Origin of the sequence: Bradyrhizobium sp. Rc2d, assembly GCF_900099855.1 — a bacterium.
Lineage (GTDB): Bacteria > Pseudomonadota > Alphaproteobacteria > Rhizobiales > Xanthobacteraceae > Bradyrhizobium.
In genome coordinates this window covers 1-57671 of the sequence record NZ_FNCU01000036.1, presented here as the reverse complement: position 1 = coordinate 57671, position 57671 = coordinate 1, and the positions used below count along the sequence as shown (strand labels likewise).

Genomic DNA, 57671 nt, shown 5'->3' with positions numbered 1-57671 from the left:
GGAGAACCGTGAGACGTGGAAGCGGGAATGGAGTGCAGCATTGCACAAGTGGGACATTGATACGCGTCGCATAGCCGAGCATGCGAGGCCACCGTCGTCTCGGTGATGGATGGCCGGATAGTTGCCACTATAAAGCATCATCACACGCGGCCTGCCAACTGGTCACATGCAGTCGATTTGCCGGACTCGCCCTCAGTTCCGTGACCGGCTAAACTATCGAGCATAGCAGTACTGCGACAAGTAACGGAGAGCCGTCGCCAGTCCAGCCATCGGCACCGCGCCGCGGATCGCGCTCGGTGTGGTCCCAATTTCAACCGCAAGCTCGTTTGCGGTCTGCCAGTCGCTGGCAGCAAGCTTCGAGGCGTCGGCGGGTAGTAGGAGCGCCACGCCGCCCTGGATCACAGATGCCTGGAACTCTGCGCGTTTCTCTCCTGCTATGAGGGCTACGTTCGGTCGCGCCGAGCGGGACAGTGGCTCGAGTACAATGAGTACAATTTCGATGCCACTCTTCCCGCATTGCAGGCTCAGACCAGCAAGGCGCGTATCCGACTTGGTACTATCGACGACATGCATCACTGAAATGGCATCGGCGCCGCCGTCTGGATTTTTGCTCTTAACTAGTCGCCATCCGCTCTCAAGCTGTGTCGATTGGCTGCCGGACTCGATCTGCTTGAACGCCTCTTCGTCGCAACGTCGACGCTGCTCGGCGCTGATGCCAGACCCGCAGTTCAGAATGCCCGGACGCACCGGCTCGGCTCGACCAGGAGCCGTCGTCATCAAGAGACCAGCACCGAGCAGAACTGAGCGCACCATCAGAAGCGCCGACCTAACATGCGCTAGCGCCAAATCATTCATGTTGTATCCAAGGGCCCTGTAGTGCTGCCCACCGCTCCGGATCAAGCATCTGACGTCAATCGACGTAACCATACCTCTTGTAGTATCGATTGCGATAGTAGGCTGCGCCGTACGTATCGTAGCGGCTCATCACCGACACATTCACCTTGTTAAGAACCGCACCGAGCATCCGCTCGCGCACAACCGGCGTTTCGCCTAGCACGCGCTCGACGATATCGATTTTCGACTTCGCCCATTCGATGACAAGGATATAGGAATCAGCCAGCCCCCTGGTCGCCCGAACGTCGACGACCGGCGCCAGCGGGCTAAGATCGAGAACGATGCGATCAAAGTGCTGCCGTAGTTGCTGGAACAGATCGTCCATCTGTTGCGAGGCCAGCAGGTCGCTCGAATTCGAGAAGCGGGATGTGATAGCACAAGGAAGAAAATGTAGATTCGTCTGCGGGTCGATCCAGACCACGTCCCTCCAGTCGGCTTGGCCGATGACGACATGGATCAAGCCGTCCTGCGCAGCCGGAGTAAGCCTTGCGGTGAGGCTGGGGTTGCGGATGTCGCCATCGATCAGCAGCGTACGGCAGCCGCTTTGCGCCAAGGTCTGCGCCAGCGCTTCGCTGACGGTTGACTTTCCCTCGTTCGGAAGAGCGGAGGTAATCCCCAGGACCTTGTTGGACCCTGCACCGAAATTTGCGAAATCGCTGGCGAGCTTGATCGAGCGAAATCCCTCCGCGAAGCGTGAAAACGGGGCATTGATCACGTGCCGCCCGACGCTCTCCTCGGTTGAAAGCAGACGGTCGCGATGCGACTGTTGGTGGCTGAACGCGGGCGCGGACCCGTGGAGTGGCAACGTCGTGCCGGATGCCCCGTGACTCGGTGATGCCTGCTGCGGTTTGGGCTTGTCGCGTTTGCCGAATCGCCAGGCCGCTTTGCCCGATTGAGCGGAATTCGCTTTGATGGCACCCTGCTCTATGACCGGGATCGAAGCGAGACAGCGGGTATCCACGAACTGCTCGACCTGCGAAACGGTACGGAAGACGCGATCCATCATATCAAGCAGGATTGCGACGAGAGCTGCGAGAATCGACCCACCCACAATCGCCGCAAGCAGGATGAGTGTCGTTCTTGGCGACGTCTTGTTGGGAAGAGTCGACGCGGCCTGACTGATCACCCTCGCTTCGGTAACGGGAAACGACTGCTGCTGAACCGAGACCATGTACAGTTGCAGGAAGTTGTCCGATAATGCGCGAGCGCTCTGAGCGTTGCTTTCCAGATCTCTCAGGATGATTTGGGCCTGGCTGGTATTATTCGAGACCGCGATCGTATCGTTCAAGCTCTTCTGGCTGGACTCCTCGCGCGCCTTGGCAATTTCAAGGTCACTCTTGTAGACCTCGGCCGTGCGTCGCAGTTCGTCAATGATCGAGCGTCGGATTTCTCGCATCTGGTTGCGTAAATTGACAACCGCGAGATGTGTCGATCCATACCGGTTCGACCAATCGGCCTGCTTGGCCGCGTACTCGAGATAGGTCTGGCGCAATTTGGTGATGACCGGGTTGGCCATCGTCTCGCTCACAGTCGCCAGTTCATTCAGAATGACCTTGGAATCGTCGGTGTCCGCATTCAATATCGCGGTGATGCGTTCGAGCTTAGCTTGTGCCTCCGCACGCTGGCTACGCGCAGCCGTCAGCGAAGTATTGATTTCAGCGAGTTGCTGCTCGGTGAGCAGTCGCCCGCCGGCGTCGACGATGTTGTTCTTGGCCTTGAAATCCGCAACGGTGCGTTCAGCGGAAGACGCCTGCGACCGCAATTCCTTCAATCGGTCCTGCAGCCAGACCGCCGCCCGTCTCGAGGCCTGATATTTCGATTCCAACGAGTCCACGATATAGCCGTCGGCGACCGCGTTGGCGATCCGTGCTGCCAGGTCCTGCGACAATGCCTGAAAGGAGATCTCGATAACATAGCTCACGCCGACGCGCTTGATGCTGAGGCCGCTCGCAAAGCGAGCGAGTGCCGCGCGCAGTATTTGCTCTTCCGTGGGCGGGGTCGACTCGGAGAATATTCCGGTAATCGCGCTACTGATGCTGCTGAGCAATCCGCCACCGTCGCTCATGAAGTCTGCCGACTCCGCAAGTTTCAGGTCCTTGATGACTTTGGAGGCGATCGCTTCGGACTTGAGAAGTTCGACCTGACTGTCGACCATCGCCGAGTCGATCGGGTTGTCTGCGCCGCTCGCAGGCGCTTGCGTCTGCAGGCCCTGCATCTTGCGGCTGTCGATCATCAGGATGGCCGTTCCGGTATATCGCTTCGGCGCCGTGAACACGTAAACGCCGGCAAGACAGATGCACAGGAGCAGCGTGAAAATCATCACTGGATACTGGCGGCTCACCAGCGCAAGCGCAGAGGAGATGGTCTGCTCCAGCGATGGAGCCTCCGGTGCGGTGGTTTCAATCTCGCGAGATGTGATCTTTTGAAGCATCCGGCCCGCCTACCTAAATCTCTGTGAATGCGGCATCAGGCTGGCCGTGCCGCGGCTGAACTCGTGAACGTTAAAGTGTAACGTAGAAGTTCCTGCTGGTAAGAATTCGACACGTCGGATGTGGTGGTCGACGTCGCAGCGCTCGAGAGTTGACCAGTGCCATCGAGGCTCTCGGCGAAACACCTAGCCAGATCGTTCGACACGTTGTTGGTCAGAGAAGTTTCGGCAACGCTGCCGGCCCTTTGTCGGTGCTGCTCGCCGCAAAATCGTCACAATGCCCATCTCCGTCAACTCTGCCAAAAAAGCGACTTTCAAGATCGAGACGAATTACGCCGCCTGAGAAGATCATGGGTCGCCCACGAATTGGGCAGGGTTCCACGAATCTCACGTGCCGAGCCGGTGGACAGGGTCCGACCGGCCTCGAATTCTGCAATGCAATATCGACCTGAGTGTGACGGACAAGCATGAGGATCTTGCAACTGCCACAGGCAAGGCGAATCCGGTCTCGCGGTTGCGACTGAGCACGTGACGGCGGAATGCGAACGAGTCCGGTTTCGGAGCATCCACTATGGTGGCGAGGGTCGGCTTCGCAGTTCCACGGTGAATCCCCGATCGATCGGGCACTCGAAAGATCAAGCAACGGGACCTCAATCAAAATCCTTGATGGAGGATTCCCGATTCCAATCCACAAGCGAGCTTGCCAGATCGTAGTCGAATTTGAACCCGCTTGCGATCAGATGCTTCGGCAGAATGTTCGTAGAAAACCACAACTTCTTGATCCGGTCACGATTGATGCCGGTCTTGATGCCGACAGCCTGCAGCACCTCGAATGGAAGCACGGCGAGATTCATTAGCCATACCGGAATCGTTATCGTCGGCTTGGGGTATTCGGCAGCTTGAGAGAAGGCGGAGCAAATCTCGCTGATGGTGTAACGGTGCTCATAGCAGAAATTGTAGATCGACAGACTGTCGTTGCGAGACGCCATGAAGAGCATCGACGAGACCAGGTCCTTCACGTAGCCGCACGACTTGATGGTGTCGGTGCGGCCGGGATAGATGAAGGCCCGCCTTTCGAGAAGCCTCGACAATCGCGTGAAATTGCCTCGCTCGTAGCGCCCATAGATGACGGCGGGGCGCACGATGGTAAGCCGCCTGTCCGGGTCCTCCGACTGCCATAGACGATGGATTGCTTCGGCCGAGAGTTTGGAACGTCCATAAGCACTGACCGGGACTGGCGTCGCATCTTCGGTAAGTGGGGTTTCCGTCGGACCGTAGACCGATATCGAACTGGTAAAGATGACATTCCGGCTGCCAGTGTCTCTCGCAAATCGGCAGACGTGCACCGCACCTAGCACGTTTGTATAATAATAGTCGCCGTCCGGATGGCCCGGGGTGACATGGACCGCAGCCAGGTTGAAGATGTCGGCAGGCACCCCGCCACCGAGCTTCGGGTCGATTGGCTCACGGACATCATGATGGACATACTCGACGCCTTCGACGTACGCCCTGGGCTTCCCGATATCCACTGAGACGATACGGTCGTAGCGGCCGGAAGCGAGCATTCGCGTCATCAGATGTGTACCGATGAAGCCTGCGCCTCCGAATACAATAGCCTGGGTGGGATGGGACATGTGCGCGAGGGTCAACGTGAGTGAAGGTGCTGAATCAACTGCGACGAAGTTCGGTCAAGGCTTGCTGACGATCGAGCACGCGCATTGAAGAACTGCACGCCCCGCCGCTGCAAGAGTTGTGCCCGCACAGACCAAGATCGCTTGACGCGCAGTACGCCCGCTCGCGACCGCGAGCGTTTTGGCTGCTGGATATCAATGAAGCGAGCAAATCGGGGCAGCAATTGGTTAGTCGTGCGTTTTTGATGCGGCGATAACAAGATCGTTACAGGCAGCGCGTGTGAACGCGGAAACATCAGTTCCATCTTGGCGATCCCGAATGCAATGGCGTTGGTTCAAGCGGCAACGCGCACATTTCTTGTGAGCGTTCAACCAGGGGTGTTCGTCTGAATCAACGACTCAATAGAGCTCGCGATACTCAAATTGAAAGTTCGTTGATCCGGCCGCAATCCCCAGTAGTCTCTGCAGCTTCTGGTAGCCTGCGAGCGGAACGACAATGCAGTCGGAACTTCCCGCGTAGCAAACCCGAACCCTGATCGATTGACCGCAAATGTTTTGAACCAGCACGATCTGCTCGATGATCTTGGGATTGTTGGCTTGGGGGTGCGTCAACGGATTGACCGATATGCAAAGCTTTCCGTCCGGTGTCGTGTGATTTGGAGCGAAAGTACCTTCCATCGGTCGAATCGAACTCGAAGGCCGAGTGGAAATGCCGGAGCCGCCATACATCGGAGGAGATGTGCGACCGAAGCCGGAAATTTGAGCATCGGCCGTCGTTGCGAGGAGCGATGAAGCGATAGCTACACACATCGCCGCATAACCGTCTGAGCGCCTAGATCGGTTATCATGTATCTTCACTGCTCTGCACATCCATGATGGTTGGGGCCAGCTCTCGAAAGAAGCCGCGATTGTCGGCGGCAGGATAGATTTGCAGTTGCGGCAACAGAATGACAGGCAAAATGGTTCCCGGGATTGCAGGAGGAATCTTGCCTCTTCCTTGCGCTTGAAAACACGTGCTAGAGGCTGCACCTTCCTGGACTGGATGTCTGACGTCCGTCGACTGTGATGTTCTGTCGGCGGTCGCGCGACGTACTTACAACGCGAGTATTCTGGGCGGCGAATGTTGAAGGAGATACCAGGGCACGCTGTGTTGCCAGAAGTCGAACTGGCGACCCTGCCGCGCCTCTCGGTCGTCATTCCGAACCACAATTACGCAGCTTACGTGGGATCCGCGATCCGCAGCGCGCTGGACATACGATGGTCAAACGTCGAAGTGATCGTCGTCGATGACGGGTCGACGGACCATTCACTCGACGTCATCAACGAATTTGCAGACGAAGTCACAATCATCAGCCAGGCGAACGCCGGGCAGATGATGTCCTGTGTGAACGGCTTTCGCAGGTCGTCCGGCGATATCATCATATTTCTCGACTCGGACGATGCCTTGCATCCTGATGTGATGACGGAGATCGTATCCGTATGGTCCAAAGCCGCGAGCAAATATCAGTTTCAGATGCGCGTGATCGATGCCGACGGGCAGCCGACCGGAAATGTCCTGCCGCAGTACTTCTCCTGTCCGTCCTCGGAGGACGTCCGCAAGTGGATGGCAACCACCGGCGCTTATCCGACGCCGCCCGGGTCGGGAAATGCCTACCCGAAATGGTTTGTCGAGCGTGTCTTCGGCTTTGAGTCCGAATTCGTTGATCGGGCTCCGGACAGTTATCTTTTGGCGGCCGCTCCTGCATGTGGCGAGATCGTAACGATCACCAAGCCGTTGGCAGACTATCGCGTGCACGGCCTCAATCACGGGGCTTTCCTTCAACTCGACGATACCCGCTTTGCGAGAGAGATCGACCTCACGCGGAGGCGGTACAAGTTCTTTTCCGAGATCGCGCGCACGGAGAAGCTGCCGGTTGCGCCCGATGCACTCAAGCGCAATTTGATATTTCTTTGTTTGCGGATAGCGTCGTTCAAGCTGCGGCCGGACCTTCATCCAATCGCAGCGGATAGCTCGTTGAGCATCGCTGTCGATGCGCTTGGAGCGGCTGCGTCGCCGCAAGGTTTCTCAAGATCGCAGCGCATATCGCTGCTGGCTTGGATCTTCTGCATCCTGATAAGTCCGCAGTACTTCCGTCGCGCCCTGGTGAGTTTGCGCTACGTGCCCGCCCAGCGGCCGAAATGGTTGCGCGCTTTGCTCGGTCGATTCCACATCATTCGATGATCAAGGCAGGGCTGGGACGCTTCGGTCAGACGGCAGCTTTGGGACGGATCGACCTCAGGCCGGCGCCTGGCGGCTGCGACCATACGCACAGCATTGCCATCATGATCAGGAATGGAGCCATGGCGAGGTTGCCGCCGCCGAGCTGATAGCAGGCCAGCATTGTCAATGCGAGCATCGAGTTGTCTTTCCTGAATATCGAGAGGATGAGATAGAACAGGAAAATCAGTAGACCGATAATTCCGTAATCCGCGACGAGCTTGAGAACGGGATTTCCGCTGCCGCCAAAGTAGGCGGGCGACCGTTCCAACCCGCCGGGCCCGGAGCCGATAAGCACTCTGTCGGTCTGAAAGAGATAGTCCCAGGTCTGTAGTTGTGCGACGTAGCGAGCATAGCCGCTCGACTTGGTTGAACTGAATTCATCAAGCCTACTAACGATGGGATCAAAAGGTTCCGGTGCAACGAGGTACGTTGTGCCAATCACCAAGGCAACGGCCGCCCCGATGGCGATAACCCGCAGTGATTTGAGCGGAGCAATCAGGGGATAGGCACCGAGGGACACGACGAGCACCAGGAGGCCCGATCCGGACCGGGTGAGCACGTACGAGATGGCGTACAACGGAAGATAGGCAAGTCGCCGCAAAATGAACACATCGACGATCACACCTATGGCGAGCAATTGGGATAGCGCTCCCGGCTCCATCGGGAAAAACCCGTTCGCGCGCCGATTCAAAGACCCATAAAATTCCACCGCATTTTGATTGTAGGCGGACTCGACGAGGACCGGATCGAGCGCCGGGATTGCATCCTTGAACGAGAAGATGCGTATTCCGCCGAATTGAAGAACGATCTGGACGATTGCCAGAACGGCGCACAGGCGAACATAGAACAGGAAGACGGGAAGGACCGCCTCGTTCGAGAATCTCGTCGAGGGTCCGAACAGGAAGATCGAATTCGTGACAAGAACCATCGCAAGTGATGCCGCACTGGTCTCGACACCGCGATCGGGAGATTCGGCTGCGGCGACCGCGCTGAAGAGAAACCAGACGACGACGAGTCCGAATGCGAGAGTCTGCGGCCCGCGAATGCTCACCAGACCAACCCACCATCCCCACGCGACGAGCGCGAAGAATCCGAATAGCGAAAAGAAGATCTGTCCGGTTCCGATGAGGAGTCCGAAGCGCTGCATGCAAATGCACAGAATAAAGGCGATATGCGCGAAAATGACGCTGTTGGCCTCGTCGCTTGACGCTACTGCAGCGCGCTTGTTAGACGAGGTTCTGGCTGGGAATGTGTCGAGGCTCACCATGTTAGGACTCGTCGATTACTGCTTCTTGGCGCCTCGGTTGGTGGGTACGTCTGAGCGCAGGGCAACGATCGCGGTCGATCTTGGTCTCGCTCGTGAGGCTGTTCACCCTCTATACTTGAGCCTGTAGTGACTTCCCACATGGAACACGACACGAGCGCAAGATTTAACCCTTACGTTCATGGTGCCAGAGGTTTGTTTTGCCTCATGGTATTCGTCTATCACGTCGTTCATTCCGGCCTCCCGACGTTCGATCTGTTTGCCAGGGGGCTGTTGGGAGAAGCGCTGCAGACCGGAAAATTCGGTGTCGAGTTCTTCTTCGGCATCAGTGGAATCGTCATTCTGCCAAGCCTGTATCGCGCATCCTCGGTCTTGACCTTTATTCTTGATCGCTATGCGAGGATTCTTCCTGTGCTCTGGGCGACCGTGATCGCGATCGCGATTTTTGGCTGGCTTTTAGGAAAGGGTCCAAGTCTGCTGCTGGTTGGTGCAAATCTATTGGCGCCGCCTCCATTTGTTGACATCATCCAGATCAATCCCGCCGCGTGGTCGCTCGGATACGAATTCCTGTTCTATGGAGTATGTGCCGTCGTTTTCCTGATCAGCGGCGTCAGTCGGCCGCTGGCGCTGGCATTAGCCGTCAGTTCGCTGATGTTGCTCGTGTACTATCCCCGCGCGCTCCTGATGATTGGTGGCGTGCTCATTGCGGAGAAGTACCTATCGTCGACCTTGTTGCATTCGCTGGCGAAGTACCCGGCGATCTTCTTCGTGCTGTTCCTGACTGTCTGGAGAGGCCTCGAGCTGGCCAGCGCAACAGACTACGTTGGCTTTGTCACGCCGGCATATTTGTCATTCCATGACTGGATCTCTGCTTTTCCATTTATTGTTCTTGGTGGCGTCTTCGGGACTATTTTCCTGCTTGGCATGTCCCGAGGAAACGGTCTGTTCGGAAGAATGCTGCGTTGGCAGGTGATGCAGTGGCTTGGAACGATCAGCTTCAGTTTTTATCTCTGGCCGCCGATCGTCATGGCCGGGGTCAAGCTGATCATCTATCGAACGGGCATGGTCGATGCATTGGGGAGCGGATCGCAACTGTTTTTCCTCCTGGTGTCGCTTCCGCCGTCGCTTATCGTCGCAACGATCAGCCATCGCTTCCTTGAAGTGAAGGCGACGGGACAAATTCGAAAACGGCTCGACAGGGCCTCGGACGCGAAACCGCCAGTCCGGCCGATCAATCAAGCCCTCGACGGCACTCAAGGAGGGAACCTGATCGGGGAACAGTCAAATGTTCTTGATTGTTCGACAAGTCACCGCCCCAAAACGATCGCAAGTTGACTGTCTATTCGGGAAAATGCCGCAGAGCCGTGCGCTTGATTGTGCTGGCTTGCGACGTGGCGCGTCACCATTGCCATCGTCTTTGCGCATTGGGCCGGCAGAGCGTTTCCCAGCCGGGCTAACAGCCGAACCGAAAGGATCTCGTTGATGATCGCAGCCGTGCGCAGGCAAGTCCTTTGTGTCGCCTCGATAGTCGTTGCACTCGGATCCGCAGCGCCGGCCTGGTGCGCTGGCTGGGAGCTGGTTTTTTCGGACGAGTTCAACGGCGACAAGCTTGATCGAACCAAATGGGCTACCCGATACATTTACAACAACGAAACGATGGATCGTTTCAACGATGAAAAGCAGCACTACCGCGACAACCACGTGGTGTCCGAAGGTGCCCTGAATCTGACTGCAAAAAAGAATGAGGGGGCAGACACGTTCGATTCCGCGATGATCCGTAGCCATCAGACATTCTACTATGGCTATTATGAAGCGCGGGTCTTTCTTCCGAATGCGCGGGGATCGTGGCCGGCATTTTGGCTCGAAGCCGATTACGACATCGATGGAAAGTTCTGGCATCCGCCGGAGATCGACATTTTCGAGTACGTCATCAATGGCGTGGAAGACAAGCCGAACATGCTGCACTCGAATGCCATGAGTAAAGATAAGTGGACGCCGCAGTCCTACACGTATGTAGACAACTCGTTCGTGCTCAGGTTTCAGGACATGGTCGGCAAGGAGGATCTGAACAAGGGCTGGCATATTGCCGGCTTCGTTTGGGCTCCTGACCGCATTTCGTTCTTCTGGGACGGCCGTCTCATCTACACGCGCATGTACCAGTGGCTCAGGAAGGACGGCCAACTGGGGCCGCCGGCGCACATTGATCTCAATTACGCCGTCGGCGGAGCAGCCTGGGCCGGCCGGCACGGGGTCGATGATGCGGCTTTCCCGCAGACGTTCAAGATCGACTACGTTCGCGTCTGCCAGTTCACGTCGTCCGAGCGGGGAAGCCGAAAATGCGGTCCGAGCGACGTGACACCGGATCCCAATGATTTTGGATACACGGCAGCGCTCAACGACATGCCCAAGCCGACATTCCTCAATGTTACGAATGTGGTGGCGGATAAGAAGCCGAATGCGGGGGTATTGTCGCTGAGCACAACCGATCCGCTCAAGATCGAAATTCCCATCAAGATTCCGGAAGACTATCCGACAAATCGAACGCTTCATGCGTACGTCTTCGATGCAACAACCGGCGCCATGGTCGCATCGGCAAAGAAGCCGCTGCAACAGGTCTCTCGCAAGGAAGGGGAAGATGGCGTCAGCGTGATCGAATTCGCGCTGCCCGCCGTGCCGCGCGAAGGGAACTATCTGCTGGGCAGCAAACTGACGGCTGAAGTCGCGGGCGAGGTCGGCCCCAAAGAAGTCCCCGTTGCTTGCGACACCACGGTGATCCAACCAAAAAAAGCCAGATCTTGCCGTCTATTGTCGCTGCATGTGCGACGCTGATCGGAGGGGTGCATCCAGCGTGCGCACAACTCCGTGTGATCTGGATCAACCCGAGTACCGCTGATTGCGATCGGTACGGTCGGTCTGAATTTTGCTTTGGCTGTGGCAGGTGGGCCGTCATGCGCGCTTGCCTGTCACGGTCAGTGTCTCTTGCAATGGTAGTCATCCATGAACTCAAAGGTTCGCGCCGTCAGGCAAATCCTCCGTGGTGCATTGCGCGGCAGCCCGAGCCGGCTTTGTGATCATCGCGCGTGGCGAAGTGAACATCCGCATACTTGGCTGACTGCCGTCGAGGAAGAGGTACTGGCGCGGAAGGCGCCGGTTCGATTCGGCAGCCGCGACGCAGGTTTCGGTGAAAGCGTTGACAACAGAATGCCAGAGCTGGGCATTCTCCGCCTGGACAAGGCCCGCATCCTCGGTCCCGACGGCTGGCTCGTGACGGAGGATGGATCGCTGCTCTACGAGAGCACCTGGTACGGATCGTCGTTCTCGCGCCATCCGCGATCAATTGCCTACGGCACGCCGCTGCCGCTAAGCGGCACCTGTCTCTCGCTGGCGAGTGATTTCGCCGGAGGAAACTATGGGCACTTCCTGCTCGATTGCCTGGGACGCTTGGCGCTATTTCAGAAAAGTGGCCTCTCGCTCGATGATGTCGATTATGTCTATTTGCCCAAGCCTGGGTCCGAAACGGCAGCCAAGCTCGTTCGCCGGCTTGGAATTCCAATGCACAAGTGCGTGTGGGCAGGCCAGGAGGATATCCAGGCCGATCTCGTGATCGGCACTTCGTTTCCAGGCTTGCGACGGAATTATGCGCCATGGCTTACGGAGTTCTTCCGCTTGCAGGTAGCCAAGTCGCCGCTTCGTCACGACAGGCGCGTATACGTTCCGCGCAAAGGACAAAGGAAGGTCGCCAACGAAGAAGAGCTGATGCCTGCACTGAAAAAGTTCGGCTTCCAGATCTACGACTTTGGTGACGTTGAGGATGAAGCGGCGTTTTTCTCAGAATGCTCGATTGTCGTTGGCGCACATGGTGCGGGGCTGACCAATCTCGTATTCTGCTCGCCTGGAACGAAAGTCCTGGAGTTGATCCCGTCAGACCACGTGCATCCCTACTACTACACGATCGCAACGTCCGCCGGCGCGGACTATTCTTACATCGTGGGGGACAGCAAGGGAACGCGCCCGCAGGGAGCGTTTGGGCCCAGTCCATTCGATTTCGAGGTTGCGCCTGACATCTTCGAGCGCGCACTAGAAACCATCTGTCAATGAACGAGCATTGAAAATGGTCGCTATTGGTGCGCGTACGACGCTCCCTTTGTCGAAAAATTCAATCGCCATCGGAGCTGCTTGGATCGGCGTGAGCCGGCTGGTGGTTGCCAGTCTCGGCTTCTTGAACACGCTCATATTGGCGAGAATGCTCACGCCGGAAGATTTCGGCCTGGTTGCCGTCGCGACGGCCATCATTGCTGTTCTGACGTCGATGACTGAACTGTCCCTGGCATCGGCGCTCATTCACCACAAGGATCCAAGTGAAGATCAATTCCACGCCGCGTGGACGTTGAGCCTGGCTCGTGCCTGCTTGCTGGCACTCTTGCTGTCGTTGCTCGCCTATCCGGTGGCATTGTCCTACGGCGATGGCCGCTTGATTCCGATCCTGTTGGTCCTGAGCTGTTCGATCGTGATATCCGGCCTTCGAAATCCGATGCTTGCGATGATGCAGCGTCAACTCGTCTTCTGGCAGGAATTTGTGACGAGCAGCAGCCGGGCGCTCGCAACCATCCTCGTCTCCTCCGGGATCGCCATTTGCTTCAGGAGCTACTGGGCGCTTATCGCCGGAGCCGTCGTCGCCAATTTCATCGATGTCGTCGCCTCTTATCTGATCCAGCCGTTCCGGCCGAAATTCCGGATAAAGGGTAGCCGCTCCCTATTCTCGTTCTCTGTGTGGCTATCGCTCGGGCAGGCCGTCAGCACGCTGAACTGGCGTTTCGACCAGATCATCATCGGATATTTTCTCGGGAAATCCGCCCTGGGTGGATATGTGCTTGGCAGCGACCTGGCCGCCACGCCGACAAGAGAAGCAACAAATCCGCTCGCCGGGACGCTGTTTCCCGCGTTCGTGAGGCTGAGGGACGACAAAGCCGCCCTTCAGCGAGCTTATCTGTCAGCGCAATCAATGCTGTGTGCGATCGCCTTTCCGGCCGGGTTCGGCTTCGCGTTGATCGCCGATCAATTCGTTCCGCTCGCACTGGGTGAAGCTTGGGCAGGCGCGACGATCGTGATCCAGCTCCTCGGTGGTGCAATTGCGTTGCACACGCTCAGCGCGACCGTCCAACCCCTTGGTCTGGCCCTTGGCCAGACGCGCAGGTTATTTCATCGCGACGTTGCGATCCTGATCGTGAGGCTGCCTTTCATTGTTGCGGGCTTGTGGATGGGAGGGTTAGTTGGCCTGCTGGTCGCCCGCGTGGCGGTTACCCTCGGCGGTGTCGTCTACAACATGGTCCTGGTCCGCGAATTGATCGACACTTCTGTCTCCCGGCAATTTCTCGTGAATCTGAGGACCGCTTTGTCCACCTGCACGATGATCATTGTCGGTCTTCTGACGAATTGGGCTTTCATCACATCTTTTGGCCATGAGTCTCACGTCTATGCTCGGTTGATCGCTGTTGTTCTCGTGAGCGCTCTTGCCTATGTCGGGTCACTCTTTGGATTCTGGCGAGCGACAGGCGCGCCGGCCGGGCCCGAGCGTGAGATCCTGCGAATCCTCGGCGCAATCGCCAACAGGTTTGGGAAAATGGGAAAAATCGTCGATGATAACCGAGCAGTCGGGTGAGCAATATGAATGAAAGGTCGAAGCGGCGCGTCGCGCTGATTACGGGCGTCACCGGTCAGGACGGTGCCTATCTCGCCGAGTATCTGGTCGGCCTGGGCTACATCGTCCACGGCATCAAGCGGCGCTCGTCCTCCTTCAACACCGCCCGTGTCGATCATCTTTATCAGGATCCGCATGCCGGCAATGTGCCGTTCCTGATGCATTACGGCGACATGACGGATTCGACAAACCTGATCCGCCTGATGCAGCAGATCCGGCCAACCGAGATCTACAATCTGGCCGCACAGAGCCATGTGGCGGTCAGTTTCGAGAGCCCGGAGTACACCGCGAACGCTGACGCGATCGGAACGCTGCGGCTATTGGAGGCGACTCGCATTCTTGGCATGGAGAAGGAGGCGCGGTTCTATCAGGCGTCCACTTCGGAGCTCTACGGCCTTGTGCAGGAAGTGCCGCAGAAGGAAACGACTCCCTTCTACCCGCGCTCCCCTTACGCGGTGGCGAAGCTCTATGCCTATTGGATCACGGTGAACTACCGCGAAGCCTACGGCATGTTTGCCTCGAACGGTATTCTCTTCAACCACGAGAGCCCGATCCGCGGCGAAACCTTCGTCACCCGCAAGATCACGCGTGCCGTTGCCCGCATCGAGACAGGCCTCGAAGAGACGCTGTATCTCGGAAATCTCGAAGCCAAGCGCGACTGGGGCCATGCCAGGGATTATGTCGAAGGCATGCACATGATCCTGCAGGCCGACCGGCCCGACGATTTCGTGCTGGCAACCGGAGAGACTCGCTCGGTGCGTGAGTTCGTGGAGCTCGCCTTCGCCGAAGTCGGCCGCAAAGTCGAATGGCGGGGCAAGGGCGTCGAGGAAACCGGTATCGACAAGAAGTCGGGCAGGATCATCGTGCGGATCGACCCGACCTATTTCCGTCCCACCGAGGTCGATCTCCTGATCGGCGATCCCAGCAAGGCGCGCGAGAAGCTCGGCTGGAAATCCAGGACCCCGTTCGCGCAACTGGTCAAGGAAATGGTGGCTTCCGATTTGCTCGAGGCCAGGCGAGAGGTTACCAATGCCAAGCACTCCATTTGAGCTGGCCGGTAAGACCGTCTTTGTCGCCGGCCATCGCGGCATGGTTGGCTCCGCGTTGGTGCGGCGGCTCGCGGAGGAAAACGTCGAACTTCTGACGGTCTCGCGAAGCGAGGTCGACCTGCGTGACCAGGCCGCGGTCGATAAATGGTTTGCGGCAAGGCGTCCGCAGGCAGTGTTCCTTGCTGCCGCCAAGGTCGGCGGAATCGTCGCCAACAATACGCTGCGCGCCGAGTTCCTCTACGAAAATCTGGCGATCGCGACCAACGTCATCCACGCCGCGCATGTCAATCGATGCGAGAAGCTGATGTTCTTTGGCTCTTCCTGCATCTACCCCAAACTCGCAGTCCAGCCGATTCGCGAAGAGTCGATGCTGACTGGCCCGCTGGAGCCGACCAACGAACCCTACGCGATCGCCAAGATCGCGGGCATCAAGATGATCGAGGCCTATCGCAGCCAGTACGGTTCAAACTTTATCAGTGTGATGCCGACCAACCTCTACGGTCGCGGCGACAATTATCATCCCGAATACAGCCACGTCGTCGCGGCGTTGATCCGCCGTTTCCATGAGGCCAAGACGTCGGGAGCGAAGAACGTCGTGGTGTGGGGCACCGGCACGCCGCGGCGCGAATTCCTCTTTGTCGACGATCTTGCGGACGCCTGCATCCATCTGATGAAGACCTATTCGAGCGGCGAGCTCGTCAACATCGGCACCGGCGTGGACATTGCGATCGCCGAATTCGCCCGCGTGGTCGCGGAGACCGTCGGCTATTCAGGCGAGATCAGCTTTGACACCTCGCGCCCCGACGGCACTCCGCGCAAATTGCTCGACGTCAACCGGTTGGCGAAACTGGGTTGGCGGGCCAAGACCCCGCTCGAGGATGGGCTCAAGCTGGCCTATCAGGCATATCTCGGCGAGAACCTGCAGGCGCGAGAGTAGGAAGCGCACTTCTGCCATTGCGAGCCAACGGTCACGCATCCGCGCGCCCGTTGTGCGCGGCTGGCGTGATTCGTCGGCGCGGCCACGGCGGCGATCACTCCGGAGCGAACCAGCATTTCGGCAGCACGACATCGTCCCTGTTTGCGACGTTTCTCCTGTCGAGGTCGTGAGGAAACTTTCTCGCAGGCGTCCGGCGAGCAGCGCGATCCTTGCGCAAGAACGAGAATTCCATGATCGGCGGTACCTTGAAGCCCCTGTACTCGATGGGTTTGAAGTAATTATTCGGATGAATGTGTACGACGTCGAAGTGCTTGGTGATCTTCTTGAAAACAGCGCCGATCAGCTTGAGACCGATGGGATTGAGAATTCTGTCCATGGAATGGAACTCGATGATCATGATCCTGAAGCGCTTCAGGTCGTCGCAGCTCGTTTCGATGAGAACCTCGTACTCGCCGCCTTCAATGTCCATCTGGAGGATGAGATCGCCGGTCCGAGGGCCCTTTCTCGACATCCAGTTCTCTAAAGTCATGAACTTGGCGTTGTTTTCGTTTCCGAGGAACTTCTTTTCGAAATCGAGCAGGTCATTGTGGATCGCCGGTGCATCCACCGAGAAGTCAGCGAGGAAACACGGGATGCCACGTTCGGCAAGGCCGAGCTCGAAGTCAGAGACGGTGTAGACCCCCGGCGAAAAGCAACCGACGCAGCCATCGAGGTCGTCCGGAACCAAATAGCCGCCATCAGCCGATCCGCCCAGTCGAATCAATTTCTTGTCCGTCACGACAGGGAAAAGGTCCCGGAAGAATTCCCTGAGCTCCTGCTCCTTTGAGGTGCCGGATATCATAAAGTCGTTATCAAGCAGGCGGGCCTTTACGTAGTCTTTCAACAAACCGATCATGGTGACTCCGAGCTCGCTAACGCACTGGGTGCAGGCTTGCTGCAAGAAGCGGCATTCCCGCAGGCTCGCTGCCTATGTTCGTTGCGATCAACACATTTGCCTGCCTTAAGACTTCAATAGATTCGATTCTTGTCATGAATATGTGCGGTGTTGTCGCTAATCGGCAGCGTTGCCGAGACTTGCCTTTTGGCTGCTAAGCCGATCTATTCCGTGCTCTGGAACCCGGTCAGCTTCCGCATCGGCGAGGGGACACCGAGAGAGGCACGAGTGCGTGATAGAGGCAGAAGCCGGCTGAGCGCGAAAGATCGAATGACTGACGCGGGAAGCTCGCAGCGCAAACGTCCGGCGTTCTCGCTGACGGCAGGCAGATGCGTCATCGTTCGACCGCAGCGAGTACCTGGCGCAATGGCAGAAGTGGATTAATCGAATGGGAAGTTTTGCCGATGCATCGAAAGCCGTTCGATGCTGTGATGCGACCGACGGGACCGAACTCAGGACGATGGCCGAAACTCCCATGAAGGATTCTCGTACACTGATTGCAGAAATGCAGGATGAGATCGAAAAGGTCATCGGGCCTCATCTGGAGGGTGTCGAGAATTTTGCGCTAGTGGACTTCCCCAACCACTCGAATGTGGGCGACAGCGCCATATGGTTGGGTGAAGAGACCTATCTGCAGAAGAAGCTAGGCCGAGCACCGTCCTACGTCTGCACCTATGACACCTGGTCAAAGGAAGAGTTTGAAAGAGCCGTTCCTGTCGGACCTATCCTTATCCATGGTGGCGGCAATTTCGGCGACCTGTGGCCTAGCCATCAAGAGTTTCGGCTCAGGCTTCTGTCGGAGTTTCCGGATCGCCAGATCATTCAGTTGCCGCAAACCATACACTTCTCCTCGAAGGCAAGTCTCAAACGCGCCGCGGAGATCATCAACTCGCATAAGAAATTCCGGATTTTGGTCCGCGACGTGCAAAGTTTGAATATCGCGACAACGGAATTTACTGCGCCCGTCGATCTCTGTCCGGACATGGCATTCTGCCTGGGGGCGCAGAGCTCGCCAGCGGCAGTAACCAGGAAATTGTTGCTGCTGCTCCGAACCGATCACGAGAAGGTGGAGCAAAAGCGTTTTCCGAAGCTCCCAAACTTTGCAGTTGTCGAGGACTGGCTCATCGAACAACGAGGCTTGGGAAAGTGGTTGTTTGTCAGGGCGCTGCTCGAGACGGCGCTCCTCTTGCTCAAGGGCATGACGCCGTCGGAGCTCGACGTGCGCATTCGGTGGTTTCACCTGCTGGCGTCGAACCGTGTAGCCCGTGGAATGAGGCAGGTTGGATCGTCGGCCTACGTGATCACGGACCGGCTTCACACGCATATCTTTTGCGTGTTGCTGAATGTGCCGCACTCGGTCCTTGACAACAATTATGGGAAAATCAGCACGTTCGTCGATGCGTGGAGCAAGCCCTTCGAAAAGTTGAGCCGGCCACTGAGCACGAGCGTGGACGACGCCCTCGCAAATTTTCTGGATATCTGCCGGGGCAGTTCGGCCCCGACAGATCAAGGTTGAGGGTCGAGCATCATCCTCCGTACGGGCGGTTCGCCGGATCGTGCGCGTGGACGGTCAACGTTGTCGTTCTCTTTGTTGTCTGGCCCGCATTGTTTGCGCAGGAGATTGTCAGGCTGCTGACCCCTGGCGTCGTTGGAGCACCATTGATCAGTCCGGTGGAACGGTCAAAAGCGAGCCCCTGCGGCAGTCCTTTGACGGACAATATCTTCGGCATCATGACGCCGACATCGCACTCCCCATAGATATCGTGGCGGTAGCTGTCGCCTGCGGTGGATGAAAGGGGGCGCGTCGTCACGCGCGGGCCGCGATTGATGGAGAATCGCAGTGGCTCCATCGTTGAGCCGTCAGGCTTGTAGCCATAAACGACGACATGAGACCGCCCGGCATTGCCCTTGGCAGTGGTGAAGTCCGCCTTGATCGTGCGCGATGTCGCATCGTACGAAATGCCTTCCGGGAATTGCGTAAACGTCGTCTGCTCCGTCATACCCGGTTCGGAGCTGTCATAGGGTACGACCTGGACGAATTCGGTAACGCTGGCATCACCCCAGAGGGCCTTGGCGCTCGGCAGCACAATCTTGCCGTTGCCGTCGTAATCGACATTGAGATCTGCGACCGAAACCAGCGGCTTCCAATGCTTGACGCCTGTCGTGCGCCAGCCGCGGATCCAGTCGACATCGAGATAAGCGCCGGTCGCCGAGCTGGCCCACGCTGCGGCGTCATACGCCTCGCCCGCGAACGTGTTATTGAATATGTGTGACGTCAGCAGCACAAATGAGGGCATGTTCTTGGTATTGGAATCCACGCCGGCAAACTGGGATCGAAGGGCGCCATCGACGTAGAGTTGGGTGTTTCCGCCGTTTCGAAAAACAAAGCTGAAGACGTGGAACGCGCCGTCCATATAGTCGAATGGTCCGGCGCTGTTGTCGGTCGAGATCGCCCCCGAGGTATGGACGATATTGCTGAAGTACATCCCTTGGGAGTTGCACTCAAGATCCCACTCGTTGCCGGTTGGATTAAGCACGGGTGCGACCGAATAGGTCCAGAACGCGGGATGAAAGCCGGCCGGATTTGTAAGCCTGGGGCTGAACCGGGCACGCATCTCGATGATGACGGCGTTGGCGGTCGGGTAGTATGCAAACGCCCCGGCGGTATGGATCATCGCGGAGAGGTGCGGCCGCACGCCTCCGTTGATGGACCGGTCGGTCGGCGTAAGGAATGCCTGCTCGCGCGTTGTTGCCTTGCGCGCTCCGAGGCGCAGCACCGAGCCGGAGATCGACATGTTGTCGAAGCCAACCGCGACGCCGCGGTTGCGGTCCTTGTAGCCGGTGGTCAGCGGGTCGGCATCAAAAGCTGTCCCGAGCGACGTGGTATTGCCGCGGATGCCTGGATGATAGGCGCCAGTCGGGAAGAACTTGCCGCGAGGGTTTGCCGGACCCACGATATCGAGAGTGTTGAATTCATCACCCCAGGACAGCGTATAGCCGGCATACAACCCACTGCCGTTCTGGCCGACGACGGCGCCGCCGACGACCTGGCTGCGTTGCTTAAACAGCGGGATGAATTGCAGGCGCTGTCGCAAACCATCGTTGCTCAGGCCAAGATAAAGTACTGAGCCACCGACAACCAATGATGCGACGAACAATGCTGCCATGGTGCTGGTGAATCGATGCTTTGATGGCATCCGCGCCTCTTTGCTTGAGACCATCGCGACTTTCGCGATGTACATGTTTCACTCGTCTGTGAGGAACCGTTGGTTCGATCCAAGGCATCCGAATGCGACCGCTTTAGGTATAGCCGCAGATTTCGCCGTGCTTTACGAAACAAGAATGTGAAATGGCCACCAGCATGGCAGCCGCCGGGCGCCGCGTCCTTGTCAGCACAGACCGGTTCGCGGTAATCGTTTGGAGATCACGTGCAATACGGTTCCCAATCAACGCGTCGGACTGATCAATCGATGGGCAGCAATCTCAGAATTGTGGCGATTAGTTTGGCCGGTTCCGTGCGTCGCGAGCGCGCGAGTGCAAATCTGGAGTCGCTTGAGATTCCATGGACCTTCTTTGATGCCTTGCGTGTGCCCGCCAAGGGGCTCCCGCAATATGATGAGGCGCTGGCCATCCGCTTTTGGGGCAGGGGCCTTTCACGTGCCGAGATCGGCTGCGCAGCTAGTCATATGAGCATCATGGCGCAAGTGGCAGCGTCAGACGCCGACGATTCATGGACACTTGTGGTCGAAGACGACGTCATTCTCGATGCCGGGTTCAGCTTTCGATCGCTTCCGGACATCTGCAAGGCGGCCGAGATCGGCTATCTCCGGCTGTATGGGCGACACATGGCGCCGTGCACGCACGTGGCCTGGCTGGATCAGCGGGAATTGGTGCGGTTTGAGCGTGCGCCAATGGGAACGCAGGCTTATCTAATCTCCGGCCATGCCGCGCGTCGATTCATCGACAGCGTGACAACGATCCATCGGCCGATCGACTGGGAGATGGACCGCTTCTGGGCAAATGGCCTCCACAATTATGCCTTGTTTCCTTTTCCGTGCCTTGAGGTGACGCTGACGTCTTCGATCGCAAAGGCGGCGGAGTCGGTCCGCGAGCCTACTGCGTTTGACAGAGCGGCTCGGTTTGCGTGGAAATCAAAGGAATATGTTCTGCGCCTGTCGGAAAATATCCGCCTTCGCCAGTCCGACAGGCGGATTCGCGCCCGCCTCGCCGGCGCAACCAGTCTTTCCGGGCCAATGCCGGAGACAATTCGTACGATCGAAAGCGTGTGATCGACGCCTGGAGGCGTAGGACAAGATCTGACGAGGCGGGTTGCCTTTGCGGCGTTGCCCACTCAGGCAGGCTTGCGCCGGATGACACTTCCGAACCTGACGAGCGGCCTCAAGACTTCTGCCCTGTTGAAGCGGAGCATGATCAGCTGATACGCAAGCCAGGAAGGGCTCAAGAACAGCCCTGTGAACCAGACGATATGAGAGGCGGCGGCGCGCCAATGTGTTGTCGTGGTCAGCGCAAGCCATATCCCACGGCGCAGAAGTGAACTCGATGTGTCCGCGTCCTGCCGAACATAGCGCAATCCCAGTTTACGCGACGCGAGGCGATAGTTGACAAAGACGATCTCGTTATCGATCGGCCGTGCCGCTTGCACGTGCATGGACTTCTTGTCGCAATGCGCCTTCAGGATATCGAACTCTGCGACACGGAACCCGATCTGCCTAGGAAAATCCGGAAACCGCTGCGCCCGGCCCTTCGCGTCATTTCGGCTGATATTTCTGCCATGGAGCCGATATTGCCCCAGGGTTTCCTGTACCGTGACCACGTCTCCGTAAAGAGGCGCGATCGTGTTGAGGGCGCCGTCGTATCCCACGGGCGGATTGAGCGGGATGACCTGTCGAAGAAACTCTCGGGAGTACGCATTTCCCGACATGACTGGCCAGATGTACGTTCCCGACCGAGTAAATTCTGCGTGCACATCGTCTGGCGCGTAGGATTTAGGAAACGCACAAAACGAGCGCCCAAGTCGCCTGCCGGCGCCATCGATGATGTCCAGATTGAACTGAACTTTCGAAACACCTTCACGCCAGTGCGCAGCGACGTTTTCGACCGCCGTCGGCATCAGGATGTCATCCGCATCGAGGAACAGCAGTACATCGCCTGTCGCTGCGCGATACCCAACTTCGAATGCTGCGATGTTGCCCTGATTTGCCTGAAATATGGCTCGAATCCTGTCACCATAGCCGGCGATGATCTGGCGGGAACCGTCGATCGATCCGTCGTCGACGACGACAATCTCGTCCGCCGGACGGGTCTGATTCAACGCGCTGTCGATTGCCAATCCGACATACCGTTCGTAATTGTAGACAGTTATGACGATGCTGATCTTCAACGCGTGTCGCTCACAATTTGCAGGTGACAGAAGAGGCTATCAATCCATGCCTTGATGAGCCAGAAGTAATTTCACGGTCCGCAAAGCATGGTTGGTGAGGCAATCGCATGAAAATCGCTCTGATCGATCCGTCGCTGTTTACTTGGCCATATGATCTTAAATTAGCCAAAGGATTGACCGATATTGGGCATGCAGCCAGCATTGTCGGGCGCCAGCTCGGGCGGAAGCCTTCCGTTGATGAAGACCTGTTTCTCGACCGGCATTTTTATCCGGGATTGCAGTCGCGCTTTTTCAAGAAACTTCCACGCAACGTGCAACTGGGGCTGAAGGGCCTCAGTCACGCTGAATCAATGACACGGCTGATCAGGCGGTTCAGGAGGACGCCGCCTGATGTGATCCATTTCCAATGGGCACCGCTGGCGATCGTCGACAGCCAGTTCATTCCCAAGTTCAGGAGGGTCGCGCCAACGGTTCTGACCGTTCATGACTCGAATCCGTTCAATAACAATCCGAGCTCGCGGATACAGCGAATTGGCGCGTTCAGCATTCTGCATTGCTTCGACCATCTTATCGTTCATACGACCGTTGCACGCGATCGCCTGCTACGCGTTGGTATCCCGGACGAAAAGATATCCGTTATCGCGCACGGATTGCTGACGGATCATATCACCCGACCGGCCGACGAGCCCTCGGCCGGGAACGGGCGCATTCAAATACTCCTGTTCGGCAAGATAAAGCCCTACAAGGGCGTCGACGTCATGCTTCGCGCGCTTGCGCTGCTTCCCCGAGAGGTCAGGGCGCATTGCGTGGTGAAGGTCGTGGGCTGGCCGGAAATGGCGATGGAGCCGCTGTTTGCGATGGTGAAGGATCTGCAGCTCGAAGACCATGTCGAATTCGACCTGCGTTTCGTTCCGGAAGATGAAGTTACCTCACTGGTCGCGCGCGCTGACATCCTGGCTTTTCCGTACCGGGATATCGACGCATCGGGTGTGCTGATGCTGGCGGTCGCGGCGGGACGTCCGATCGTCGCTTCGAACCTTGGAACGTTTTCGGAATGGCTGAGCGATCGGGCAGAGGGGACGCTCGTTCCTCCAGGTGATCCCGCCGCGTTGTCCCGGACGCTTGAGCGCTTGATCAGCGACCCTGATTATCGAAACCGCAAGAGTCAAGGAATGTTGGATCTGCGAGACTCGGTGCCGACGTGGACCTCGATTGCACGCCTGACCGAGGCGGCCTATGCGAAGGCGGGCCGGCGTGTGGGCGCGCCGGCCGGTGCCCAGGTTCTGCAGGGTTCAGGAAACTGAAGGGGTCATCTGCCAGGTGGCCTGGCGGATCGACAGGATGCCCCAGAAAAAGCCAAGTGCCCACGCGAAGTGCATCACGACAGCGGCCGGCAGTGCAAGCAGCCCGCAAATAGAGCGATGTTTTACTGCAATCATCATTGCAGTCAGCGCCAGTATCGCCAGATAGGCTGCCGGCAATGTCAACAGCAGCGGCGCCGCCGGCGACAGCACGATGGCGCCAATCGTCAATGCAACATGCGTGGGCACCAGGAATTGACGCAGTCGCAACGATCCGGGATGCCGCCTCACGGTTCTCGATCGACCGCGACCGTAGTTGAAGTACTGCTTCGCCAGGCTCAGAAAGCTCGACCGCGGTCGATATGAAAGGCGGATGTCCGAATCCAGAAATATCCGGCCGCCGATTGCACGCAGCCTGCAGTCAAACTCTGCATCTTCATTATGAGCGAAGGTTTCGTCGTAACCACCAGCCCTGCGGAACGCGTCGATGGTCATCGCCGCATGATGCCCGTGATCGACAAAGCCGCTTTGCTTTCCGCCGCGATGTGCCGATCCACCCGAACCGACCTTTGTGTCCGAGACCCAGGCGACGGCCTTCTGCAGGCAACCCTCGCCACGCGAGTCCATGGGAACCACGACCGAGTCGGCCTTACGCTCGTCCAGAGTCTTGAGGAGGCTCGAAACATAATCCGCTGGATATCCGCAATGGGCGTCACACCGCACTAGGACCTGCGCCGCAGCACCATAGACCTGTACGGCTAGATTGACCCCGGCACTCTGCAGCCGCTGCGGATTGCGCAACAGATGGACGCCGCCAATGTCTTTGGCGAGCTGGCGGACAATGTCGGGCGTCCCATCGGTGCTGCCGCCATCTGCAACCACTATTGTGCGACCTGCGTGGAGACCGTCCCGGGCCAGGTTGCGGACAACCGTCTCGATCTGGGGGGCCTCGTTCAGTACCGGTATGACAATCAGGACTTCTCTGGACACGATTTAGCTGCCGCTTGCGGTTGTTTGCTTAATCCGTTGGCAGGCGTGGGAATGGTCGTTGATGCACGCCAAAGGACGAACCGACGGTCCGTCAAAAGAATGGCCAACTCGTGACTGCTTCTTTTAATGCATCGGTTGCAAGTGGGCTTACCGATGGCGCCTTAAAATGGGCGATCTATTCTGCGTGAATCGTGAATAGTGCGTGCCCCGATCGCTCGAAGATCGGAAGCGAACCGGACTGGGAGCGATATGTGAGAGCTGCTGTTGTTGTTGCCGTCGCTTTGTTGCTCGCGGTCTGTCATCCTGCATCGGCCGATCCGATGACGTTGGATTTTTCATGGCGCGGGGCGCACGGCTGTGTCACGCTGTTCCCAAATCCGGAGATACGTCTGCGCAACATTCCCGCCGGTGCCACTTCGATGACGCTCACACTTGCGGAAGGTGCTCGCGAAATGGGAGGCCAGAACGTTCCGGTTCCTGGTAATGGCGTTGTGCCGTCTGGGACGATCCGGACATTTGGTCCTTGCAAGCCGGGTCTGTATGAATGGACCGCCCTCGTGAAATCATCGACGGGACAGGTTCTATCGGAAGCGCATCAGGCGCGATTCTATCCCTCGGACCAGACCGCAGCGAAGCAATAAAGTTTCGGGCCTTTGTGGCAGCTCCACGCGTCTGCATGCCGCCGATTGATCGTACCCACGTGTTGCGACTCGGCCAACGAGGTGTCATACGGGTTGAATACTATCGGATGCAAAATGCGGTTCCCTAATCGGAACCCAGCTGTTCGGCGCCCGCCCAGGGAACGACGGGCAATGCACTGAGCGTGCTTGTTGCAAAGCAGCGCGGACTTCACATGAGCCCGTAGCATTCCGGTGTCTCCGCAGAAATCTCCAGCCGTCAGCTGATTCTCTCGTCATGCGTCAAATTGCGTCGAATCCATAAGGCTCTTTTGAACGCGTGCATAGTTGTGTGCCACGTAAAAGGAGCACGTAATCCATCATGACCACTATCAATGGAAGCGCCGGTGCCGACGTTCTGTTTGGCGGTACCGGAAATGATGTTCTGACCGGAGGAGCAGGCAGCGATACTTTCGTTGTCTCGAAGGGGTACGGCTCCGATACCGTCACTGATTTCCAGGCGGGCTTAGGCGGCGATGTGCTGCGAGTGCAGAACTACGGCTTTGCGACGTTCGCGAGCTTCCTGGCAGCGGCCACCCAAGTGGGCTCCGATACGGTCGTCACGCTGTCGTCCACCGAAACCCTGACGCTGCAGAATGTCGCGCTTTCGACCTTGGTTGCAAGCAATGTCGTGCTGGACAATCCGCTGCCAGCGAGCGGAACGGCATGGAACTGGGCGGGTACCGTCCCCGCAGGCGGCACGCTGACGACCGGGGCGACAAATGACGGCATGGAGGCCGGCGGCACGGGCGTCACGCTGATCGGCGGAGCAGGGGACGACACCTACTATGTCTATGATCACAACACCAAGGTCGTCGAGCAGGCCGGAGAGGGTATCGATACGATCCGTGTCTGGAACATCAACGGATACAGCCTCGTCAATGCGCCGAACGTCGAGAATCTTGTCCTGACAGATAGCGTTCCGTCTCCCGCCACCGGTAATGACCTCAACAACATCATTGTCGGCAACGCCGGCGACAACATGATCGACGGCGGGCGAGGCAACGATGTGCTGACCGGTGGGGCCGGTCGCGACACCTTTGTCGTGACAGCGGGCAACGGCAACGACATCGTCACCGACTTTCAGGCGGGCGCCGGCGGGGACGTCCTGCAGCTCAACAACACCGGCTTCAAGACGTTCACCGATGTCACGGCGGCCATGAAACAGGTCGGCACCGACCTTGTTCTGAAACTCGCGAGCGGCGAAACGATAACCCTTGAAAACACCAGCCTCCAGAATCTCACGACCGCCAATATAAACATCGTCAGTCCGCTGACCGGACTGGTCCAGACCTTCAACGACGACTTCAACACGCTCTCCGCGGGCCAGGATCCGAGCCTGACCTGGCGCACGAGCTATGCCTGGAGCGGAGCCGCAGGGTACGGGCTGGCCGGCGAACAGGAAGTGTATGTCGATCCCAGCTTTTCCGGACTGCCGGCCACTCAGGCATCAACGTCGCTCGGGCTTAATCCGTTCTCGATTCAGGACGGTCACCTCGTCATCACGGCGCAACCGTTGCCTACGAGCGCAACGCCTTATACAGGCAGTGCCATATTTTCGTCGGGCATGATCTCGACCCAGAACAGCTTTACCCAGACCTACGGCTATTTCGAGATGACGGCCACGCTGCCCAGCACAAGCGGCGCGTGGCCGGCGTTCTGGATGCTTCCCAGCACTGCCAATAATCTCAACACGGAAATCGACGTGCTCGAAGCATTTGGTCAGGATCCTGACCAGGCTCATTGGGCCATTCACTCGCCCTACGCGCCTGCGACGAATGGGGGTTGGGCAAATACAGCCAACCTGACCAGTGGAGAGCACACGTTTGCGCTCAAATGGACCCCTTACGACTTGACGTTCTTCGTCGACGGGAAGGAGGTCGCACAGCAGGCGACGCCCTCCGACATGAATACGGCGATGTACATGATCGCCAATCTGGCGATGGGCGGGAGCTGGCCGGGCAACGCCGCTCCAGGATCGACGGCGACGATGACCATCGATTCAATCAAAGCCTATCAATTGCCGGAGTACACGCTTGCGAACTACACCCTGCTCACCAGTGGCGCACCGACCAACACGATCGTGGGAAGCGCGGCTGCGGACACGCTGAGCGGCACATCCGGTAATGACCTGATCGGTGGTGCGGGAGGCGCCGATGCCATGACCGGCGGTGCCGGCGATGACACTTATGTCGTGACCGATTCCGGTGCGAAGGTTATCGAGGCCTATGGCGGAGGCATCGACACGGTAAACTCCTCCGTGACGTATACGCTTTCGAGCTACGTCGAGAATCTGACGCTTACCGGTTCGGCGGCCATCAACGCCACCGGCAATATTCAGTCCAACATCATCATCGGCAATTCCGCGGCGAACGTGATCACCGGCGGGCTCGGCAATGATATCCTGACCGGCGGCGGCGGTGCGGATACCTTCGTGGTCAACTCCGGCGATGGTTCGGACATCATCACCGACTTTTCTCCGGGATCGGGTGCCGCGCACGACGTCGTCCAGCTCAACGGCTTTGCCTTCACCTCATTCGCCGACGTGCAGGCGGCGATGACCCAGGTCGGAAGCGACGTCTATCTGAAGTTGACCAGCCAGGACACCCTGGTGTTCCGCAACACGACGGTCTCGGCATTCACCAGCGACGATTTCCAATTGCCAGCAACACTCCCGGTCGGTGGGACGATCACGTCGTGGATCAGCGGGAAAGCGAGCAGCCGCATGGTGTACGGTACCGCGGCAAACGACAAGCTCTCGGCGGTCAATATCGATGACACGCTCGTCGGGTGGAACGGCGACGATTCCTACGTCATCGGTAACGCGAACCAGAAAATCGTCGAGAATCCCGGCGGCGGCATTGACAGCGTGGAGGCGTGGACGTCGTACACGTTGCCGGCAAACGTCGAAAACCTGACGTTGATGATGGGCGGGCTCGCGGGCGTCGGCAACCAAATGGCAAACCGCATGGTCGGCTCGAGCGGTGACGATTCCCTGGATGGCGCGGGCGGGAATGATTGGCTCTCCGGAGGAGCCGGAAACGATACGTTCATTTACAATGCAGGCAGCGGCAACGATACGGTCGCCGATTTCCACGTCTTCACGACCTCGACTGCCGAACACGACAAGCTGATTCTGAAAGGATACGACAGCGGCGCCTATTTGACCCATGTGAACGACGTGTGGACCGTTCACTACGCGGGTGGAGCAGATACGCTGCGCATTGCGGGCGTCACCAGCTTGACGTCGGCCGACTATTCATTCGTTTCCGCGACGAATTCGCCGATGGCGATGACACCTATCGCCGTGCCGACGATCTCGGCTGTCAACGACAGCGGTTCGATCGTGTCGGGCCTCATCAATACAAATCATCTGGTCCTCACGGGTCGCGCGCAGGCAGGTGTAACCGTCAAGGTTTTCGACGGGACAACTCAGATCGGCACGGCGATCGCCGACGGCAACGGTAACTGGAGCATGGCGACCGCAATGCTGGCCGAAGGCGGCCACGCCTTTGCCGCCGCAGCGATGGACGGTGTCGGCAATCTCACCGCGCTCTCAGCCGGGGTGAATGTCACCATCGATACGGTCGCCCCGAACGTGCCCAAGCTCGCGTCGTTCTCGCCAGACAGCAACGTTGCCGGCGATGGCGTCACCAATGTCAACCACGTGAATTTGACTGGAACCGCGGACGCCGGGAGCACGGTGCAGGTCTTCGACGGCGCCACGATGATCGGAACGGTGATCGCCGATACCAACGGAGCCTGGTCCTTTGCCACCGCAACCTTGGCGGACGGTAATCACACCTTTACCGGCAAGACCGCGGACGCCGCCGGCAACGTCAGCGCTTCCTCCGGCGCGTTGAACGTCACGGTCGATACGCGTGCCCCGGTTGCACCTATCCTGACCTCGGGTGCACCTGGAGCTTCGAGCGCAATAATCGTGTCCGGCACGGCAGAAGCCGGAAGCACTGTCCGGCTGTACGAAGGCTCGACCTTGCTCGGCACGGGGGTCGCGGCGACGAGTGGGGCCTGGAGCGTCACCACCGGATCGCTCACGGCAGGGCAACACAGCTTCACCGCGACCGCCACCGACATCGCCGGCAATTTGAGCCAGCTTTCGAACGCTTTCAGCTCCGCCGTCGGTACGGTGATCGAAGCGGCCGGCACGACATCGCTTATCAAGTCGGGAAGCAACTTCTACCTTTCGACGACCGGCTCATCGGTGATCTTGAAGAATGGCGGAACCGCGGTTGTCGCGGGGCAGCTTGGCGCATGGGTGCCAGTGGCTGCGGAAGCGTCGTCGAACGGCTATCTCGTCGCTTGGAAGATCCCCTCGACCGGCCAGTTCGCGGTCTGGAGCACCGACAGCAACGGCAATTTCGTATCCAACTATCTGAACAAGGTGTCCGGAACCGACCCGGCTCTTGAGTCGAGCGAGACCCTCTTTCACCAGGATCTCAACGGTGATGGCGTGATTGGTCTTCCACCAACGCCCCAGAAGGTTTCAGGCACGACAATCGAGGCGTCCGGCTCAACCAGCCTGGTTCTGGTCGGCTCGAATTACTTGCTCGACGCGATGGCCAGCGGCGCGGGACCGACCTTGAAGTACGGTGGCGTAGCGGTTGTGTCGGGACAGTTCGGCGCTTGGACGCCGGTGGGCGTGGAGCAAACGACCAGCGGCTATGATGTGGCCTGGAAGATTCCGGCCACCGGCGAACTCTGTGTGTGGACCACGGACAGCAATGGCAACTATGTATCGAACCTCCTGAACAAGGTGGCCCCGACCGACCCTGCTCTTAAAGCGGTCGAGACGACTTTTTATCAGGACCTCAATGGCGATGGTGTAATCAATACGTCATCGACCATCCTCAAGATCTCCGGAAATGTCGTATTGAATCTGGGCAATATGTCACAGGCCGCGACGGTCGATCCCGGCGCCACGCTCGAATTGTCCGGCGCCGCTTCCGGGTCGATCACCTTCAAGGCGTCGACCGGCAATCTGGTGTTGGACCACGCGTCGCAATTTACGGGAACGCTCATCGGTCTGACGGGTGACGGCACCGAGTCCAATTCCAATCATATCGACCTGAAGGACATCGCGTATGGAGCGGGAACGTTGGCGTCCTTTTCCGGCGATACAGCCGGTGGCGTGTTGACCGTGGTCGATGCTCAAAATCACACGGCACATATCTCGCTTGTTGGCGACTACACCAACTCCACCTTCAATCTCTCGAGCGACGGATCCGGGGGCACGCTGGTCATCGATCCTCCGAAGGCCAGCTTTGATTTTTTGGCGGTTGCGCCGTCGCAGCCTCCTCCTACGGCACCGGCCGTCGGCCCCGCGCGCCCGCGAGACGACGGGTTCGTGTTCGAGCAGTCCGCTATCCCCACCGTATATGAGTTCAGCAACGAGGCTTTTCATGAATCGGCCAAGGCAAGGCTCCTCGTGGCCACCACTTATCCAGATGTTAACTCAAGCCTTCATCAGGTCGACGCCGTTCACGCGGTAGCCCCGATTGATGCCCATCTGGCCGAGTTGCATGACTTCATCCTTCGCTGAAGGTCTTTGCCTTTCGAAAAACGTTGCGTAATACGCGTTTCGCAAGTTCCCGTTTCCGCGCGAAGAAGGTCATGGGGAGGAGATATGATGCATAGGCAAGCGCCAGCAGCGTAACTAACCCAGCGAAAGAGTTTCCATCCAGCAATGAGATGATCGAAATCCTTGTGACGGCCGCCGCAACGCCACAACCGATCCAATGTGGGACGGTCGTCTTGACCAGGCTCCTAGTCGTCACCGGGCCATGACGACCGATTGACATCGCGTAAAGCGGCAGCACGATGGTGCAGTTCACCAGCGTATACGCCGCCGCGATTCCGAGGGCGCCCCAGGGAAGACCGACGAGGAATGAGGTCACGTTGATCAGGGCGGTCCAAACGCCGAGCCTGAAGTACTCCTGGCCACGGCCTTGACTGAGGAACAGCCAAGCTGCCGTCGCGGTTGCGACCTGGATCAAGCCCGCAACGCCAAGCCAAGAAAAAATCGGGGCTGCACCCACCCAATGCTCCCCGAGGAGAACTCTGAAGAGCGGCTCCGAGAGCAGGATGGCGAAGACGATGCCCGGCTGACATATGAGCATAACCATGGAAAGGGCATCGTTGTAGGTGCTGAGATATCTCTCCTTATCGAAACGAAGCCGCGAAAGCAGCGGGACAATCACCTGACCGATGGGGTTGTGTAATTGGACGATCGGCAGCAGCAACAGCTTATAGGCCCGATCGTACAGGCCGAGTTCGTCGCCGCCTCGAAATTTGCCGATGAGAATGTTGTCCGCATTTCTCGAGAGATAGTTGACCAGATTGAACCCTGACACGTGCAGGCCAAATCGCGCCATGTGCCGCGTCTCGCTGTCCAGACGGGCATATCCGGGGCGATAGCCAGAATAGACCCAGATCCCGACTGTCGAAATGAGCGTGAGAACGAGCGTGGACAGATAAAGTGCCCAATAGTCTCTCAAGATGATTACGGCGACGATCCCGGCGACAACGGAAGCGGTTGTCGCAGCGACATCCAGGATTGCCAGGGTCCTGAACCGGGATTCTCTGGCAAGTAGCGCCGCCGGAACGGTCGCAAGGCCAGCAATGAAGCTTAGGCCGGCAATTGCGATCATGAGCTGTTGAAGCCTCGTATCGCCGTAAAACAACGCAACCGGATGCGCGCTCAACGCCAGAACGAGAGCAGATGCCGCGGAAGCGAGCACCGATAGCCAGAACAGCGCATCGATCTGGCCCTTGGCGATTTCCGTGCGTTGAATGATGGCCTGTCCAACGCCGACGTCCTTGATGAGCCCGAGGAATGTTGCAGCCGTCGCAGACATGGCCAGCAGGCCGAAGTCGGACGGGGCAAGATTTCGCGTCGAGAATATCGTCAAGACAAAACCGGCCGACAGTTTCCAGGCCTGGGACCCGCCCGTTATGAGGATGTTGTTTACGGCCCGTGACTTGCTGTCTTTGTCCAACGAGCTCACCCCCGCGATCTCAAACAGTTCTTGCGCGGTCTTGCGCCTGCCAGCAAATGCCGCGGGAAATCCAGCGCGCCGAACGATGGCGGTTCCGATCGTCTCCGGCTTTTAGCTTGGCCTTGACACGAACGGAAGACGTGATCGGGCGATGTGGGACCGGCGTACCTGGGCGAGCCTGGTCGAAGCTGATTTCAAACGATGGCCTGACCATCACCAATGTCAATGCGGAGACTTGTGGTCACATCAATGCCCGCAGTTTGTCATATTTCAATTCGCAGTGCTGAGGTTCCCGTGAGATGATTTTGTGCACTCACACCAGGAGAAGGGCAAGCTGCGCTTGCGATGTTTGCAGACCGCTCGTGATTCTATAATGTTCGGCTGATCTCGATGGCGAAGCTCCGGAGGTCCGAGACGGGATGACGTTGTATACCGTTGCATCACAGCAAGGAGCGCGGTCTGGCGTCGCGTCGCTTGCGGGACCTCTCTTCCTCCTTGCAGTAGCCGTCATTCTTTCTGCGATTTCGCGGCGGGCCGTCACGCATCTCGCGCGCTGGTCTGACATTTACGCTCTGGTGCTGGTTTGCTTGGCATTTGCCGGCGCGCTCGCCTTCAGCTCCATTCGCTACCGTGATTTCTCGCCGCCATTGCGGATCACCGCCTTCGCGATCGGAATGACGATCTTCGTGCAGTTGCTGTTCGATTCATTGGGGCCCTTCGCAGGGCCTCCCAACATCCTGTTCGGTTCGAGCGACAAAGCACTGTTCTTCCGCTACGGTGCGGTGCTTGCGGTCGTGGCAGGAATAGCCGCGATCTGGCGTCCTTCATTTCTGGTGCCGCTGTTCTACTTCTATCATGCATGGCGCGAAATGGTGAGCGTCGTGTCCGGCATCTTCGTGACTGAGACCGATTATCTCGGGATGCTCGACGTCGGTAACTTCGCCGTCCTTGGCGTACTCGGCACGATCGTCCTCACCAGCGCCTGGGTGATCGATCGCGTGCCGTGGCTGCGAACTTTGTTCGCTTCCGCAGATAACGTGAAGCAGCTTCGCGATCGCGCCTATGGCTTGATTTGGGCGTGCGCCGTCGGGGCGCATCTCGGCAGCTATTTCTGGTCGGGAATCTCAAAGCTGCAGGCTGGTGGCGAGAGGCCATGGACCTGGCTGCTCGCAAATCCCACGCAAACCTCAATCCTGATGGGACTCGAACGCGGCGACGCCCCGCTCGGCCTATGGCCGGGCGCGTTGCAGACGATCTGGGACGCGATCGCGAGCAACCAGCTGATCTTCAACGTCTTCGTGCTGGGTGCCCAGCTCCTGTCGCCCCTGGCTGCGATCTCGACGCGCGCGCTGTCGTTCTTCTGCCTGCTGTTCGACATCTTCCACATCGGCGTGTACTTCACGCTCGGGGCTCTGTTCTTCTTCTGGATTGCGCTCAACCTGTTCATCGTAGCCGCGGCGCGGACGCTGCCGCGTGATGGATTCACCCCGGCGATGAAGGTTGTGATGGTCGTGACCGTCATCTGCGGCCGGTTCTTCTTCTACACCAATCATCTCGGATGGCTGGACGGGCCGAAGCTGGCAAGCCCGCGGCTTTTCGTCGAGACCCGCGATGGTCGCCAGGTTCTCGCGCCTTCCACGTATTTCGGCATCTACTCGTACATGATCGGGACCGGAACCATGTACATCCCTGAGAATCATTTCCGGGCTCGCGTTGGCGGCAACAACCACGATCTTGCGACTTGGCATGACGCGACCACCTGCGGCCCGGAGATCCTTCCGCGTCAGGACACAGGCGTAGCCATGGAGGCCGTGGAAAAATTGGTCCGCGAGACGGATCGCTTTTTCCGTGTCTATCCCTGGGTGAAGGACAACAACAGCTTTTATGCCTATCCGCACCACATGCTGTCCAATCCATGGCTGTATGGCGAATTCAACAAGCTGACCATGGACGATATTGTCGCCTATCACTATGTGGTGGACTCAGTATGCCTCGGTCTGGCGGAGGGCAAGCTTGTGCGCGACGTTCGGAAGCGTACGGATTATCGAATTGACCCATAGTGATGACGATATCTGGGTGGTATATGACGGCGAATGCCCCTTATGCAGCCGCTATGTTCTGCTGTACCAGTTGCGGGAGCGGGGGCAGCGCATTCACCTGATCGACGCGCGTTCGGAGCATCCAATCGTAGGCGATATCCGGGCCCGCAATCTCGATCTCAATGAAGGCATGGTGGTTCGCTGGCGTGGGCGGCATTACTATGGGGCCGATGCAATGCATCTGCTGGCAACGCTTGCCGGGGAGGCGACTGTCTTCAATCGCCTTAATCGGCTCGTGTTCTCCCGGCCACGCCTCGCAAGGGCACTTTATCCGGCACTGGTGCGCGGAAGGAAGCTTCTCCTTCGGCTTCTCGGCCGCAAGCTGATCGATGAGATCAATGCTCCGGAACAGCGGCTACCGGTCGGTCCTTCCGACGAAAACATCAAGCACAACGACGGGGTCCGATGACGTTTGGAGGAAGGCTCCAGCGCGCCTCCTGTGTACAAGAAGCGGTGGGTCAGGTTATCGCGTCGCGGCCTGATAGGCCGGAGAGAGACGCATCAGATCGCAACGGACAAGATCGTCGGATGATTGGTAGATCAGGCTTTTCGGATAGATGAGCTCGAATGACGGATTCTGATCGAGCCGCTCCGCGTAACGCTGATACTCGACCGATCCGAGATAGTAATTGCCCTCGCGGACCGCGATTGCGACCTTGTCGGTGAAGTCGTGGAGAAATTTGAAATGGAGCAGGGCGCCTGTGACATCGCCTGGCTTGCCTGGTGGGGCCATCAGGTGACCGGCGGCGATATAGCGACGGCCGGGCAACCAGCGCGCGAGCGGCACTTTAGTGAGCAGCGGTGGCTGCCAGCGCGTGATGTTAACTGCAGGCAGCAGCCGCGCCAGCCCGTATGGCTCAAGCAACCGCACAAGTGCGTCGTAAAGAGCGATCTTCGGCGGCATCGGTTCGTCATAAAACAACCTCGCTCGCGCACCACCCACCAGGTAGTTGGTCGGAAAGCCGCGCCGACGGCGCTTCACATAGGTATCTGAATCGAAGTAGGGGCAGAACGCGACGAGGCTCTCACCGGCATGGTAGCGCTCCGGGCCACCGAGCCAGCGTGGATACATATCGACCATCTCCGCAGTCATGCAATCTGCGCCGGTGCTCTCCAGATATCGGCACAGCCATCGAAGATCAAAATTTTCGCAACCGGGATAGACAAAGAGTTCGTCTGCGTCGAGCGTCAGCGCCCACCGTCCTGGCGCGAATTGGTCGAGCACGGCGCTGGTCCAACGCGCGCCACCACTTGATTCTGCAAAGGGCTCTCGGATCTCGAACACGTGAACATCCGGCTGATCGAGTAGGAATGCTCGCGTGCCGTCATCCGAACGATCATCGATCGCGAGGAAACGTCCGACCCCGAGCCGGCGATGGTGACGCAGGAAATCGGGTAATCGCAGCATTTCGTTGCGAAGCTTGCCGACAGCCACGATCTCATCGGCGCCGAAGTCGAGCGGCCTGCTATCAATCCGGTGAATGACTGGATCGGGATGCTTGGCCCGTGATCGCGTTGGCGTCAAAAGTGCGACAGCCGCTTGACCCCTTACGATCGACCCTTGTAACGCGTTCCGCGCGCGGTTGCCGCCCGCCGCTGCTCTCGCCAGCAATTCCATTTTAGATTTTCCAGCCAACCGATCACATCTGCATTATCTACGATAAAGACGGCGAATATAGGTGCTATGGACGGTCACATTGTCCCAGCGGGTTGATCTAGCCTCATAAGCCCGCGGCGAGCTACAAATGTGCGCTTCTTATTTGCAATCGAAGACTATCGGCCGGCGGTTTCGCGTCGGTTCCAAATAGATTGCATTGCCATTCATTCCCAAACGTCTTGAGCATAAAGTCATAAAGTGAAGTGTCGCACCAGCTTGTCGCGGATTCGTGTCATCCAAAAGCATTTGGCCTTTGTGCAACACAGCCATTCCGCTGCGGTTTCAGGGAGCCGAAATCAAAGTCAAAGGAAGGAGCCTCCGCCACGCATTCATACGCGTATTCAGTTGGGTGCAGGAGATCTGTCGAGCCGTTGAGAGCAGATTAGAGTTGTGGCCAACGGTTTCTGCGGAGCATCACTCGTGGACGGGATCATGCCGCGTAAACGAAGCGGCTCACAAGCACACCGGCAGGAATGCGGCCCTGCGTGATGATCTGCATGGCAATTAAACAGGTGCGGAGCTTCTACAGGAGGATGTCACAATGCACGGACCATGCGACAACATCCTCGCTGGCCGCTCATGATAGGGGTCTGACTAGACTGCGATTTGCGATTCAGGCATCTGCGGTGATGCCTCCGACTGCACCTGATCGAGCACCGAGAGATTCGCGATGAGCAGATAGATCAGCAGGCTCGCGCAATAGACGACTTGCAAAATTACCGCGCTGGCGACGAATGCTATCGCGCCCGTGGCGAAACCCTGCTCAAGACCCAAATACCACGCTGCAACCAGGATCAGCATCGTTGCGGGAATAAGGGCGTATGCGCGAAGAAAACGCCCCAGAAGAACACCCGCTACGGCGCTTGCGATCATCAGCACGACCAAGATCTGCCCTCCTGCTCTTGCATCAGAGATGTTCCGACGCATGACGGGCCGTATTGTAGCCACAGAACCGCTAAAAACATACCACTTTTACGCGGCCGCGCCCAATCTTTGGTGCGCCTGCCGCTGCGCTGCGGGCGCGCGGTTCTGTCGTAAAACGTGCTCGGTCGTCGACCCGGTCTCCTGGATCCCGGAGTTCTCCTGCTGACAAGTGGGTGCTTTTCGGTTCCAGGGGCTTACTTTTCCACCCGGGTGGTCGACCTCGGCAACAGGCCGACACGCAAATGCGGCAAGAGGCTTGTGACCAAGACGCCTCGGAGGAGACCAGTCCTAGCTCCCCTGGCTTTTACGCAGCAGGAGCCCGACCAGTTCTTCGAGGCTCTGCTCAATGTCCGCGGACTGCAAAGATCTGGTATCGGGCTCAGAGGAATGCGGCTCGATCAGACGCAAGCTTGCGCCGGAAGGCCCGGATTTCACTGGCTTCGGCTCCCGAATGGATACGGGTTTAAACGACTGAGGCATGTCATGGTTCGTCTGCTCAGTCATTGCGGGTTGAGGTGTGACGTATCGCGCCCTGGTGCTTTCATCCGAAGCTGGTCGCTTGGTTCTGAGCGCGGGCGAAACGTAGGGCTGCAAGTTCAAGTACTCGGCGTGCCGCTTACGAGAGATCAGCTCACGCGTGCCGTAGCCGGCCGCGAAGCCAATCGCGAGCAGAACAAATATGATGAGAAGCCCAACCATCAAAACTATACGCGCCCACTCATAATTCTGCCTCAGAGTTAACCTGCTACCGTCTATATCCTGTAGTTGATAGATGCCGTAATTGACGATTTGAAGGCACGTCGTTCGCCGTATCCGTGTCGGGCTGCGCTCGCCTCAGGAGCGCTTCTGACGCGTCGTGAGCGATACGAGATATCCGCTGCATCCCCGCGATCCGGTGACTTGCCTATTTGCTGGTCAATGCGCCTTCGATTTGGCATCGCACGTGTCGTGAGTGATGCGACAGCCATCGATTGACAGCTCGCTCAACGTAGCGAACATCGCAAACAGGAAACCACGAATACCGAGATCGCCGTCTTGTCGTTACAATCCCCAGGTTCCGCCATCATAACCGACAGCCGCGCGCAGAAGATCGGGGCCGTCAACGGTTTTCGCGGACTCGCCATCTTGATGGTGATCCTTTTTCACTTGCTTGTTCCGTTTACATCCAGCGCGCCGGCGTTTCCCGGCGAACTTGATCCGAATGGTCTCCTGGCCATTGTCGCGAAGCATGGCTTCTTGGGCGTAAATATCTTTTTTGTGCTCTCCGGATTCGTTCTGTACCTGCCCTATCGCACAAAGAAGCGAGTCATCGATCGGCTCGCCGACTTCCCGCATTTCTATTGGCATCGCGCAGCCCGGTTGCTTCCACTTTACTATACGGTTGTCCTCGTGACGGTTGCACTCCATGCCAAGTCGCCCGCTGGATCGCATGCGTGGTATCTGGAGCTCGGCGGACTGTTATCTACGCTTTTCATTTTTGTGCCGCACGGGTTTATGCCCCCCTCCAATCCCGTATTGTGGTCCGTAGGCGTTGAAATCTGGTTCAGCCTTTTGTTTCCGCTGCTGATTCTTCTGATCGCGCGCTTCGGCCTTCGAAGACTGTTGCTGTTGAGCGTCGTCATCTGCTCAGCTTTCGTGGTGGCTGGGCATCTTATCGTGGTGGATCGGATTGGGATGTTTCGCCCGTTTGTGGGCGGAATATTTGGGTCGTGTTACCAATTCATTTTCGGAATGTTGGCTTGCGATCTCTACGTCAAGTCCAGGGACAGCGTTTCACTAAGGAGATTTCAGTCGCGCGGGCTGCTGCCCGGACTGCTGCTGATGATTGCCGCCATATATCTCAAGGATAACGGCCCCTGGGCTGTGAGCATTCTCTACGCCACGATCTTTTGCGCCGGGTTTTCCATGGTGCTGCTGGCGGTGTTGTGCGGGGCATGGTCCGCAAATCGCTTGTTCGAGGCGTGGCCAATTCAAGTCGTCGGATGCATGTGCTACAGTATCTATGCGTGGCATTCGATCATTATGGTTGAAATGATTCCGCCCGATACGTCTTCGTTGCAAGCCACGCTTCGACTTTCGTTTCCGTATCTTGCAATAACGATCCTGCTAAGTGCGCTGAGCTATCGTTATATTGAATTTGGCCATCAAGGCGATTGGAGGTCGTTGTTCCTGTTGCGCAAGTCCAATTCCCACGAGCTCGCCGGCGCTGGGGTATCCCGTCGTGCTGAGTCTAAGCCGGTCGCATCGTCCTGAGAGGACGCCCTGCTGGGACATCTGGGACTGCGGGTCGAGGGTATGTTCGGTGCCCGAGTTCGCGGCTGCGCCTCAGTCCTGTGGCAAAGTCGAGAGCGTTTGCGAACCTCGGCGGCTTACTGTTGTATTCGGCCTAGCGCGACTGCTCCGAAGGTCCGGCGGTGTGACAACCTAGGCGCTGATCATGCGAGTTGCTGCGCGTAGCCGCGGTGTCGAGCTGGCGATGGTCCACACCAAATTCTCTCTTACGTTTCAACGCTCTGTACAAGCAAGCGCCATCGATGACCGTCACGCCTCCGCTGGCGCCGCCTTGCTGCGTATCAGATCGCGGTGTAGATGTCGCGCATGAGCGATGAAACCCACTCCATTCGAAGCGGCCGGCTCAGCGCGGCCATCAAGGCGCACGGAGCCGAGCTGTGCTCGCTCAAAGACGGAGGCGGCATCGAATTCATCTGGCAGGCGGGGCCGGAATGGCCGCGCCACGCGCCGCTGTTGTTTCCGATCGTCGGGCGCCTCACCAATGACGAATTGCGGCATCGGGGCAAGACGTATCGGATGACCCAGCACGGCTTTGCGCGCGACAACCGCTTTGCGTGGACGGAGCGCGGCGAGAGCCGCTGCACCCTGGTGCTCGAAGACAGCGAGGCGACGCGAGCGCTCTATCCGTTCGCGTTCCGGCTCACCGTGGCCTACGCGATCAATGATTCCGGCCTTGATCTGACGTTCACGATCGCCAACACCGGCAAGGAGACATTGCCGGCGTCGCTCGGCGGTCATCCCGCCTTCAACTGGCCGCTGCAATCCGGACTGGCGAAGGAGAGCTATGCGCTGACCTTTGCGAACGCGGAATCGTCTCCCGTCCGCCGTCTCGACGGCGGCTTGCTCCGCGCGACCACGGAGCCAAGTCCGGTCAAAGATAAATCGCTGGCCTTGTCCGAAGCCTTATTCGTGGATGACGCCATCATTTTCGACCGCATCGAGAGCAGCTCGGTCCGCTATGCCGCCGGGCAGGGCGCATCAACCGGGCCGTGGCTGAAAATGTCCTGGCGCGGTTTTCGCGAACTCGGCGTCTGGTCGAAGCCCTCGGGCGCGCCGTTCCTTTGTATCGAGCCCTGGCGCGGCCATGCCAGTCCCGCCGGCTTCGACGGCGAGTTCACCGACAAGCCCGGCCTGATGCATATCGCGGCGGGAGCGGAAGAGCGCTTGTCGTTCCGGATCGAAATCGGATCGTCCTAGATCGATGTCTTCAGACCTCGATGCGCGTGAGATCCTCGCCGAGCACGACAGGTCCTGAGTAATCCCGCCGGACGTCGTTGAGCAGCGCGTTCAGCATGGAATCGTCGGTGCGCGGCCGGTGATGGGTCAGGGCGAGCTTCTTGACGCCGGCCTTGGCCGCGACCTTGCCGACCGTATCGCCGCAGGCGATCGTGAATTTCGCAAGCCGGCGCAAGTGCTCGTTGTTGATTTCTGGCGTTGCGAGGAAGCAGCACTGAACCAGCAGGTCGGCGCCCTCAGCCAGTCGCTCGAGACCGGGGCAGGGGACCGTGTCGCCGGAAATCGCAATGACCTTGCCCTCCGCCTCGAAGCGGTAGCCGAGACACATCCAGCGTTGGAGGAAGGCCGGCGGCATGTCGAGGCCGTCGCCATGCGAGACGAGCTCGGCGCTGATCTTCCAGCGGCCGGTGTCGAAAACGGGACCGGGCACGATGTCCGTTGCGACCACCGGTTTCCAGCCGCCGAAGGTCGGCTCGCCGCGATCCCGCCAGGTGATGTCCTTGTCGTAGACCTGCGTGATCAGCGTATTGACCAGCCGTTCGGTATCCGGAGGGCCATAGATGCGCAGCTCGTCCTTGCGGCCATGCATCCATGAATTCAGCATCACATCGTAGAGGTCGCCGATGTGGTCGAAATGGTGATGGGTGAGAAAGACCGTGTTGATGGCGCCGAGCGGTACGCCGGCCTTGCTGAGCTGCAGCACGACGCCGCGGCCGGCGTCGATCAGGATGTTCTCGTCGCCGAGCCTGATCAGCGTGGTCGTCGCCATCCGGTGTGGATCCGGGCGTGGGCCGCCGGTGCCGAGCAGTATGACCTCCATGGCGCCACCTCCAGCGTGAAAATCTTTCACAGTAGATTTGAACACGGCAAGCTAAGCAAGCCGCATCAAGGCCGACGCCGGAACGGAGCAGGGCGCTCAGCGGACGCCGGCTGCAATGGCGGCGAGGGTCGGCCGGATGGTTGATCGGTCCGCTCTCGCGGACGTCAGGCGGTGCGCCAGATCCTGCGCATGCCGCTCGACCAGATGCCAGGTCGCGCGGGCGACTAAATAGCTGAGCGCGGCGGTGACGGCATAGGCGATGAGCAGCGAGACCAGCCCGTCCGCGAGCGGCCAGATCTGGCGCAGGCCATAGATCACCGCGAAGTGCGACAGATACATCGAATAGGAATTGCGGCCGAGCGCCTCGAGCGGCCGCCAGCGGATCGCGAGGCGGATGCAGCCGGCGACCAGCGCACCGAGCACGAGATTGATCATCAGATAGTTGAATTCATGCGAGCCGCTGGCGCGGTCGGCGATGAAGGACAGTGCGATGAAGACGGCGAAGACCGCGGCATCCGACTTCGCAAAGCCGTCGCGCAGGGAGAAGAACAGCGCGCAGCCGACGAGGAAGACCGGAAGCTGGTTGAGGAAGCTGATATGCAGCGTGGTCCAGACGAAGGCTTCGTTGCCCGATCCGTAATAGGCCGAGAACAGCGCGAAGGCGAACGGCTTGAACAGGCAGACATTGACGAGATGCAGCACGATCGCGAGCGCGAGATAGAGATGACGGCGTGCTCCGAACGCGATGATCAGAAGCGGAAAGACGAGATAGAACGTCATCTCCGCCGCGATCGACCAGTCGCCCGGCACGACGCTGTTGACGCTGTCCGGCCAGAAGCCGTGCAGGAACGTCGCGGTCAGGATCACCTGAAGCGGTCCGATGCCGTTGGGAGCGTTGGCGCTCGGCCCCGTGCCGTTGACGAGCAGGTAGACCGGGATCGCGAGCCAGAACAGCGGCGCGATGCGCAGGAAACGGCGGATGTAGAACTTGCGCGCCGGATTCGTTTCGGTGCGCTGCGTCCACATCAGGCACATCGTCATGGCGCTGACGAAGTAGAACACGTTGACGCCGGTCCAGCCGCACATGAAGGCGAAGTCGACGGCGCCGATGCGCGACGGGAACGACTGCGAGACGTGGATCGCCATCACGCCGGCAATGGCAAGACCGCGCAGCAAGTCGAGCGTGTGCGAACGGCCGAAGGGCGTTGCGCCTTCTTCGGTTCGACCGGTTGCCAAGCGGGCCTGCCCCTGCATCACGCCTTCTCCATGGCCTCGTGTCTGCGAGTGGGGACCATAGAGGCGGAGCCGGCGTTTCCGAAGCCGAAGGCGTCCTTTACGTTAACGGCGGTTGTGCGGAGCCGGATGTGCCGAATTGGCGGTGTCGGCTCGGCGGCGGCCGTGCGGATCATGCTGGCATGATCATGCACGCGATGAGAATTGTGGGCCAATTCATACTTAATACGTCAAGACCATGACCAATATTGTTTGGGCATCACAACACGCCTAGTATCGCGGCGGGCAATTTCGGGGGCTCGAACAGGTCGTGAATGGTCGTTCACAGGACAGCGCGTTGCGCAAGGACCTGAATTTCCAGGCCGTGCCGCAGGCACACAGGACACCCAAGATCGTGGCCGATTCCGCCCGTCCGGAATTGCGCCCCGCCGGCCGCGAGCGGCTGATCGTCGTCGAAGACGATCCGGTGACGCGGACGATGCTGGTCGGCTATTTCGACGAGAACAATTTCGACGTGGTCGGCGCCGGCTCCTGCGCGGAATGCCGCCAGGCACTGCGCGCGCGTACCGATCTCGTCTTCCTCGACGTGCAGCTGCCCGACGGTGACGGCTTCGAGCTTGCCAAGGAAATCCAGGCGACCAGCAACGCCGGCATCATCTTCGTGACGCGCCGCGACACCGACGTCGATCGCATCCTCGGCCTCGAGATCGCCGGCGACCATTACGTCACCAAGCCGATCAACTTGCGCGACCTGCTCGCGCGCGCGCGCAGCGTGCTGCGGCGGCGCTCGCTCGATCGCAAGGCGGCGCGCAATCACAATTCGATCGCGTTCGGCGACTGGATCATCGACCTGACCCGGCGCGAGATGCTCGGCAACGACGGCAAGCCGGTGGCGTTGACCCGCGCCGAATTCGACCTGCTCGCCGCGCTGGTCGGCGCCGACGGCAGGCCGCTCAGCCGCGACTATCTGATCGAGGTGGTCAGCAACCGCCAGGCCGAAGTCGACATCCGCACCGTCGATGCGCTGGTGGCGCGGCTGCGCCGCAAGCTCATTGGTAGCGGCACGCCCGTGATCGCGACCGTCACCGGCGTCGGCTACAAGCTCGCGCTCAGCGAGCGGCTGTAGCGGCAGATCGGGGCATCCCCGTCAACGCGATGCGACGCGCTTCCATCTTGCTTCGAGGCGAGCCTTGATTTGGCTGATCCGGGCCTCATGTGCGGCCCAATAGGCGCGGCTGGCGGCGGCCGTGCCCTGACGATAGCGGGCATAGACGGCTTTGGGCTGCGTCGACATCTTCGGTGCACTTGCCAGTTTTGCCGGCGCCGCAGCAGCCGCGGGAATGGCCGGGGGCGCCGGAGCCGGACCGGCCACGGCTTCGACGTCCAGGGACCTCGAATTCATCGCGAGAAGCCGGTTACGGGCCCGGTTGCAATAGACTTGCGATCGCGGCGTCATCGTCTCCTCGCCATGACCCGCCCGATATTTCATGAGCGCGCGGCAGAGATCCCCGCTCGCCAGGCGCCAGGCCTGGCTGAGATAAATCACCCCGTAGTGGATGTTGATGTCCGGCTCTGCCAGTTCAGCATTGCTTCCGCGGAATCCCAGCATCGCCGTGGTCTCGGGCCGCACCTGCATCAGCCCGATCTCGCCGACGCTGCCGATCACGGCCGGGTTGTAGCCGCTCTCGACGAAGACCACCGCTTCGGCGATGTCGGCGGGCAAATGGGTGTTCGCGATCTCTCTCTCGATGATCTTCCGGATCGCGGCGCGGGATGCCGGCGTTTCTCCGGCGCCGAGCTCGGTCCCGCCGTCGGGCACCGCCGCCGTCGTGCGCGGCTCATCCGGACCGCCGTCCTTGGCCTGCGCGCAGATCGGAGCCGACAAAAGCAGGGCGACCGCCACGCGTCCCCACGTCGCGCCAAGATTGAAGCGTGTCCGATCCCACAGCATGGGTCTGTGATAGAGCTTTGGAGTTAACAAACCGGCCTTGCGGTGCGACAGCGGGGACGCATCAACCATAGCATGATCCCGCAATTTGCATTGTGGTGCCTGCCTCCTTCGAGGCGGCCCCAAGGAAGTAAACGCCATGTGCGGCTGTCAGGAATGCCTTTGGATGCGCCCGGCCCACGGCGCTAGCGCTGGCTGGATGCCGCGGAGCGGTCTGCAGCGTCGCTGTGGAGCTCCCGTTCGAACTGCTGCTTCACCTTGGCGAGGTCATGATCCACGGCCGCGTTGCGCAGCATCGGGTTGAGTTCGACGTCGGTTCGCCCGACGTGTGCCGGAGACGATAGCGCCAAGGAACTGGCGAGCAGCAGGGTCGTTGCGAAAATGGTCATGTCACTATTCATGGGCCCAAATGCGGCCATTTGTTGCCGGTGTCGGCCAATGGCTTTTGAGTTGGCGCGTGCAAGCCCAATGCTATGGTGCGGCAGGCCTCAATTTGACAAGGACGAGGTATTTCAGTGGCTGATGTTCATCCCGCGGCGGGCAAGCAGGCCTCGCCGGACGCGCTCACCAATATTCCGCGGCTGGTTACGGAATATTTCGCCGGCAAGCCGGATGCGGCCGACCCCGCGCAACGGGTTGCGTTCGGCACCTCGGGTCATCGCGGCACCTCGTTCAAGAACACCTTCAACGAGGGCCACATCCTCGCGACCACGCAGGCGATTTGTGACTACAGAAGAGAAAAGGGGCTGACTGGCCCGCTCTTCATCGGCATCGATACCCATGCGCTGGCAGAGCCGGCCCTGGTCAGCGCCATCGAGGTGTTCGCGGCCAACAGTGTCGACGTCATGATCGACAAGGACGGCGGCTACACGCCGACACCGGTGGTCTCACACGCGATCCTGACCTACAACAAAGGGCGTACGAGCGGCCTCGCCGATGGCGTCGTGATCACGCCCTCGCACAATCCCCCCGAAGACGGCGGCTATAAATACAATCCGCCGCATGGCGGCCCCGCCGACACCGACGTCACCGGCGTGGTCGAGAAGCGCGCCAATGCTTATCTCGCCGACGCCCTCAAGGGCGTGAAGCGCATCGATTACGCCAAGGCGAAGAAATCCGCGAACGTCCACGCCTATGATTTCATCACGCCTTACGTGGCCGATCTCGGCAATGTCGTCGATCTCGACCTGGTCAAATCCGCCGGCGTCACGATCGGCATCGATCCGCTCGGCGGTGCCGCCGTGCATTATTGGCATCCGATCATCGAGCGCTACGGCCTCAAGGCCACCGTCGTGAACGAGGCGATCGATCCGACCTTCCGCTTCATGACGGTCGACTGGGACGGCAAGATCCGCATGGACTGCTCCTCGCCCTACGCCATGGCGAGCCTGATCGGGATGCGCGACCGCTTCGACGTCGCCTTTGCCAACGACACCGACGCCGATCGCCACGGCATCGTGACGCGCACTGGCGGCCTGATGAATCCGAATCATTATCTCGCGACCGCGATCTCGTATCTGTTCGCGCACCGTCCGAACTGGGGCAAGGATGCCGCGATCGGCAAGACTGTGGTGTCGAGCTCGATCATCGACCGTGTTGCAAAAAAGCTCGGCCGCAAGCTGGTCGAGACGCCGGTCGGCTTCAAATGGTTCGTCGACGGCCTCCTCACGGGCTCTTTTGGCTTCGGCGGCGAGGAGAGCGCGGGCGCCTCGTTCCTGCGCCGCGACGGTACGGTATGGACCACCGACAAGGACGGCGTCATCCTCGGCCTGCTCGCCGCCGAGATCATGGCCAGGACTGGCCGTGATCCCAGCCAGCTCTTCAATGACCTCACCGCCGAGTTCGGCGTGCCCCATTACGCGCGCATCGACGTCGCCGCCACCGGGCCGCAGAAGACCATCCTGAAATCAGTCACACCGGAGCAGCTCGGCCTCAAGGACCTCGCCGGCGATCCCGTCCGCGCCACCCTGAGCAAGGCGCCCGGCAACGGCCAGCCGTTCGGTGGCATCAAGGTCGAGACCGATTTCGGCTGGTTCGCGGCCAGGCCGTCGGGGACGGAGGACGTCTACAAGATCTACGCGGAAAGCTTCCGCAGCACCGAGCACCTGACGCGGATTCAGGAGGAAGCCAAGGCCGGGCTGGCGAAGGTGTTCGGGGCGTAGCATTCGGGCCCGAGTGCCGCTCTCACTGTCCCTCCAAGGGAGGACGCGCCGTATCCTCCGGTGTCATCGCCCGCGCAGGCGGGCGATCCAGTACTCCGCGGCAAGAGTTGTGTGAACCCAATGTTCGCCGCGGAGTACTGGATCCCCCGCCTTCGCGGGGAATGACGGTGGATAAGTTTGTATACAGCATAGGTGGATACGGTAATTAGATACGCTATTTTTGAGCTTGAATGATCTCCATGCCCCCGCTATTGTATACATAACGTATGCATAAGCCGTGGGAGCGAGACCGATGACAAAACCCTTCCCCATGAACGCCTGGTACGCCGCCGCCTGGGATGCCGAGGTGAGGCCGGCGCTGTTGCCGCGGACGATCTGCGGCAAGCACATCGTGATGTACCGCAAGGCCGATGGCTCGGTCGCCGCGCTGGAGGATGCCTGCTGGCACCGCCTGGTGCCGTTGTCCAAGGGCCGGCTCGAAGGCGACACCGTCGTTTGCGGCTATCACGGCCTGAAATACAACGCGCAGGGCCGCTGCACCTTCATGCCCTCGCAGGAGACCATCAATCCGTCCGCCTGTGTGCGCGCCTATCCCGTGGTCGAGCGGCACCGCTACATCTGGCTCTGGATGGGCGATCCCGCGCTGGCCGATCCCGCGCTGGTTCCGGACATGCACTGGAATCACGATCCGGCCTGGGCCGGCGACGGCAAGACCATCCACGTCAAATGCGACTATCGTCTCGTGCTCGACAATCTCATGGATCTCACCCACGAGACCTTCGTGCATGGCTCTTCGATCGGTAACGATGCGGTGGCCGAGGCGCCGTTCGACGTCACCCATGGCGAGAAGACGGTGACGGTGACGCGCTGGATGCGCGGCATCGAGCCGCCGCCGTTCTGGGCCAAGCAGCTCGGCAAGCCCGGCCTCGTCGACCGCTGGCAGATCATCCGTTTCGAGGCCCCGTGCACCATCGCCATCGACGTCGGCGTGGCGCCGACCGGCACCGGCGCGCCGGAAGGCGACCGCTCGCAGGGCGTCAACGGGTTCGTGCTCAACACCATCACGCCGGAGACCGAGAAGACCTGCCATTATTTCTGGGCCTTCGTGCGCAACTATCGTCTCGGCGAGCAGCGCATCACCACCGAGATCCGCGACGGCGTCTCCGGCATCTTCCATGAGGACGAGCTGATCCTCGAAGCACAGCAGCGCGCGATGGACGAGAACCCGGATCGCATCTTCTACAACCTCAACATCGATGCCGGCGCGATGTGGTCGCGCAAGCTGATTGATCGCATGGTGGCGAAGGAAAACGCACCAACACATCTCCAGGCCGCGGAGTAGACGATGGCCGAACGTGAGGTTGACCGCTCCGTCTCGCAGACCGTGAAGGCACAGCTCGCGCTGCGCGACCAGATCCTGTCGGGCTCATTGCGTCCGGGCGAGCGCATTTCCGAGCTCCAGGCGGTGGAGACGACAGGCGTCTCGCGCACGCCGGTGCGCATGGCGCTGGTGCGGCTGGAGGAGGAGGGCCTGTTGGAGGCGATCCCCTCCGGCGGCTTCATGGTGAAGGCGTTCTCGGAGCGCGATATCTCCGACTCCATCGAGCTGCGCGGCACGCTGGAAGGCCTCGCCGCGCGCTTTGCCGCCGAGCGCGGCGTCTCCGCGCGCGAGCTCGAGCCGCTGAAGGAGTGTCTCGCCGCGATCGACGAATTGCTGCGCCAGGTGCCGATCTCGGTCGACGCATTTTCGTCTTACGTCACGCTGAACGCGCGCTTCCACGCCCTGCTTACGGAATTGTCGCGCAGCCCGCCCTTGATCCGGCAGATCGACCGCGCCTCGGCGCTGCCGTTCGCCTCGCCGAGCGGGTTCGTGATGGCGCAATCGGCGCTGCCCGAGGCGCAGCAGATCCTGATCATCGGACAGGAGCATCACCGCGTGGTGATCGACGCGATCGAGAACCGCGAAGGCGCGCGCGCCGAAGCCGTCATGCGCGAGCATGCGCGGCTCGCGGTACGAAACCTGCGGCTCGCGCTGCGCAACCGGACCCATCTCGACCTCTTGCCGGCGCTCGCGCTGATCAAGACCGCAAACGATTGAGGCAATCACCATGCGCTTCATCGAAACCTGGATTCCGGCGACGCTCGTCTCGACCCGCGATCTCGCACCTGGCATCCGCGAATTCCTGATCCGGCCCGATCAGTTCGACGGTGCGGCCTATCCGGTCGGCAGCCACATCAATGTCAGCGTCAGCATCGACGGCCTGCCGGAGACGCGGTCCTATTCGCTGGTCGGCGAAGCTTCGTCCCACGGCTTCAAGATCGCGGTGCGCCGCGCCGAGGATTCCCGCGGCGGCTCGCGCTATATGTGGCAATTAGCGCCAGGCGCGCGGCTCGACATCACGCAGCCCGCCTCGCTGCTTGCGGTGGACTGGGCGCGCGAAAATTATTGCCTGATCGCCGGCGGCATCGGCATCACGCCGATCCTCGGTGCCGCGCAGGCGCTGGCCCGCCGCGGCGCTGACGTCACGCTGCACTATGCCGTGCGTTCGCGCAGCGAAGCCGCCTATCTCGACGATCTCGCCGCGCTGCTCGGCGATCGCCTGGTCGTTCATGCCAGCGACGAAGGCAAGCGCCTCGATCTCGACGCCCTGTTCGCCTCGCTTCCCCAAGGCACGCTCGCGCTGTTCTGCGGCCCGATGCGCATGCTCGATGCCGCGCGCCATGCCTGGATCGGCGCCGGCCATCCGCTTTCAGATCTCCGCTACGAGACGTTCGGCTCCAGCGGCACGCTGCCGACCGAGACGTTCCGGGTGCGCTTGAAGGGCTCGAATGTCGAGCTCGAGATTCCACGCGAACGCTCGATGCTTGACGTGCTCAACGCCAGCGGCCACGACGTGATGTACGACTGCAAGCGCGGCGAGTGCGGTCTCTGCGCCATCGACGTCGTCGAGGTCGACGGCGAGATCGATCATCGCGACGTCTTTTTCAGCGACCACCAGAAGCAGAGCAACCAGAAGATCTGCGCCTGCGTCTCCCGCGCGCGGGGCACGATCACGGTGGACACGCTGCTGCGCGCGGATGCGATGTGAGGCGAGCCCGGAGCGGGAGTCTGTTCGGAGGAATGGACGGCGCCCAGGGCTCCACCTCGCCCGCTTGCGGGAGAGGTCGGCGCGAAGCGCCGGGTGAGGGCTCTCTCCTCTTGGGGAGTCCCTCCGTGGAGAGACCCTCTCCCCAGCCCTCTCCCGCAAGCGGGAGAGGGGGCTCATCGCCGGCTCTCAGGCCCACTATAATTTCCACCTACGCCGCGTAAGTCGCCCGATACTTCTTCGCGTCCAGCAGCGCCAGCACGGCATCGGCCGCCACCGGCCGGCTGATCAGATAGCCCTGCACCTCGTCGCAACTGATCTGGCGCAGATATTCGAGCTGGTCTGTCGTCTCGACGCCTTCGGCGACGACGCCGATGCGCAGGTCCCGCGCGAGCGAGATCACCGACTTCACGATGGCGGCGCAGTCCGGCTGCACCAACACGTCGCTGATGAAGGACTGGTCGATCTTGATGCGGCTGAACGGCAGCTTGCGCAAATAGGTGAGCGAGGAGAAGCCCGTCCCGAAATCGTCGAGCGCTACGGTGACGCCGAGCTCCAGCAGCGCATTCAGGACCGATGCGGCCGAGCCGTATTTCGACAGCAGCATCGATTCCGTGATCTCGATCTCGAGCCGGCTGGGTGAGACCTTCGCATCGGCAAGCGCCTGCACGATGGTCTGGAGGACGCCGGTGTTGTGAAATTGCGCCGCGGAGAAATTCACGGCGACCCTGATCTCGTCCGGCCATTGCGCCACCGTCGCGCAGGCGCGGCGGATGACCCATTCGCCGATCTCGTGGATCAGCCCGGTCTCCTCGGCGATCGGGATGAATTCGCTCGGCGGCACCAGCCCGCGCGCGGGATGCTGCCACCGCAGCAGCGCCTCGAATCCGGTGATGCGGTTGTCGCCGAGATCGAGGAACGGTTGGAACACCAGGAACAGCTCGTCCCTCGCGATCGCGCCCGCGAGGTCCGATTGCAGCGCCTTGCGGTCGCGCGACACCCTGTCGTCGCTGGTCTCGAAAAAGCAGACCGTGCCGGCTCCCGCCTTCTTGGCGCGATAGAGCGCGGCATCGGCATTCTTCATGACGTCAAGCGGCATGGTGCCGTCGCGCGGCGCCAGCACGATGCCGACGCTGGTCGCGCCGACGATCTGGCGGCCCTCGATCTGGAACGGCTCGGTGAAGGCAGCAACGAAGCGCTCGGCGATCTCGAGCGCATCTTCCGGCCGCGCCAGATTGTTCATGACCAGCGCGAACTCGTCGCCGCCGATGCGCGCGACATGCTCGGCCGCGCGCGTGCAGCGTTGCAGGCGGCTTGCGACCTGGACCAGGAATTCGTCGCCGGCGGGATGACCGAACTGGTCGTTGACCTCCTTGAAGCGGTCGAGGTCGAGCAGCAGCACCGCGAATTCCTCACCGGACAATGCCAGTCGTTTGAGCGCGGCATCGAGCGTTTCGTTGAAGGCGACGCGGTTGGGCAAATGGGTGAGGGGATCCTGCCGCACCGTGCGCTCCGCCTCGATCTGCCGTATCACGCGCCGCGCGAACGCGAACGAATTGACGAACACGCCGCGCAGCAGCACGCTTCCGTAGACCACGACCAGGAAGGCGATCAGCAGGAAGGCGAGATCGCCGTTCCTGCCGAGGCAGATGGCGATGCCGAGGAAGATGGGCGCCGTGAACGCGATGGCCGCGATCGGGATCGTGGCGAAGGCCAGCGCGCCGCCGGCCAGCATGCCCGAGCAGAGGCAGGTGATGACGAGCTGGCCGCCGGTCGAAGCATCGCCGAAGAAGGCGACCGGGACGATGCCCCAGGCCGCGCCAAGGATGAAGGCGTTGCGCACCAGCCGGTGCATGGCGCGGCGCGAGACGAATTGCGGTTTGGTGATGCGGCGCGCGGCGTGGGATTGCACGCCGAACCCGATCGCGGCGCTGGCAACTGCGGCCGCCCAGATCAGGGCGGGCATCCTGTCCGGCGACTGCCACAGCGCGATGGCCAGCACAATGGCGTTGCAGGCATTGGCAAGCATGATGCCGACCGAATAGCCGAGCACCAGCGACATCTGCTCGGCCCGGATATGGCCGGCCACGGCCTCGTCGGTTGCGGGACCGCCAAAGGCCGACAGATCGCCGGCGAACAGCCGCGCGAAATAGCTGGTCGTTTGAGTCCGCATTCCAGAGCCTAGCAGCATCGGCCGATTGTCCGGCTAGAAGCGGAAAATTCGCTGCAAACCTTTGACGAACTATGAATTATCCCTAGCTGCCGCAATCGGAGTGAGCACTTCTACGTGTTCAAACGAAGGTATCGATAACAAATCGATACAAATGCGTGATGGCAGGAAAAGTTCGCCCCTAACTCCGCTGTCATGCCCCGCGCAGGCGGGGCATCCAGTACGCCGCGGCCCCTCGACCCATCACAGCCGCCGCGGCGTACTGGATCGCCCCGCCTTCGCGGGCGATGACAGCGGTGGTAGGGCGAGAGGGAGGTGTATCACCGCCCCAGTTGCTTCGGGTCATAATAAAACCGTTCCTCGACCAGCTGGTCGCCCCGCCAGGTCTGCCACGCGATCTCGTCCAGTGTCCGCGTGACGCCCTCGGCATTGGTGAAGCTGAAGACCCAGCGGGTCGCGACGTGGTCGCCCTCGATCAGGCTCGGCCCGATACGCACGGCCTTGACGTCCTTGGACGCCGCCAGCACGCCGCGTTCCTTGGCGACGAGCTTGTCGCGTCCGACCGTTGGGGTGGCGTTGTTCTCGTAGGTCACGGCATCAGGCGTGCAGAACTGTTCGATGGCGCCGATGAAGTCTCCGGCTTCCAGCCGCCGCGCAAACGCTTCGACAATGTCACGGCTCGGCATGGAACACCTCGCAATTAAAACCGACTGATAGTCGGTAAATACCGACCGGTGGTCGAAAAGTCAACTGGCCACCGGTGCTCGATTGGATTAAAGCGAGAGTGAGTTGAATCGATGCGAGCCGAGAACTCAGAACACCTCTCCCCGTCGGGGAGAGGTGGACCTCGACGAGGCACATGGCGAAGCAGGCGGAACGGCGCGCGGCGACGATGGAAGCGATCCTGACGGCGGCACGCCGCCTGTTCGGGACACAAGGATTCGCCGCCACCACCATGGATGAGATCGCCGAGGCCGCCCGCATTGCCAAGGGCGCGGTCTATCATCACTTCAAGACCAAGGAGGCGGTGTTCGAAGCCGTGTTCGACCAGGTCTCGCGCGATCTCGTCGTCGAGATCGACAGCGCCGCGCGCGCCGAGAAGGACGTTCTCGCCGCCATGGTCGCCGGCATCCAGCATTACTTTGCGGCGACGGCAAAGGGCCCCACCGAGCAGATCATCCTGCGTGACGGGCCCGCCGTGCTCGGCTGGGAACGCTGGCGCGAGATCGACGCCAAGCACTTTGGCGGCAAGCTGCCGCGCGCGATCGCGGCGGCGATGGAGGCCGGCCTGATCGCGCGCCAGCCCGTCGAGCCGCTGGCACGGCTGCTGCTCGGCGCCGTCACGGAAGCCGCGGTCGCCTGCGCCGGGCGCGCCGATATCGCAAGGGCGGGCGGGGAATATGCCCGTGCGTTCAGGTCGCTGGTCGAGGCGCTGCGCCTGCGTGCATGATTGTGCTAATGCGAGATCAGTTTTGTAGGCGATGCGAGCCAAGAACTCGGATTCACCTCTCCCGTAGGGAGAGGTCGGATTGCATCGAAGATGCAATCCGGGTGAGGGGTTACAGTCTCACTCGCCGTTGCGGCCCCTCACCCGGATTGCTACGGACGATGCTTCGCATCGCCGAGCGCAATCCGACCTCTCCCCGTCGGGGAGAGGTGAAGCTCGCATCGCTGATCGAATTTAGCCTGCTCTAAGTGACGAAACTGGAAACGCCAACACCAACAAAAAGAACAGTAGCGCATGAACGCAAATTCCTCGCTCGCGCCGTCCGATCCCGAATTCGACTACATCATCGTCGGTGCCGGCTCCGCCGGCTGCGTGCTCGCCAACAGGCTCTCTGCGAATGGCAAGCACAGCGTGCTGCTGCTCGAGGCCGGCCCGAAGGATTCCAACATCTGGATCCACGTCCCGCTCGGCTACGGCAAGCTGTTCAAGGAGAAGACGGTCAACTGGATGTATCAGACCGAGCCGGAGCCCGAGCTGAAGGGACGGCAGGTGTTCCAGCCGCGCGGCAAGACGCTGGGCGGCTCGAGCTCGATCAACGGCCTGCTCTATGTCCGCGGCCAGCACGAGGACTATGACCGCTGGCGCCAGCTCGGCAACACCGGCTGGGGCTATGACGACGTGTTGCCCTACTTCAAGAAGGCCGAGAACCAATCCCGCGGCGCCGATCAATATCACGGCAGCGGCGGGCCGCTGCCGGTCTCCAACATGATCGTGACCGATCCGCTGTCGAAAGCCTTCATCGACGCTGCGGTCGAGACCGGTCTGCCCTACAACCCTGACTTCAATGGCGCCACGCAGGAAGGCGTCGGCCTGTTCCAGACCACGACGCGCAACGGCCGGCGCGCCTCGACGGCGGTGGCCTATCTCGGCCCGGCGAAGACCCGCAGCAATCTCAAGATCGAGACCTCCGCACTCGCCCAGCGCGTCCTGTTCGAAGGGCGCCGCGCCGTCGGCGTCGAATACCGGCAAGGCGCGGCCTTGCGCCGCGCGCGGGCCCGCAAGGAAATCGTGCTGTCGAGCGGAGCCTACAACTCGCCGCAACTGCTTCAGCTCTCCGGCGTCGGTCCCGCCGATCTCTTGCGCAAGCACGGCATAGACATCGTGCTCGATGCTCCCGGTGTCGGCCATGACCTCCAGGACCACATGCAGGTCCGCATCGTGATGCGTTGCTCGCAGAAGATCACGCTGAACGACACGATCAATCATCCGCTCCGCCGCACGATGGCTGGGGCGCGCTATGCGCTGTTCCGGAAGGGCTGGCTGACGATCGCCGCGGGCACGGCGGGTGCGTTCTTCAAGACCAGCCCGCGGCTGGCGTCACCCGACATCCAGGTGCACTTCCTGCCGTTCTCGACCGACAAGATGGGCGAGAAACTGCACGATTTCTCCGGCTTCACCGCCTCCGTGTGCCAGCTCCGGCCCGAAAGCCGCGGAACCTTGCGCATCAAAAGTGCCGACCCGACCGTGCCACCCGAGATCCGCATCAACTACATGTCGACCGAGACCGACCGCAGCACCAATGTCGAGGGCCTGAAGATCCTGCGCAAGATATTGAACGCGCCGGCGATGAAGCCGTTCGTGGTCAATGAGTACGATCCCGGCGCGAAGGTATCCACGGACGCCGAGTTGCTCGATTATTGCCGCGAGCGCGGCAGCACCATCTACCATCCGACCTCGACCTGTCGTATGGGCAATGACGCGCTCGCGGTGGTCGACCAGCGGCTGAAGGTGAGGGGGCTCGACGGCCTTCGCGTGGTCGACGGCTCGGTCATGCCGGACCTCGTGTCGGGGAACACCAACGCGCCGATCATCATGATCGCCGAAAAGGCCTCCGACATGATATTGGAGGATGCGCGTTAGAGCATGATCCGGAAAAGTGGGAACCGGTTTTCCGATAAGATCATGCTCAAACAAAATGACGCGTCTCGAAAGGATAAGGACTTGGCTACGCGATTCAAGATCGGCACCCGCAAGAGCGCGATGGCGCTGGCACAGACGGAAGAGATTGCACGCCGCCTGACCGCCGCTGTGCCCGATCTGGACATCGAGATCGTCAAGTTCGACACCACGGGCGATCTCGACCAGACCAGCAAGCTTCTGCCGCACGGCGGCAAGGGCGGCGCCTTCGTGGCGCAGATCCGCGCCGCCGTCCTGTCGGGCGAGCTCCAGGCGGCGATGCATTCGCTGAAGGACATGCCGGGCAACGAGGACACGCCCGGCCTTGTCATCGGCGCCACCTTGTCGCGCGATCCGCCCAGTGACGCGCTGGTGCTGCGCGGCGGCGTGACGCTGGAGGCGCTGCGCCAGTCCCGCGGCAAGGGTTTCAAGATCGGGACCAACGCCGTCCGCCGGGCCGCCTATGCGCGGCGCCTGTTTCCGGAGGTGGAGGTGATCCACTTCCGCGGCGCCGCCGACACGCGCGTGCGCAAGCTCGACAATGGCGAGAAGCAGCGCCTGCCGGATGGCGGCGCGGTGGGGCCGGCCGATGCACTGATCATGGCGCGGTCGGGCCTCGACCGCGTCGGTCTTTCCAGCCGCATCGCCTACGAATTCACCGCGGCGGAGATGCTGCCTGCGGCGGGTCAGGGCATCGTCGCGGTCGAATGCGCGGCGCAGGACTGGCAGACGCGGCAGATCCTTTCATCGATCGACGATCCCGCCGCGCATGCCTGTGCCGATGCCGAGCGCGAAGTGCTGTGGGTGCTCAACGGCCACTGCAATTCGCCGGTGGCGGGGTTCTCGACCATTGCCGGCGATCAGATGTCGCTGTCCGCATCTGTGCTCGACCTCTCCGGCAATACCATCATCGAGGCCTCGCGCTCAGGCCCCGCCAATCGTCCGCGCGAGCTCGGCCGTGCTGTGGCGTTGGATCTGTTGGCCAGGGGGGCCGCCGAGATCATCGAACGCAGCCGGCCGCGCTGAGCCTGCCCGCGAAATCACAATCGGCGATGGTGTCATCCTGCGCCTGTTTTGCCCGACGTGTCAAACGCGCGGGGTGAGTCATGCCGGCCTAGAGCGAGTTGCGATCAAAGCGGATTATACCCGCAATGACGGATGTAGTTGGCGCATTCGACAGGGGTAAAGAGGCTGAGAGTGCGGCCGATGAGGTCCCAGAGGGCATCGACGGTTCGAGCTTGGGCTTGTCGCAACAGTTCCTTGAGTTTGGCGAAGGCCATCTCGATCGGATTGAGATCGGGGCTGTAGGGCGGCAGGAACAGAAGCCGCGCACCGGCACCGGCGATGAGACGCGCGGCCGCTTCATTCTTATGGCTCGACAAATTGTCGAGGATCACCGTGTCGCCTTCGCGCAGGGTGGGGACGAGGATTTGCTCGACATAGGCGAAGAAGCACTCGGCGTTGATCGGCCCGTCGAGCACAAACGGCGCTATCAGCCCCTCGCAGGTCAGGCCGGCAAGGAACGTCGTCGTCTTCCAATGTCCGTGCGGCGCATGGCCCAAGGCGCGTGTGCCGACATTGGCCCAGGCGTAACGACGCGTCATCGCCGTCGTCGTCCAGGTCTCGTCGAGGAAGATGAGCCGACCGCCAAGGCTGGTTTGCGCGCACCGCCACGCTTGTCGGCGCTCAACGACGTCGGGACGATCCTGTTCGCTGGCGTGCACGGTTTTTTTTGAAGCTAATGCCCTCACCGGCAAAGAAGCGCGACAGCATCGACTTGTCGGCTTCGACGCCATGCCTGCGAAGCAGTCGCTCGGCGATCGCATCGAGCGTCAGATCGTTCTCTTTGCGCCGAAGTTCCAAGAGCCAGTCCCGATGCGGCTTCAGCACAGAACGCCGATCACCGCCGGTCGGCAAAGCCGCCGTGCGCTGCGTTTCCTCGAACGCCTTCACCCAGCGGATCGCGCTCGCGATCCCGACCCGGAATATCCGGGCCGCCTCGTTCCGCGAAAGGCCATCCTCAACGACGGCCTTGATCACCCGAATGCGAAGAGCCTCTCCATGCGCCATCCCTGCCGGCCTCCTCCCGGCCTCAAGGATGAATCACGGTTCGCTCCCTTTGGGAATCCCTGCGATTCAATTCGAGCCCAACATGCTCTAG

The 57671-nt window shown here is 60.1% G+C and carries 45 protein-coding genes (1 of these 45 running past the window's edge); 24 read left to right on the top strand and 21 right to left on the bottom strand.

Going from position 1 to position 57671, the window contains the following annotated elements; translation table 11 throughout:
- The 5 genes from BLV07_RS32605 to BLV07_RS32585 form a co-directional block, all read right to left on the bottom strand.
- Positions 1-82: the start of a hypothetical protein gene (locus tag BLV07_RS32605; protein WP_143035548.1), read on the bottom strand. 1319 nt of this gene lie to the left of the window's left edge; the window shows 82 of its 1401 coding nt (coding positions 1-82); the start codon lies at positions 80-82; the stop codon falls past the left edge of the window.
- 131 nt (positions 83-213) lie between these two features.
- Positions 214-855 (bottom strand): hypothetical protein, encoded by a 642-nt coding sequence (locus BLV07_RS32600; protein ID WP_143035547.1) that lies wholly within the window; start codon positions 853-855, stop codon positions 214-216.
- 55 nt (positions 856-910) lie between these two features.
- Positions 911-3325 (bottom strand): polysaccharide biosynthesis tyrosine autokinase, encoded by a 2415-nt coding sequence (locus tag BLV07_RS32595; protein WP_091894142.1) that lies wholly within the window; start codon positions 3323-3325, stop codon positions 911-913.
- Between the two features lie 647 nt (positions 3326-3972).
- A complete protein-coding gene (locus BLV07_RS32590) occupies positions 3973-4956 on the bottom strand; it encodes an NAD-dependent epimerase/dehydratase family protein (RefSeq protein WP_091894140.1) in 984 nt (327 codons plus the stop codon).
- Between the two features lie 396 nt (positions 4957-5352).
- Positions 5353-5631 carry a hypothetical protein gene (locus BLV07_RS32585; RefSeq protein WP_091894138.1) on the bottom strand — a complete coding sequence of 93 codons (279 nt, stop codon included), beginning with the start codon at positions 5629-5631 and terminating at the stop codon, positions 5353-5355.
- 469 nt (positions 5632-6100) lie between these two features.
- On the opposite strand from BLV07_RS32585, the gene BLV07_RS32580 reads away from it, so the two are divergent.
- Positions 6101-7174, top strand: coding sequence for a glycosyltransferase family 2 protein (locus tag BLV07_RS32580; RefSeq protein WP_176945904.1), 1074 nt, complete (start codon positions 6101-6103; stop codon positions 7172-7174).
- Positions 7175-7199: 25 nt separating this feature from the next.
- On the opposite strand, the gene BLV07_RS32575 is transcribed toward BLV07_RS32580, so the two are convergent.
- Positions 7200-8480, bottom strand: coding sequence for a hypothetical protein (locus tag BLV07_RS32575; protein ID WP_143035546.1), 1281 nt, complete (start codon positions 8478-8480; stop codon positions 7200-7202).
- A gap of 138 nt (positions 8481-8618) precedes the next feature.
- Here BLV07_RS32575 and BLV07_RS32565 point away from each other — a divergent pair, with 138 nt between their 5' ends.
- From BLV07_RS32565 to fcl, 6 genes are all read left to right on the top strand, one after another.
- Positions 8619-9812 (top strand): acyltransferase family protein, encoded by a 1194-nt coding sequence (locus BLV07_RS32565; protein ID WP_091894129.1) that lies wholly within the window; start codon positions 8619-8621, stop codon positions 9810-9812.
- 147 nt (positions 9813-9959) lie between these two features.
- Entirely contained in the window at positions 9960-11306 is a 1347-nt protein-coding gene (locus tag BLV07_RS32560; protein ID WP_091894127.1) for a glycoside hydrolase family 16 protein, read from the top strand.
- A 168-nt stretch (positions 11307-11474) separates the two neighbouring features.
- Positions 11475-12575 carry a glycosyltransferase family 61 protein gene (locus BLV07_RS32555; protein ID WP_091894125.1) on the top strand — a complete coding sequence of 367 codons (1101 nt, stop codon included), beginning with the start codon at positions 11475-11477 and terminating at the stop codon, positions 12573-12575.
- Positions 12576-12588: 13 nt separating this feature from the next.
- Complete coding sequence (locus tag BLV07_RS32550; protein ID WP_091894123.1) at positions 12589-14136, top strand: lipopolysaccharide biosynthesis protein; 1548 nt, start codon at positions 12589-12591, stop codon at positions 14134-14136.
- Between the two features lie 5 nt (positions 14137-14141).
- Entirely contained in the window at positions 14142-15224 is a 1083-nt protein-coding gene (gene gmd / locus BLV07_RS32545) for a GDP-mannose 4,6-dehydratase (protein WP_091894121.1), read from the top strand.
- The gene (fcl, locus tag BLV07_RS32540) at positions 15205-16161 is read left to right on the top strand and encodes a GDP-L-fucose synthase (protein WP_091894119.1); all 957 of its coding nucleotides are present in this window, start codon (positions 15205-15207) and stop codon (positions 16159-16161) included. Before gmd ends, fcl begins: the two co-directional genes overlap by 20 nt.
- Before the next feature lie 94 nt (positions 16162-16255).
- Here fcl and BLV07_RS32535 read toward each other — a convergent pair whose 3' ends face one another.
- Positions 16256-17056, bottom strand: coding sequence for an FkbM family methyltransferase (locus BLV07_RS32535; RefSeq protein ID WP_091894172.1), 801 nt, complete (start codon positions 17054-17056; stop codon positions 16256-16258).
- 427 nt (positions 17057-17483) lie between these two features.
- Between BLV07_RS32535 and BLV07_RS32530 the strand changes: the two genes are divergently transcribed.
- Positions 17484-18611: a polysaccharide pyruvyl transferase family protein gene (locus BLV07_RS32530; protein ID WP_091894118.1), complete on the top strand. Its 1128-nt coding sequence runs from the start codon at positions 17484-17486 to the stop codon at positions 18609-18611.
- A gap of 10 nt (positions 18612-18621) precedes the next feature.
- Here BLV07_RS32530 and BLV07_RS32525 read toward each other — a convergent pair whose 3' ends face one another.
- Entirely contained in the window at positions 18622-20337 is a 1716-nt protein-coding gene (locus tag BLV07_RS32525; RefSeq protein ID WP_091894117.1) for a putative Ig domain-containing protein, read from the bottom strand.
- Between the two features lie 228 nt (positions 20338-20565).
- Between BLV07_RS32525 and BLV07_RS32520 the strand changes: the two genes are divergently transcribed.
- The gene (locus tag BLV07_RS32520; RefSeq protein WP_091894115.1) at positions 20566-21384 is read left to right on the top strand and encodes a glycosyltransferase family 25 protein; all 819 of its coding nucleotides are present in this window, start codon (positions 20566-20568) and stop codon (positions 21382-21384) included.
- A 62-nt stretch (positions 21385-21446) separates the two neighbouring features.
- Here BLV07_RS32520 and BLV07_RS32515 read toward each other — a convergent pair whose 3' ends face one another.
- Positions 21447-22496 (bottom strand): glycosyltransferase family 2 protein, encoded by a 1050-nt coding sequence (locus tag BLV07_RS32515; protein WP_176945902.1) that lies wholly within the window; start codon positions 22494-22496, stop codon positions 21447-21449.
- 107 nt (positions 22497-22603) lie between these two features.
- On the opposite strand from BLV07_RS32515, the gene BLV07_RS32510 reads away from it, so the two are divergent.
- Positions 22604-23800, top strand: a complete 1197-nt coding sequence (locus BLV07_RS32510) for a glycosyltransferase (protein ID WP_091894111.1) — start codon at positions 22604-22606, stop codon at positions 23798-23800.
- Here BLV07_RS32510 and BLV07_RS32505 read toward each other — a convergent pair.
- Complete coding sequence (locus tag BLV07_RS32505) at positions 23789-24787, bottom strand: glycosyltransferase family 2 protein (RefSeq protein WP_091894109.1); 999 nt, start codon at positions 24785-24787, stop codon at positions 23789-23791. The genes BLV07_RS32510 and BLV07_RS32505 overlap by 12 nt on opposite strands.
- A gap of 251 nt (positions 24788-25038) precedes the next feature.
- Between BLV07_RS32505 and BLV07_RS46680 the strand changes: the two genes are divergently transcribed.
- Complete coding sequence (locus BLV07_RS46680) at positions 25039-25428, top strand: hypothetical protein (RefSeq protein ID WP_143035545.1); 390 nt, start codon at positions 25039-25041, stop codon at positions 25426-25428.
- 358 nt (positions 25429-25786) lie between these two features.
- Positions 25787-31024: an Ig-like domain-containing protein gene (locus BLV07_RS32500; protein ID WP_091894107.1), complete on the top strand. Its 5238-nt coding sequence runs from the start codon at positions 25787-25789 to the stop codon at positions 31022-31024.
- Here BLV07_RS32500 and BLV07_RS32495 read toward each other — a convergent pair.
- Complete coding sequence (locus BLV07_RS32495) at positions 31011-32480, bottom strand: lipopolysaccharide biosynthesis protein (RefSeq protein WP_176945901.1); 1470 nt, start codon at positions 32478-32480, stop codon at positions 31011-31013. The genes BLV07_RS32500 and BLV07_RS32495 overlap by 14 nt on opposite strands.
- 587 nt (positions 32481-33067) lie before the next feature.
- Between BLV07_RS32495 and BLV07_RS32490 the strand changes: the two genes are divergently transcribed.
- Both BLV07_RS32490 and BLV07_RS32485 read left to right on the top strand, forming a co-directional pair.
- The gene (locus tag BLV07_RS32490) at positions 33068-34540 is read left to right on the top strand and encodes a hypothetical protein (protein WP_091894103.1); all 1473 of its coding nucleotides are present in this window, start codon (positions 33068-33070) and stop codon (positions 34538-34540) included.
- Positions 34530-34988, top strand: coding sequence for a thiol-disulfide oxidoreductase DCC family protein (locus BLV07_RS32485; protein WP_244551273.1), 459 nt, complete (start codon positions 34530-34532; stop codon positions 34986-34988). Before BLV07_RS32490 ends, BLV07_RS32485 begins: the two co-directional genes overlap by 11 nt.
- A gap of 54 nt (positions 34989-35042) precedes the next feature.
- Here the strand turns inward: BLV07_RS32485 and BLV07_RS32480 are convergent, their stop codons facing one another.
- From BLV07_RS32480 to BLV07_RS32470, 3 genes are all read right to left on the bottom strand, one after another.
- Complete coding sequence (locus tag BLV07_RS32480; RefSeq protein WP_091894099.1) at positions 35043-36197, bottom strand: glycosyltransferase family 2 protein; 1155 nt, start codon at positions 36195-36197, stop codon at positions 35043-35045.
- Positions 36198-36830: 633 nt separating this feature from the next.
- Positions 36831-37121, bottom strand: coding sequence for a hypothetical protein (locus tag BLV07_RS32475; RefSeq protein ID WP_130211929.1), 291 nt, complete (start codon positions 37119-37121; stop codon positions 36831-36833).
- 327 nt (positions 37122-37448) lie between these two features.
- Positions 37449-37859: a hypothetical protein gene (locus BLV07_RS32470; protein WP_091894095.1), complete on the bottom strand. Its 411-nt coding sequence runs from the start codon at positions 37857-37859 to the stop codon at positions 37449-37451.
- A gap of 336 nt (positions 37860-38195) precedes the next feature.
- On the opposite strand from BLV07_RS32470, the gene BLV07_RS32465 reads away from it, so the two are divergent.
- Together BLV07_RS32465 and BLV07_RS32460 are read left to right on the top strand one after the other, a co-directional pair.
- Entirely contained in the window at positions 38196-39413 is a 1218-nt protein-coding gene (locus BLV07_RS32465; RefSeq protein WP_091894093.1) for an acyltransferase family protein, read from the top strand.
- Between the two features lie 345 nt (positions 39414-39758).
- Positions 39759-40649 (top strand): aldose 1-epimerase family protein, encoded by an 891-nt coding sequence (locus tag BLV07_RS32460; protein WP_091894170.1) that lies wholly within the window; start codon positions 39759-39761, stop codon positions 40647-40649.
- A gap of 10 nt (positions 40650-40659) precedes the next feature.
- Here the strand turns inward: BLV07_RS32460 and BLV07_RS32455 are convergent, their stop codons facing one another.
- Both BLV07_RS32455 and BLV07_RS32450 read right to left on the bottom strand, forming a co-directional pair.
- A complete protein-coding gene (locus BLV07_RS32455; RefSeq protein ID WP_091894091.1) occupies positions 40660-41508 on the bottom strand; it encodes an MBL fold metallo-hydrolase in 849 nt (282 codons plus the stop codon).
- Between the two features lie 96 nt (positions 41509-41604).
- Positions 41605-42762, bottom strand: a complete 1158-nt coding sequence (locus BLV07_RS32450) for an acyltransferase family protein (protein ID WP_091894089.1) — start codon at positions 42760-42762, stop codon at positions 41605-41607.
- 289 nt (positions 42763-43051) lie between these two features.
- On the opposite strand from BLV07_RS32450, the gene BLV07_RS32445 reads away from it, so the two are divergent.
- On the top strand, positions 43052-43867 hold the full coding sequence (locus BLV07_RS32445) for a response regulator transcription factor (protein WP_091894087.1): 816 nt from the start codon (positions 43052-43054) through the stop codon (positions 43865-43867).
- Between the two features lie 21 nt (positions 43868-43888).
- Here BLV07_RS32445 and BLV07_RS32440 read toward each other — a convergent pair whose 3' ends face one another.
- The gene (locus tag BLV07_RS32440; RefSeq protein WP_091894085.1) at positions 43889-44692 is read right to left on the bottom strand and encodes a transglycosylase SLT domain-containing protein; all 804 of its coding nucleotides are present in this window, start codon (positions 44690-44692) and stop codon (positions 43889-43891) included.
- A 182-nt stretch (positions 44693-44874) separates the two neighbouring features.
- The gene (locus BLV07_RS32435) at positions 44875-45078 is read right to left on the bottom strand and encodes a hypothetical protein (RefSeq protein ID WP_091894083.1); all 204 of its coding nucleotides are present in this window, start codon (positions 45076-45078) and stop codon (positions 44875-44877) included.
- Between the two features lie 126 nt (positions 45079-45204).
- On the opposite strand from BLV07_RS32435, the gene pgm reads away from it, so the two are divergent.
- The 4 genes from pgm (at position 45205) to BLV07_RS32415 (ending at position 49940) form a co-directional block, all read left to right on the top strand.
- Positions 45205-46851, top strand: coding sequence for a phosphoglucomutase (alpha-D-glucose-1,6-bisphosphate-dependent) (gene pgm, locus BLV07_RS32430; protein WP_091894081.1), 1647 nt, complete (start codon positions 45205-45207; stop codon positions 46849-46851).
- A 292-nt stretch (positions 46852-47143) separates the two neighbouring features.
- Positions 47144-48193, top strand: coding sequence for an aromatic ring-hydroxylating dioxygenase subunit alpha (locus BLV07_RS32425; protein ID WP_091894078.1), 1050 nt, complete (start codon positions 47144-47146; stop codon positions 48191-48193).
- 3 nt (positions 48194-48196) lie between these two features.
- On the top strand, positions 48197-48949 hold the full coding sequence (locus BLV07_RS32420) for a GntR family transcriptional regulator (protein ID WP_091894076.1): 753 nt from the start codon (positions 48197-48199) through the stop codon (positions 48947-48949).
- Positions 48950-48959: 10 nt separating this feature from the next.
- Positions 48960-49940, top strand: coding sequence for a PDR/VanB family oxidoreductase (locus tag BLV07_RS32415; protein ID WP_091894074.1), 981 nt, complete (start codon positions 48960-48962; stop codon positions 49938-49940).
- Positions 49941-50148: 208 nt separating this feature from the next.
- Here the strand turns inward: BLV07_RS32415 and BLV07_RS32410 are convergent, their stop codons facing one another.
- A complete protein-coding gene (locus tag BLV07_RS32410; RefSeq protein ID WP_091894072.1) occupies positions 50149-52110 on the bottom strand; it encodes a putative bifunctional diguanylate cyclase/phosphodiesterase in 1962 nt (653 codons plus the stop codon).
- Positions 52111-52427: 317 nt separating this feature from the next.
- On the bottom strand, positions 52428-52793 hold the full coding sequence (locus BLV07_RS32405; RefSeq protein ID WP_091894070.1) for a nuclear transport factor 2 family protein: 366 nt from the start codon (positions 52791-52793) through the stop codon (positions 52428-52430).
- 173 nt (positions 52794-52966) lie between these two features.
- Between BLV07_RS32405 and BLV07_RS32400 the strand changes: the two genes are divergently transcribed.
- The 3 genes from BLV07_RS32400 (at position 52967) to hemC (ending at position 56536) form a co-directional block, all read left to right on the top strand.
- On the top strand, positions 52967-53557 hold the full coding sequence (locus BLV07_RS32400; protein ID WP_091894068.1) for a TetR/AcrR family transcriptional regulator: 591 nt from the start codon (positions 52967-52969) through the stop codon (positions 53555-53557).
- A 291-nt stretch (positions 53558-53848) separates the two neighbouring features.
- Positions 53849-55474 carry a GMC family oxidoreductase gene (locus BLV07_RS32395; RefSeq protein ID WP_091894066.1) on the top strand — a complete coding sequence of 542 codons (1626 nt, stop codon included), beginning with the start codon at positions 53849-53851 and terminating at the stop codon, positions 55472-55474.
- Positions 55475-55555: 81 nt separating this feature from the next.
- Positions 55556-56536 carry a hydroxymethylbilane synthase gene (gene hemC / locus BLV07_RS32390; protein ID WP_091894064.1) on the top strand — a complete coding sequence of 327 codons (981 nt, stop codon included), beginning with the start codon at positions 55556-55558 and terminating at the stop codon, positions 56534-56536.
- A gap of 104 nt (positions 56537-56640) precedes the next feature.
- Here the strand turns inward: hemC and BLV07_RS32385 are convergent.
- A protein-coding gene (locus tag BLV07_RS32385) for an IS630 family transposase (protein WP_502690207.1) occupies positions 56641-57580 on the bottom strand; the annotation gives its coding sequence in 2 pieces (ribosomal slippage) (positions 56641-57244 and positions 57243-57580; 942 coding nt in all).
- Positions 57581-57671 lie beyond the last annotated feature (91 nt).

Excerpts from the sequence above, each read along its gene's own strand:
- BLV07_RS32600 (WP_143035547.1), bottom strand. The coding sequence starts at position 855 with ATGAATGATTTGGCGCTAGCGCATGTTAGGTCGGCGCTTCTGATGGTG.
- BLV07_RS32595 (WP_091894142.1), bottom strand. The coding sequence starts at position 3,325 with ATGCTTCAAAAGATCACATCTCGCGAGATTGAAACCACCGCACCGGAG.
- BLV07_RS32590 (WP_091894140.1), bottom strand. The coding sequence starts at position 4,956 with ATGTCCCATCCCACCCAGGCTATTGTATTCGGAGGCGCAGGCTTCATC.
- BLV07_RS32585 (WP_091894138.1), bottom strand. The coding sequence starts at position 5,631 with ATGGAAGGTACTTTCGCTCCAAATCACACGACACCGGACGGAAAGCTT.
- BLV07_RS32575 (WP_143035546.1), bottom strand. The coding sequence starts at position 8,480 with ATGGTGAGCCTCGACACATTCCCAGCCAGAACCTCGTCTAACAAGCGC.
- BLV07_RS32565 (WP_091894129.1), top strand. The coding sequence starts at position 8,619 with ATGGAACACGACACGAGCGCAAGATTTAACCCTTACGTTCATGGTGCC.
- BLV07_RS32560 (WP_091894127.1), top strand. The coding sequence starts at position 9,960 with ATGATCGCAGCCGTGCGCAGGCAAGTCCTTTGTGTCGCCTCGATAGTC.
- BLV07_RS32555 (WP_091894125.1), top strand. The coding sequence starts at position 11,475 with ATGAACTCAAAGGTTCGCGCCGTCAGGCAAATCCTCCGTGGTGCATTG.
- BLV07_RS32550 (WP_091894123.1), top strand. The coding sequence starts at position 12,589 with ATGGTCGCTATTGGTGCGCGTACGACGCTCCCTTTGTCGAAAAATTCA.
- gmd (WP_091894121.1), top strand. The coding sequence starts at position 14,142 with ATGAATGAAAGGTCGAAGCGGCGCGTCGCGCTGATTACGGGCGTCACC.
- fcl (WP_091894119.1), top strand. The coding sequence starts at position 15,205 with ATGCCAAGCACTCCATTTGAGCTGGCCGGTAAGACCGTCTTTGTCGCC.
- BLV07_RS32535 (WP_091894172.1), bottom strand. The coding sequence starts at position 17,056 with ATGATCGGTTTGTTGAAAGACTACGTAAAGGCCCGCCTGCTTGATAAC.
- BLV07_RS32530 (WP_091894118.1), top strand. The coding sequence starts at position 17,484 with ATGGGAAGTTTTGCCGATGCATCGAAAGCCGTTCGATGCTGTGATGCG.
- BLV07_RS32525 (WP_091894117.1), bottom strand. The coding sequence starts at position 20,337 with ATGTACATCGCGAAAGTCGCGATGGTCTCAAGCAAAGAGGCGCGGATG.
- BLV07_RS32520 (WP_091894115.1), top strand. The coding sequence starts at position 20,566 with ATGGGCAGCAATCTCAGAATTGTGGCGATTAGTTTGGCCGGTTCCGTG.
- BLV07_RS32510 (WP_091894111.1), top strand. The coding sequence starts at position 22,604 with ATGAAAATCGCTCTGATCGATCCGTCGCTGTTTACTTGGCCATATGAT.
- BLV07_RS32500 (WP_091894107.1), top strand. The coding sequence starts at position 25,787 with ATGACCACTATCAATGGAAGCGCCGGTGCCGACGTTCTGTTTGGCGGT.
- BLV07_RS32480 (WP_091894099.1), bottom strand. The coding sequence starts at position 36,197 with ATGGAATTGCTGGCGAGAGCAGCGGCGGGCGGCAACCGCGCGCGGAAC.
- BLV07_RS32470 (WP_091894095.1), bottom strand. The coding sequence starts at position 37,859 with ATGGTTGGGCTTCTCATCATATTTGTTCTGCTCGCGATTGGCTTCGCG.
- BLV07_RS32460 (WP_091894170.1), top strand. The coding sequence starts at position 39,759 with ATGAGCGATGAAACCCACTCCATTCGAAGCGGCCGGCTCAGCGCGGCC.
- BLV07_RS32455 (WP_091894091.1), bottom strand. The coding sequence starts at position 41,508 with ATGGAGGTCATACTGCTCGGCACCGGCGGCCCACGCCCGGATCCACAC.
- BLV07_RS32450 (WP_091894089.1), bottom strand. The coding sequence starts at position 42,762 with ATGCAGGGGCAGGCCCGCTTGGCAACCGGTCGAACCGAAGAAGGCGCA.
- BLV07_RS32440 (WP_091894085.1), bottom strand. The coding sequence starts at position 44,692 with ATGCTGTGGGATCGGACACGCTTCAATCTTGGCGCGACGTGGGGACGC.
- BLV07_RS32435 (WP_091894083.1), bottom strand. The coding sequence starts at position 45,078 with ATGACCATTTTCGCAACGACCCTGCTGCTCGCCAGTTCCTTGGCGCTA.
- BLV07_RS32425 (WP_091894078.1), top strand. The coding sequence starts at position 47,144 with ATGACAAAACCCTTCCCCATGAACGCCTGGTACGCCGCCGCCTGGGAT.
- BLV07_RS32420 (WP_091894076.1), top strand. The coding sequence starts at position 48,197 with ATGGCCGAACGTGAGGTTGACCGCTCCGTCTCGCAGACCGTGAAGGCA.
- BLV07_RS32415 (WP_091894074.1), top strand. The coding sequence starts at position 48,960 with ATGCGCTTCATCGAAACCTGGATTCCGGCGACGCTCGTCTCGACCCGC.
- BLV07_RS32410 (WP_091894072.1), bottom strand. The coding sequence starts at position 52,110 with ATGCGGACTCAAACGACCAGCTATTTCGCGCGGCTGTTCGCCGGCGAT.
- BLV07_RS32405 (WP_091894070.1), bottom strand. The coding sequence starts at position 52,793 with ATGCCGAGCCGTGACATTGTCGAAGCGTTTGCGCGGCGGCTGGAAGCC.
- BLV07_RS32400 (WP_091894068.1), top strand. The coding sequence starts at position 52,967 with ATGGCGAAGCAGGCGGAACGGCGCGCGGCGACGATGGAAGCGATCCTG.
- BLV07_RS32395 (WP_091894066.1), top strand. The coding sequence starts at position 53,849 with ATGAACGCAAATTCCTCGCTCGCGCCGTCCGATCCCGAATTCGACTAC.